59 protein-coding genes, 1 tRNA gene and 1 pseudogene (2 of these 61 cut by a window edge) are annotated in these 55898 nt (G+C 56.9%); 19 read left to right on the forward strand and 42 right to left on the reverse strand.

The window, feature by feature from the left end:
- On the forward strand, positions 1-46 hold the final stretch of the coding sequence (locus USG84_RS09175; RefSeq protein ID WP_151413558.1) for an esterase-like activity of phytase family protein. 1313 nt of this gene lie to the left of the window's left edge; 46 of the gene's 1359 nt are visible here — the last part of the coding sequence; the start codon falls outside the window, past its left edge; it ends in the stop codon at positions 44-46.
- A 76-nt stretch (positions 47-122) separates the two neighbouring features.
- On the opposite strand, the gene yjiA is transcribed toward USG84_RS09175, so the two are convergent.
- The 14 genes and pseudogenes from yjiA to hpaG form a co-directional block, all read right to left on the reverse strand.
- Positions 123-1076, reverse strand: a complete 954-nt coding sequence (yjiA, locus tag USG84_RS09180; protein WP_253540567.1) for a GTPase — start codon at positions 1074-1076, stop codon at positions 123-125.
- A gap of 10 nt (positions 1077-1086) precedes the next feature.
- Positions 1087-1290 carry a YbdD/YjiX family protein gene (locus USG84_RS09185; RefSeq protein WP_003856610.1) on the reverse strand — a complete coding sequence of 68 codons (204 nt, stop codon included), beginning with the start codon at positions 1288-1290 and terminating at the stop codon, positions 1087-1089.
- 116 nt (positions 1291-1406) lie between these two features.
- On the reverse strand, positions 1407-3560 hold the full coding sequence (locus tag USG84_RS09190; protein ID WP_061099346.1) for a carbon starvation CstA family protein: 2154 nt from the start codon (positions 3558-3560) through the stop codon (positions 1407-1409).
- A gap of 191 nt (positions 3561-3751) precedes the next feature.
- A complete protein-coding gene (locus USG84_RS09195) occupies positions 3752-4669 on the reverse strand; it encodes a helix-turn-helix transcriptional regulator (protein WP_253540570.1) in 918 nt (305 codons plus the stop codon).
- A gap of 177 nt (positions 4670-4846) precedes the next feature.
- The gene (locus tag USG84_RS09200) at positions 4847-5359 is read right to left on the reverse strand and encodes a 4-hydroxyphenylacetate 3-monooxygenase reductase subunit (protein ID WP_151413559.1); all 513 of its coding nucleotides are present in this window, start codon (positions 5357-5359) and stop codon (positions 4847-4849) included.
- A gap of 17 nt (positions 5360-5376) precedes the next feature.
- Positions 5377-6939 (reverse strand): annotated as a pseudogene (gene hpaB / locus USG84_RS09205) (4-hydroxyphenylacetate 3-monooxygenase, oxygenase component).
- 177 nt (positions 6940-7116) lie between these two features.
- Positions 7117-8049, reverse strand: coding sequence for a 4-hydroxyphenylacetate catabolism regulatory protein HpaA (gene hpaA, locus USG84_RS09210; RefSeq protein ID WP_151413560.1), 933 nt, complete (start codon positions 8047-8049; stop codon positions 7117-7119).
- Positions 8021-9367 carry a 4-hydroxyphenylacetate permease gene (gene hpaX / locus USG84_RS09215; protein ID WP_061099341.1) on the reverse strand — a complete coding sequence of 449 codons (1347 nt, stop codon included), beginning with the start codon at positions 9365-9367 and terminating at the stop codon, positions 8021-8023. The genes hpaA and hpaX overlap by 29 nt, the downstream gene beginning before the upstream one ends.
- Positions 9368-9388: 21 nt before the next feature.
- A complete protein-coding gene (gene hpaI / locus USG84_RS09220) occupies positions 9389-10186 on the reverse strand; it encodes a 4-hydroxy-2-oxoheptanedioate aldolase (RefSeq protein ID WP_253540577.1) in 798 nt (265 codons plus the stop codon).
- 10 nt (positions 10187-10196) lie between these two features.
- Entirely contained in the window at positions 10197-11000 is an 804-nt protein-coding gene (gene hpaH / locus USG84_RS09225; RefSeq protein WP_253540579.1) for a 2-oxo-hept-4-ene-1,7-dioate hydratase, read from the reverse strand.
- 130 nt (positions 11001-11130) lie between these two features.
- Complete coding sequence (locus USG84_RS09230; protein ID WP_151413454.1) at positions 11131-11511, reverse strand: 5-carboxymethyl-2-hydroxymuconate Delta-isomerase; 381 nt, start codon at positions 11509-11511, stop codon at positions 11131-11133.
- 9 nt (positions 11512-11520) lie between these two features.
- Positions 11521-12372: a 3,4-dihydroxyphenylacetate 2,3-dioxygenase gene (gene hpaD / locus USG84_RS09235; protein WP_061099337.1), complete on the reverse strand. Its 852-nt coding sequence runs from the start codon at positions 12370-12372 to the stop codon at positions 11521-11523.
- A gap of 2 nt (positions 12373-12374) precedes the next feature.
- Positions 12375-13841, reverse strand: coding sequence for a 5-carboxymethyl-2-hydroxymuconate semialdehyde dehydrogenase (gene hpaE, locus USG84_RS09240; RefSeq protein ID WP_253540582.1), 1467 nt, complete (start codon positions 13839-13841; stop codon positions 12375-12377).
- Positions 13838-15115: a 4-hydroxyphenylacetate degradation bifunctional isomerase/decarboxylase gene (gene hpaG, locus USG84_RS09245; RefSeq protein WP_253540584.1), complete on the reverse strand. Its 1278-nt coding sequence runs from the start codon at positions 15113-15115 to the stop codon at positions 13838-13840. The genes hpaE and hpaG overlap by 4 nt, the downstream gene beginning before the upstream one ends.
- A gap of 271 nt (positions 15116-15386) precedes the next feature.
- Here hpaG and hpaR point away from each other — a divergent pair, with 271 nt between their 5' ends.
- Complete coding sequence (hpaR, locus tag USG84_RS09250) at positions 15387-15827, forward strand: homoprotocatechuate degradation operon regulator HpaR (RefSeq protein WP_023334396.1); 441 nt, start codon at positions 15387-15389, stop codon at positions 15825-15827.
- Positions 15828-15910: 83 nt separating this feature from the next.
- Positions 15911-17575: a methyl-accepting chemotaxis protein gene (tsr, locus tag USG84_RS09255; protein WP_253540586.1), complete on the forward strand. Its 1665-nt coding sequence runs from the start codon at positions 15911-15913 to the stop codon at positions 17573-17575.
- Positions 17576-17600: 25 nt separating this feature from the next.
- Here the strand turns inward: tsr and USG84_RS09260 are convergent, their stop codons facing one another.
- The 18 genes from USG84_RS09260 to USG84_RS09345 form a co-directional block, all read right to left on the reverse strand.
- A complete protein-coding gene (locus USG84_RS09260; protein WP_151413455.1) occupies positions 17601-18128 on the reverse strand; it encodes a GNAT family N-acetyltransferase in 528 nt (175 codons plus the stop codon).
- Positions 18129-18157: 29 nt separating this feature from the next.
- A complete protein-coding gene (locus USG84_RS09265; RefSeq protein WP_061099332.1) occupies positions 18158-18631 on the reverse strand; it encodes a hypothetical protein in 474 nt (157 codons plus the stop codon).
- A gap of 1 nt (position 18632) precedes the next feature.
- Positions 18633-19373, reverse strand: a complete 741-nt coding sequence (locus USG84_RS09270) for a winged helix-turn-helix domain-containing protein (protein WP_320727085.1) — start codon at positions 19371-19373, stop codon at positions 18633-18635.
- 126 nt (positions 19374-19499) lie between these two features.
- Positions 19500-20456: a spore coat U domain-containing protein gene (locus tag USG84_RS09275; RefSeq protein ID WP_151413456.1), complete on the reverse strand. Its 957-nt coding sequence runs from the start codon at positions 20454-20456 to the stop codon at positions 19500-19502.
- Positions 20447-22738, reverse strand: coding sequence for a fimbria/pilus outer membrane usher protein (locus tag USG84_RS09280; RefSeq protein ID WP_320738248.1), 2292 nt, complete (start codon positions 22736-22738; stop codon positions 20447-20449). The genes USG84_RS09275 and USG84_RS09280 overlap by 10 nt, the downstream gene beginning before the upstream one ends.
- Complete coding sequence (locus tag USG84_RS09285) at positions 22659-23435, reverse strand: molecular chaperone (protein ID WP_151413457.1); 777 nt, start codon at positions 23433-23435, stop codon at positions 22659-22661. The genes USG84_RS09280 and USG84_RS09285 overlap by 80 nt, the downstream gene beginning before the upstream one ends.
- A 2-nt stretch (positions 23436-23437) precedes the next feature.
- Positions 23438-23935, reverse strand: a complete 498-nt coding sequence (locus USG84_RS09290) for a spore coat U domain-containing protein (RefSeq protein ID WP_061099327.1) — start codon at positions 23933-23935, stop codon at positions 23438-23440.
- Positions 23936-23967: 32 nt separating this feature from the next.
- Positions 23968-24507 (reverse strand): helix-turn-helix transcriptional regulator, encoded by a 540-nt coding sequence (locus USG84_RS09295; protein ID WP_151413458.1) that lies wholly within the window; start codon positions 24505-24507, stop codon positions 23968-23970.
- Entirely contained in the window at positions 24504-25142 is a 639-nt protein-coding gene (locus USG84_RS09300; protein ID WP_151413459.1) for an EAL domain-containing protein, read from the reverse strand. Before USG84_RS09300 ends, USG84_RS09295 begins: the two co-directional genes overlap by 4 nt.
- A 180-nt stretch (positions 25143-25322) precedes the next feature.
- Entirely contained in the window at positions 25323-27614 is a 2292-nt protein-coding gene (opgB, locus tag USG84_RS09305) for a phosphatidylglycerol--membrane-oligosaccharide glycerophosphotransferase (protein ID WP_320738249.1), read from the reverse strand.
- A gap of 268 nt (positions 27615-27882) precedes the next feature.
- Positions 27883-28365: a DUF2501 domain-containing protein gene (locus tag USG84_RS09310; RefSeq protein WP_061099324.1), complete on the reverse strand. Its 483-nt coding sequence runs from the start codon at positions 28363-28365 to the stop codon at positions 27883-27885.
- A gap of 84 nt (positions 28366-28449) precedes the next feature.
- Positions 28450-29187 (reverse strand): DNA replication protein DnaC, encoded by a 738-nt coding sequence (dnaC, locus tag USG84_RS09315; protein ID WP_061099323.1) that lies wholly within the window; start codon positions 29185-29187, stop codon positions 28450-28452.
- Positions 29184-29729, reverse strand: coding sequence for a primosomal protein DnaT (dnaT, locus tag USG84_RS09320; RefSeq protein WP_061099322.1), 546 nt, complete (start codon positions 29727-29729; stop codon positions 29184-29186). The genes dnaC and dnaT overlap by 4 nt, the downstream gene beginning before the upstream one ends.
- A 148-nt stretch (positions 29730-29877) precedes the next feature.
- Complete coding sequence (locus USG84_RS09325; protein ID WP_013095463.1) at positions 29878-30306, reverse strand: organic hydroperoxide resistance protein; 429 nt, start codon at positions 30304-30306, stop codon at positions 29878-29880.
- Between the two features lie 84 nt (positions 30307-30390).
- Positions 30391-30843, reverse strand: a complete 453-nt coding sequence (locus tag USG84_RS09330; RefSeq protein ID WP_151413460.1) for a MarR family winged helix-turn-helix transcriptional regulator — start codon at positions 30841-30843, stop codon at positions 30391-30393.
- A gap of 41 nt (positions 30844-30884) precedes the next feature.
- The gene (locus USG84_RS09335) at positions 30885-31526 is read right to left on the reverse strand and encodes a TetR family transcriptional regulator (RefSeq protein ID WP_266179327.1); all 642 of its coding nucleotides are present in this window, start codon (positions 31524-31526) and stop codon (positions 30885-30887) included.
- A 67-nt stretch (positions 31527-31593) separates the two neighbouring features.
- Positions 31594-32067: a threonine/serine exporter gene (locus USG84_RS09340; RefSeq protein ID WP_020885295.1), complete on the reverse strand. Its 474-nt coding sequence runs from the start codon at positions 32065-32067 to the stop codon at positions 31594-31596.
- Positions 32058-32834, reverse strand: a complete 777-nt coding sequence (locus USG84_RS09345; RefSeq protein ID WP_151413461.1) for a threonine/serine ThrE exporter family protein — start codon at positions 32832-32834, stop codon at positions 32058-32060. Before USG84_RS09345 ends, USG84_RS09340 begins: the two co-directional genes overlap by 10 nt.
- 411 nt (positions 32835-33245) lie before the next feature.
- Here USG84_RS09345 and USG84_RS09350 point away from each other — a divergent pair, with 411 nt between their 5' ends.
- The gene (locus tag USG84_RS09350) at positions 33246-33983 is read left to right on the forward strand and encodes a helix-turn-helix transcriptional regulator (protein WP_061099319.1); all 738 of its coding nucleotides are present in this window, start codon (positions 33246-33248) and stop codon (positions 33981-33983) included.
- Positions 33980-34615 (forward strand): DNA-binding transcriptional activator BglJ, encoded by a 636-nt coding sequence (gene bglJ, locus USG84_RS09355; protein ID WP_151413535.1) that lies wholly within the window; start codon positions 33980-33982, stop codon positions 34613-34615. Before USG84_RS09350 ends, bglJ begins: the two co-directional genes overlap by 4 nt.
- A gap of 38 nt (positions 34616-34653) precedes the next feature.
- On the opposite strand, the gene USG84_RS09360 is transcribed toward bglJ, so the two are convergent.
- Positions 34654-35112, reverse strand: a complete 459-nt coding sequence (locus USG84_RS09360; RefSeq protein ID WP_023331967.1) for a YbaK/EbsC family protein — start codon at positions 35110-35112, stop codon at positions 34654-34656.
- A gap of 328 nt (positions 35113-35440) precedes the next feature.
- Between USG84_RS09360 and USG84_RS09365 the strand changes: the two genes are divergently transcribed.
- Complete coding sequence (locus USG84_RS09365; RefSeq protein ID WP_253540607.1) at positions 35441-36787, forward strand: PTS sugar transporter subunit IIC; 1347 nt, start codon at positions 35441-35443, stop codon at positions 36785-36787.
- A 97-nt stretch (positions 36788-36884) separates the two neighbouring features.
- Here the strand turns inward: USG84_RS09365 and fhuF are convergent, their stop codons facing one another.
- Positions 36885-37673, reverse strand: a complete 789-nt coding sequence (gene fhuF / locus USG84_RS09370) for a siderophore-iron reductase FhuF (protein ID WP_253540610.1) — start codon at positions 37671-37673, stop codon at positions 36885-36887.
- A gap of 94 nt (positions 37674-37767) precedes the next feature.
- Complete coding sequence (locus USG84_RS09375) at positions 37768-38832, reverse strand: GGDEF domain-containing protein (protein ID WP_253540613.1); 1065 nt, start codon at positions 38830-38832, stop codon at positions 37768-37770.
- Between the two features lie 216 nt (positions 38833-39048).
- Here USG84_RS09375 and USG84_RS09380 point away from each other — a divergent pair, with 216 nt between their 5' ends.
- Positions 39049-39318, forward strand: coding sequence for a DUF1435 domain-containing protein (locus tag USG84_RS09380; RefSeq protein ID WP_032644970.1), 270 nt, complete (start codon positions 39049-39051; stop codon positions 39316-39318).
- A 41-nt stretch (positions 39319-39359) separates the two neighbouring features.
- Here USG84_RS09380 and USG84_RS09385 read toward each other — a convergent pair.
- Positions 39360-39446, reverse strand: a tRNA-Leu gene (locus USG84_RS09385).
- A gap of 174 nt (positions 39447-39620) precedes the next feature.
- Positions 39621-40649: a 16S rRNA (guanine(1207)-N(2))-methyltransferase RsmC gene (gene rsmC / locus USG84_RS09390; RefSeq protein ID WP_151413463.1), complete on the reverse strand. Its 1029-nt coding sequence runs from the start codon at positions 40647-40649 to the stop codon at positions 39621-39623.
- 102 nt (positions 40650-40751) lie between these two features.
- Between rsmC and USG84_RS09395 the strand changes: the two genes are divergently transcribed.
- The 8 genes from USG84_RS09395 (at position 40752) to USG84_RS09430 (ending at position 47114) form a co-directional block, all read left to right on the forward strand.
- Entirely contained in the window at positions 40752-41165 is a 414-nt protein-coding gene (locus USG84_RS09395) for a DNA polymerase III subunit psi (protein ID WP_041911296.1), read from the forward strand.
- Positions 41134-41577 carry a ribosomal protein S18-alanine N-acetyltransferase gene (rimI, locus tag USG84_RS09400; protein ID WP_151413464.1) on the forward strand — a complete coding sequence of 148 codons (444 nt, stop codon included), beginning with the start codon at positions 41134-41136 and terminating at the stop codon, positions 41575-41577. The genes USG84_RS09395 and rimI overlap by 32 nt, the downstream gene beginning before the upstream one ends.
- A 19-nt stretch (positions 41578-41596) precedes the next feature.
- Positions 41597-42274, forward strand: a complete 678-nt coding sequence (gene yjjG, locus USG84_RS09405; RefSeq protein ID WP_061099311.1) for a pyrimidine 5'-nucleotidase — start codon at positions 41597-41599, stop codon at positions 42272-42274.
- 91 nt (positions 42275-42365) lie between these two features.
- A complete protein-coding gene (gene prfC, locus USG84_RS09410) occupies positions 42366-43955 on the forward strand; it encodes a peptide chain release factor 3 (protein ID WP_028015433.1) in 1590 nt (529 codons plus the stop codon).
- 300 nt (positions 43956-44255) lie between these two features.
- Entirely contained in the window at positions 44256-44873 is a 618-nt protein-coding gene (gene osmY / locus USG84_RS09415; protein ID WP_028015434.1) for a molecular chaperone OsmY, read from the forward strand.
- A 127-nt stretch (positions 44874-45000) separates the two neighbouring features.
- Positions 45001-45162: a DUF1328 domain-containing protein gene (locus tag USG84_RS09420; RefSeq protein ID WP_003856556.1), complete on the forward strand. Its 162-nt coding sequence runs from the start codon at positions 45001-45003 to the stop codon at positions 45160-45162.
- A gap of 120 nt (positions 45163-45282) precedes the next feature.
- Positions 45283-46335 carry a patatin family protein gene (locus tag USG84_RS09425; protein WP_151413465.1) on the forward strand — a complete coding sequence of 351 codons (1053 nt, stop codon included), beginning with the start codon at positions 45283-45285 and terminating at the stop codon, positions 46333-46335.
- The gene (locus tag USG84_RS09430) at positions 46332-47114 is read left to right on the forward strand and encodes a TatD family hydrolase (RefSeq protein WP_151413466.1); all 783 of its coding nucleotides are present in this window, start codon (positions 46332-46334) and stop codon (positions 47112-47114) included. The genes USG84_RS09425 and USG84_RS09430 overlap by 4 nt, the downstream gene beginning before the upstream one ends.
- Here USG84_RS09430 and USG84_RS09435 read toward each other — a convergent pair.
- Both USG84_RS09435 and USG84_RS09440 read right to left on the reverse strand, forming a co-directional pair.
- Positions 47109-47969, reverse strand: a complete 861-nt coding sequence (locus USG84_RS09435) for a YjjW family glycine radical enzyme activase (RefSeq protein WP_253540625.1) — start codon at positions 47967-47969, stop codon at positions 47109-47111. The genes USG84_RS09430 and USG84_RS09435 overlap by 6 nt on opposite strands.
- Positions 47944-49479, reverse strand: a complete 1536-nt coding sequence (locus USG84_RS09440) for a YjjI family glycine radical enzyme (RefSeq protein ID WP_151413467.1) — start codon at positions 49477-49479, stop codon at positions 47944-47946. The genes USG84_RS09435 and USG84_RS09440 overlap by 26 nt, the downstream gene beginning before the upstream one ends.
- A gap of 262 nt (positions 49480-49741) precedes the next feature.
- On the opposite strand from USG84_RS09440, the gene deoC reads away from it, so the two are divergent.
- From deoC to deoD, 4 genes are all read left to right on the forward strand, one after another.
- Positions 49742-50521 carry a deoxyribose-phosphate aldolase gene (gene deoC, locus USG84_RS09445; RefSeq protein WP_061099306.1) on the forward strand — a complete coding sequence of 260 codons (780 nt, stop codon included), beginning with the start codon at positions 49742-49744 and terminating at the stop codon, positions 50519-50521.
- A 109-nt stretch (positions 50522-50630) separates the two neighbouring features.
- The gene (deoA, locus tag USG84_RS09450) at positions 50631-51953 is read left to right on the forward strand and encodes a thymidine phosphorylase (RefSeq protein ID WP_061099305.1); all 1323 of its coding nucleotides are present in this window, start codon (positions 50631-50633) and stop codon (positions 51951-51953) included.
- A gap of 53 nt (positions 51954-52006) precedes the next feature.
- A complete protein-coding gene (gene deoB / locus USG84_RS09455) occupies positions 52007-53230 on the forward strand; it encodes a phosphopentomutase (protein ID WP_028015441.1) in 1224 nt (407 codons plus the stop codon).
- Between the two features lie 182 nt (positions 53231-53412).
- Complete coding sequence (gene deoD / locus USG84_RS09460; RefSeq protein WP_010427122.1) at positions 53413-54135, forward strand: purine-nucleoside phosphorylase; 723 nt, start codon at positions 53413-53415, stop codon at positions 54133-54135.
- A 42-nt stretch (positions 54136-54177) separates the two neighbouring features.
- Here the strand turns inward: deoD and USG84_RS09465 are convergent, their stop codons facing one another.
- The 3 genes from USG84_RS09465 to USG84_RS09475 all read right to left on the reverse strand — a co-directional run.
- Positions 54178-54882, reverse strand: a complete 705-nt coding sequence (locus USG84_RS09465) for a DUF1120 domain-containing protein (RefSeq protein WP_151413468.1) — start codon at positions 54880-54882, stop codon at positions 54178-54180.
- Positions 54883-54997: 115 nt separating this feature from the next.
- The gene (locus USG84_RS09470; protein ID WP_253540631.1) at positions 54998-55555 is read right to left on the reverse strand and encodes a hypothetical protein; all 558 of its coding nucleotides are present in this window, start codon (positions 55553-55555) and stop codon (positions 54998-55000) included.
- A protein-coding gene (locus USG84_RS09475) for a fimbrial biogenesis usher protein (protein WP_414146787.1) crosses the window boundary here: on the reverse strand, positions 55552-55898 show its end. 2050 nt of this gene lie beyond the right edge of the window; the window shows 347 of its 2397 coding nt (coding positions 2051-2397); the start codon falls outside the window, past its right edge; its stop codon occupies positions 55552-55554. The genes USG84_RS09470 and USG84_RS09475 overlap by 4 nt, the downstream gene beginning before the upstream one ends.

Below are 55898 nucleotides of genomic sequence, written 5' to 3' on the forward strand. Positions count from 1 at the left end.
GGACAGCGAGCTGTGGATTGTGACGCTGCCGGAGGCGTTGAAATAATACCAGGGCTTACCCCTCACCCTAACCCCTCACCCTAACCCTCTCCCCAAAGGGGAGAGGGAATTGTTTGGTGCGGTTATTTCTTTAGAGTCGCAAACGCCGCCCGGATTTCTTCTTCCGGCAGCTGGATACCGATAAACACCATCACGCTGTGCGGCGCTTCTTCGCCCCACGGGCGATCCCAGTCGGCGCTGTACAGGCGCTGCACGCCCTGGAACAGCAGGCGGTTCGGCTCACCGTCGATCCACAGCATTCCTTTGTAGCGCAGCAGCTTGTCGGCAAACGACAGCAGCAGGTTTTCCATCACGCGGGAGACCTCGCCGATGTCCACCGGATAGTCCAGCTCCACCACAATCGACGCCACGTCGTTTTGCTTGTCGGAGATAAAGTGGAAGCGCGGTTTCGCGGTGACGTTCTCCTCCAGCATAAAGCCGTTGGTGTTAAACAGCTGGGACAGGTCGATATCGCCATGCGTCACCGTATAAATCGGCGCGCGGGAGTTGATGCGCGTAAGGCGCTCGCGCAGTTTTTCGCTGTCGCCCGCCACGTCGGTTTTGGTCAGCAGAATGCGGTCGGCGTAGCCTACCTGGGACTGGGCGATGGTGAACTGGTTCATCTGCTCGTCGGCGTGGACCGCGTCCACGAGGGCAATCACCCCGTCCAGCAGGTAGCGCTGGCAAAGGATCTCATGAGAGAAAAAGGTCTGAATAATCGGGCCGGGGTCGGCCATGCCGGTGCACTCGATCACCAGGCGATCGAAGTGTATGTCTCCACGATCGCGGCTGTCGAGCAGGTCCAGCAGGGCGTCTTCTAATTCGTTAGAGCGGGTGCAGCAGATGCAGCCGTTGGTCAGGGTTTTGATCTGCGTGGCGCGATCGCCAATCAGCTGGTCGTCTACGGAGACTTCGCCAAATTCGTTTTCGATGACGGCGATTTTGAAGCCGTGCTGTTCATTCAGGATGTGGCGCAGCAGGGTGGTCTTACCGGCGCCGAGAAAACCGGTCAGCAGGGTAACGGCAATCGGGGTCATGGTCTCTCCTTTAGCAGCAGCGGACGCCGCCTTCTCCACTTCCGCCGTAGCGCGCTTCCTGCCGCTCGCGGAAGAATTCGGTGTAGGTCATGTACGGCTTGTCCGGATGGTTGGTCTTCATATGCTCAACGTAGTTGTCATAGTCCGGAATGCCAATCAGCATTTTCGCCGCCTGACCGAGGTATTTTTTCGCTTCGCCTAAGTTACCAAACATTGAGGGTTCCAGACAGGAAAAGCCCCTCACCCCTGCCCTCTCCCCAAAGGGGAGAGGGTGTATAAAGTCCCCTCTCCCCTTTGGGGAGAGGGTTAGGGTGAGGGGATATTTGTTGATTAATGGTGCGAAGAAGTCTTCACGCCGCCTTCCGGTACCGGCACGTACGGGGTTTCTTTATCCGTACGGCCTTCGGTGTTGCGCACTTTCATCCAGGTTTTGATGCCGTAGAAGATAATGCTGTACACCACCACCAGGAACAGAATGCTCAGACCCGCGTTGGTGTAGTTGTTCACCACGATATGGTTCATATTGGCAATCTGCTGGGCGGTCAGATCCGCGCCGCCTGCGGCAATCTTCTCTTTGTACTGGTTAGCCATGAAGAAGAAGCCTTCCAGCTGCGGGTTGGTGCTGAACAGCTTCAGGCCCAGCGCCCAGGTGGTGCAGAGCAGCAGCCACAGTGCAGGCACCACGGTTACCCAGATGTATTTGGTGCGTTTCATCTTGACGAGGACAACGGTACCCAGCACCAGGGCGACGGCTGCCAGCATCTGGTTAGAGATACCGAACAGCGGCCAAAGGCTCTTCACGCCGCCGAGCGGGTCGACAACGCCCTGATACAGCAGGTAGCCCCACAGGCCTACGCAGCCGGCAGTACCCAGAACGCCCGCTACCAGAGAGTCGGTTTTCTTCAGGAACGGCACGAAGTTGCCCAGCAGATCCTGCAGCATGAAGCGGCCCGCACGGGTACCGGCATCCAGCGCGGTGAGGATGAACAGCGCTTCAAACAGAATACCGAAGTGGTACCAGAAGCCCATGTCCGCCCACGGCAGCACTTTGTGGAACACGTGTGCAATACCCACGGCCAGCGTCGGTGCGCCACCTGCGCGGTTCAGCACGGACGGTTCGCCAATGTCTTTCGCGGTCTGCATGATCTGCTCAGGCGAGATCACGAAGCCCCAGGAGCTAACGGTCGCCGCCGCGTGTGCGCTGGCCTCTTTCAGCTGCGCCATGATCAGCGCGGTATTTTCCCCGCCCATCTCATGCAGGTTTGGCATGGTGATGCCCAGACCCGCCGGCGGCGTGTTCATCGCGAAGTAGAGGCCTGGCTCGATAATCGAGGCCGCAACCAGCGCCATGATCGCCACGAAGGACTCCATCAGCATTGCGCCGTAACCGATAAAGCGCGCGTCGGTTTCGTTAGCCATCAGCTTCGGCGTGGTGCCGGAGGAGATCAGCGCGTGGAAGCCGGACACGGCACCGCAGGCGATGGTGATAAACAGGAACGGGAACAGGGCGCCTTTCCACAGCGGACCGGTGCCGTCAATGTACTGGGTCACCGCCGGCATTTTCAGCTCAGGGTTGATGATCACAATCCCGATCGCCAGCCCGACGATGACGCCGATTTTCAGGAAGGTCGCCAGGTAGTCGCGCGGAGCCAGAATCAGCCACACCGGCAGCAGGGCGGAAACGAACGCGTAACCGATCAGCGCGAAGGTGATGGTGGTGTCTTTGAAGGTCAGCGCCGGGCCCCAGTACGGGTCGTGCGCAATCACGCCGCCGAAGTAGATGGAGGCGACCAGCAGCACGATACCAATGACCGACACTTCACCCACGCGGCCAGGGCGCAGGAAGCGCATGTAGATGCCCATGAACAGCGCAATCGGTACGGTAGAGCAGACGGTGAAGACGCCCCACGGACTTTCGGCCAGCGCTTTCACCACGATCAGCGCCAGCACCGCCAGGATGATGATCATAATCAGGAAGCAGCCAAACAGGGCGATAGTGCCCGGCACGCGGCCCATCTCTTCTTTGATCATCTCGCCCAGCGACGAGCCGTTACGGCGCGAGGAGATAAACAGCACCATAAAGTCCTGCACCGCCCCCGCCAGCACCACGCCCGCCAGCAGCCAGAGCGTACCCGGCAGGTAGCCCATCTGCGCGGCCAGCACCGGGCCGACCAGCGGGCCCGCGCCTGCAATGGCGGCAAAGTGGTGACCAAACAGCACGTAGCGGTTGGTTGGCACGTAGTTCAGGCCGTCGTTGTTAATGACCGCCGGGGTGGCGCGCGTCGGGTCGAGCTTCATGACCTTCTGCGCGATGTACAAGCTGTAGTAGCGATAAGCCACAAGATAGACGGAGACCGACGCGACCACGATCCACAGGGCGCTTACGTGTTCGCCCCGGCGCAATGCGACAACCGCCAGACAGAAAGCACCGAGGATCCCGAGTAAGGCCCAGGGCACGTGCTTAAGTAGTTTTTTAGTATCCATAGTAAGACCTGGTTTTTTATGTAAAGAAAAAAGGGTCAGGGTTCGTTGTGAGGAGGTATTGATTAATGCTGGAGCGATCGTGCCAGATCCGCGCGCGCGTAAAGGTCGGTAAATGCGTGAGTGGTTGAAAGTGACGGGTGAGCGGTCAAAGAACGCGGCGAGTGGTTCAGGCTCGCCGCTGGCGGGGGGAATTATGTGATTGAGATCACGTGATTTTCCGGGCTGCGCTCCATCGACAGGTAGCTTTCCAGCGTCTTGATGAGCTTCTCCTTCAGCCAGCTCGGCTCCAGGATCTGAATGTTCGGCAGCCAGTAGAACAGCAGCGGCAGGATCTGGTTTTCGTGTGCCGCCTGGCAGCGCAGCGTGACGCCGCCGCGTTGTTCCTCCAGCAGCTCCTGTTCCGGCAGGAGATCGCGGCGCAGGAAGTAATGTGAAATATTATCCTTAATGAATATTTTCACGGTGAAAGTATTCTCTGACACCCACGGGTCGAGGCTTTTTTCCAGCAGTTCCCGAACATTTTCATCAGGGGTGAAAAAGGTTTTTTGAATATCAAACCAGCTAATCTGGCTTAATGAAAAGGATTTCAACCGGCTATTTTCGGTAGCTTGTAAATACCATATATTTTTTTTGTTAATGAGTTTATAGGGATTGATCAGACGGGTTTTACCCTTATAAACGATCTGACAGACATTATGGTTATTAATCGATTTCTCGATTTTCGCTAAATGGCGGCGGATATCACGCTGCACCGTATGTTCTGCGTCATTACTAAGGATAAGAATATGTTTTTCGTCGACGCGCGCCTCCAGCTTTTGCCAGAAGTCCGTATTTCTTTCAGGGAAAAAATTATCGGCATTCAGGAAGTTAGCCAGAGCGTGATGTAATCCCTGCCCGCCGGGAGATTGGGCGGAGTGGATCAGTCGATATAGCCCGTTACCGGTATGTTCAACAATGGGCGAGAGCGCATTTAAATCCCGGTAGACGGTACGCTCGGTAATTTTAAATTTCTCCATTAGCGCACTGCGGTTTACCACGCCGTGTAAATGTAGCTCAAGGAGAATATCGACCAGACGTTCAGCCGAGCGGCTCCGCGTCGTTTTAGCCATAAGGTCTTCCTGTATATTGGGTATGCGCTGAACAATGCAAAAAGCACTGACCGGAGATGTCAGTATTCAGGCACAGAAAATTTCTCTTATGGATGTATAACGGCGTGATTTAGCGGAAACCTTAGGAATTTTTGTAGAAAGCGGCGCTGGCCCGAAAAAAGACCAGCGCGAGGGGGATCACACGACGGCTTCCACCTCCATCATGACCGGGTGGAAACGGCGCTTAAAGTAAATCAGGCCGTGTCCCGCATCACTCAGGATGATGTTTTTCACTTCGACAAGATAAACCAGATGGGTGCCGATGGTTTGCACCTGGCTAATCTCGCCTTCCAGGCTCGCCAGCGCGCCTTTCAGCACCGGCAGCCCCAGCGGGCCATTCTGCCAGCAGGAGAGGGCAAAGCGCTCCTCCATTGCCATCCCCGTCATCCCGGCGAAGTGGCGGGCCATGATCTCCTGCTCGTGGTTCAGCACGTTGACGCACAGCCTGCCGTTGCCCTGAAAGACCGGGTTCATGGCGCTGTTGGCGTTGATGCAGACCATTACCGACGGCGGGGTATCCGTCACCGAGCAGACGGCGGTGGCGGTAATGCCGCAGCGTCCGGCGTCGCCCTCGGTGGTGACCACATTGACCGCTGCCGACAGGCTGCTCATTGCGTCGCGAAAACGCAGGCGTTGTTCATCTGAATGCATTGCAACCTCCCGCTGCGCTATTTCAGCAGCTTGTCGAGCATGTTGATATCGCTGTTGTTGTGCAGGTGCGGCACCGTCCAGCCGTGCTGGTCGTACTCGGACATGCAGCGGTCGACCATTGCCATCATCTTGTCCATGTTGCCGGAGCTTTGCGCCTGACGCAGACACTGCAGGCGGATCTCGTCCTGGCTGCCGGAGTAGTTGATTTCGTACAGCTCGTGGCGGCCGCCAAACTCGCTGCCGATGGCGTCCCACATCAGTTTTAAAATCTTGATGCGTTCGACGTGATCCATACCGTTGGAGCCGCGCACGTATTTCGCCAGATACTGGTCAATCTGCGGGTTGTTCAGATCCCGCGCGCTGGACGGAAGGTAAATCAGACCGGACGTCACGTTACGCTCGATGATGTTCTTGATCTTCGCGTAGGCCATCGGGGCCATGACGCGGTAGGTCTGCAGCGCCGCGTGGTCCGGCAGATACGCGCCGTTGACCCACGGGGTGGCTTCGGAGCACATGGAGTCGCTCAGCGCCCAGAACATGTTGCGCCAGGCCACCACTTCGCCGAGATCCGCCTGCACGCCGCGGAACTCCAGGGTACCGGTGCACTCCAGGGATTTTTTCAGCAGGGCGGTGATGAAGTCGAGCTTCACCGCCAGGCGCACGCAGGCCTGAAGCGGGTACATGCGGGCGAAGCCGCCTTCCATCGTCCAGCGGCGGCAGCGGTCGAAATCGCGGTAGATCAGCACGTTTTCCCACGGGATCAGCACGTGATCCATCACCAGAATGGCGTCGTTCTCGTCGAAGCGGCTGGAGAGCGGATAGTCATACGGGGAGCCGGTAGCGCCAGCTACCATCTCGTAGGAGGCGCGGGAGATGAGCTTCACGCCTTCGGCATCCATCGGCGCGACGAACATCAGCGCGAAGTCCGGGTTTTCGCCCATCACCTGCGCGGAGCCGAAGCCGATCATGTTGTAGTGGGTCAGCGCCGAGTTGGTTGCGACGACTTTCGCACCGCTGACGATAATCCCGGCGTCGGTCTCTTTCTCCAGCTTGATGTAGACGTCCTTCACCTCGTCCGCTGGCTTGTGGCGGTCGATCGGCGGGTTCACGATGGCGTGGTTGAAGTACAGGCCGGTTTACTGGATGCGGGTGTACCAGCTGCGGGCGTTCTGCTCGAACTGGCCGTAGAAGGCCGGGTTAGCGCCGAGCGCGCAGCCGAACGCGGCCTTGTAGTCCGGCGTGCGGCCCATCCAGCCGTAGCTCAGACGCGACCACTCGGCGATGGCGTCGCGCTGCTGGCGCAGATCGTCGGCGCTTTTCGCCACGCGGAAGAACTTATGGGTGTAGCCGCCGCTGCCGGTGTCGGTGCTCCAGCACAGCGTGTCCTGCATCTCCGGCTTGTGCAGGGCGTCGTACATCTGCGCGATGGAGGCCGCCGCGTTGCGAAACGCCGGATGGGTGGTGACGTCTTTAACGCGCTCGCCGTAGATATAAATCTCGCGACCGTCCTGCAGGCTTTTTAAATACTCTTCGCCGGTTAACGGACGTTTGGCATCAGCGCGGAACTCTTCAGGCTTCATAGGGACCTCGTATCGGAAGATGGTTGTTAAATTTATGTTTTGTTTTTGTTGTTTAATTGAAGCCTGAGAGGGGCGTAACGTGAAGGGACGATTAGGACAACGGCGGGTACTTTTCGCGAGAGATCGCAGAGTGTGATTTCCCTCACCCTAACCCTCTCCCAAAGGGAGAGGGGACGGTTACTCCCTCTCCCTTTGGGAGAGGGCAGGGGTGAGGGGAACAGGCGACACCGGTACTTTCTGCGCCCGATACGCGCTGGGCGAGCAGCCCGTCAGGCGATTGAAAAACCGGGCAAAGTAGGCCGGATCCTTAAACCCCAGCTGCCACGCGATCTCGCTGACCGTACTGTCGGAGAAGAGCAGCAGCCGTCTGGCCTCTCGCAGCTGGCGGTCGAAGATAATCCGCTTCGGCGGGCGGTTGGCGAAGCGGCGGCAGATGTCCGTCAGGCGGGATTCGGTCAGGTGCAGCTCGCTGGCGTATTCCGGCACCGTCCAGTGCTGGTGGTAATGCTCGTCAATCAGCTGGGTAAACCGCTGGAACAGCTTCAGCTCGCCGCGCATACCGCTGGCAGCGTGGTCGTCGAGCTTCGCGTTGCGCAGCAGCAGGGTAAACACCGCCTGCGCCAGCAGAACCAGCGTGTGCTCGCGCCCCGGCAGCTGCTCCGTGGATTCCCGGGCGATCAGCTGCCAGTAGTGCTTCAGCGCCGCCAGTTCGTCCGGCCGGTCGGCCAGCGAGAGGCAGATCCCCGGCAGGCCAAACGCTTCCCGCGTGCCGGGGTAGAGCACCTCCAGCAGCGGCCAGATCAGATCCTCGCGCACCGTCAGCACGTGGCCGTCGCTGTCGGATTCGGTAATAAACGCGTGCGGCACCGACGGCGGCGTGAGGACGAACAGCGGGGCCTGCACCGAGTAGCGGTGATCGTCGAGCTGGAGCTCAATCTGCCCGGTATCGAGAAAGTGCATCTGAAAATACTGGTCGTGACGATGCGCCTGCATGTCGCGGCCAAAAAAGGCCGCCATGCGCGCGAACGACTGGTAGTGCACGTCGTCGGTGCCCAGACTTTCGTCGTACTCCTTGCTGATATCAATGTTGGCGATGGGGCTCTGGCACATGGCCGCTCCTCTGCCGATCCCGCTGCGTCATCGGAATGCGCGTCAGCACCAGCGCGCCGACCACCAATAGCCCGGCCACAAACCACAGCCCGGAGCTGAAGCTGCCGGTCGCGTCGCGCAGGATCCCAATAAGCAGCGGGCTGACGGCGGATCCGACGTTACCGATGGCGTTGATCACCGCCAGCGCCACCGCGCGGGACTGGAGGCTAATAACCTGGTCCGGCGTGGTCCAGAATATCGCCATGGCGGTAAACGATCCGGTTGAGGCCATGATGATGCCAAGGAGCTGGATCAGGCTGTGATCCGTCGCGGAGGCCAGCATCCATCCCGCCGCCGCGAACAGGTACGGCAGGATGGTGTGCTTTTTTCGCTCTTTCAGCCTGTCGGAGCGCCGGCTCCACCAGATCATCCCGAGGATGGTGCAAAACTGCGGGATCGCCGCCAGCAGGCCGATGACGATATTGCTGCTGCCCGTGTTGAAGCTTTGCAGGATCTGCGGCGTCCAGATGTTGATGGCGCTGAGCGTGTTGGTCAGGCAGAAGTAGGCCAGCGTGTAGAGCAGCACCGCAGGGGTCAGCACCTCGCGCAGCGTCGACCGCGGCGTGACGGCCTGGGCAATGGCGATCTCCTGCTCGCGGGCGATCATCGTTTTCAGCGCCTGCTTTTCATCGTCGTCCAGCCAGGTAGCCTGATCCGGCGTGTCGTTGAGGTAGAACCAGGTCACCACGCCGAGCACTACCGACGGCAGCCCTTCCAGCAGGAACAGCCACTGCCAGCCCTTCAGGTTCCACAGGCCGTCCATCGCCAGGATATACCCGGAGAGGATCGAGCCGAGCATCATGGTCACCGGCATGGCGATCATAAACAGCGCGTTGGCGCGGGCGCGGTGATACGCGGGGAACCACCAGGTGAGGTAGACCAGGATCCCAGGCAGGAAGCCGGCTTCGGCGATGCCCACCAGCATACGCAACACGTAAAGCGTTTCCGGGCTGGTGGCGAACATGGTGCAGGTGGAGGCGATGCCCCACACCACCATGATCCCGGCGATCCAGCGGCGCGCGCCGATCTTCGCCAGCATGATGTTGCTCGGGATCCCGCACAGCACGTAGGTGACGTAAAACAGCGTCGCGGCGAGGCCAAACATGGTCGACGTGAGGCCCAGATCTTTGCCCATCGTCAGCCCGGCAAAGCCGATGTTGATGCGATCGAGAAATGAGAAAACAAACAGGATAAAGAGGAATACGATCAAACGACGAAACAGCTTGTTGATCGCGCGATGTTCTATAGCTTTCTTATCTTGCAGGGTAGAGGTCGTCATGCTGCGCTCCAGATCTTACGTTTAGTAGACGGATTTATTGTTATTCACTGACGTAACCGGTTGTTCGATAAAACGCGCCGCCAGCGCTTCGGCGCCGCGGGCGAGCAGGGTAGTGTCGACGCCGACGGCGACAAACAGCGCGCCGAGCTCAAGATAGCGTTTTGCCAGCTGTTCATTCGCCATCAGGATGCCGGGGGCTTTGCCCGCCGCACGGATCTGCGCGATCGCCTGCTCAATGGCGGCCTGCACCTCCGGGTGCTGCGGGTTGCCCGCAAATCCCATGTCGGCGCTAAGATCCGCCGGGCCGATAAACACGCCGTCGACGCCCTCCACGTCCAGGATCTGCGGCAGGTTTTTCAATGCCTCGCGGGTTTCGATTTGCACCAGCACGCACATGGCGTCGTTAGCCTGATGCAGGTAGTCCGGAATGCGGTTCCAGCGCGACGCTCTTGCCAGGGCGCTGCCGACGCCGCGAATGCCCGCAGGCGGATAGCGCGTGGCGCTCACCGCCAGCCGCGCTTCGTCGGCGTTTTGCACCATCGGCACCAGCAGGGTTTGCGCGCCCACGTCCAGGAGCTGTTTGATTTGCACCGGATCGTTCCACGACGGGCGCACCACCGGCTGGCTGGGATAGGGGGCGATAGCCTGTAATTGAGTTAACACGGTCTGCACGCTGTTCGGCGCATGCTCGCCGTCGATCAGCAGCCAGTCGAAGCCTGCTCCGGCCAGCAGTTCGGCGCTGTAGCTGCTGGTCAGCCCCAGCCATAGCCCGATTTGCGGACGGCCCGCCTTCAGCGCCGCTTTGAATGCGTTTTGCATGGTTGTCTCCTTACACAAAGCGGCAGCTGATGGAGCCCATACTGCCGTAGTCGACGTGGAAGGTGTCGCCTCTGCTGGCGGGCACCGGGCGGGTAAATGAGCCGCCGAGGATGATCTGCCCCGGTTCAAGCTGCACGTCGTACGGCACCAGCTTGTTCGCCAGCCACGCCACGCCGTTCGCCGGGTGGTTAAGCACGCCTGCCGCAACGCCGGTCTCTTCAATCACGCCGTTGCGGTAGAGCAGGGCGGAGATCCAGCGCAGGTCCAGCTCGTCGGGCTTAATCGGACGGCCGCCGAGGATCACTCCGGCGTTGGCGGCGTTATCGGAGATGGTGTCGAACACCTTGCGCGGACGCTGGGTTTCCGGGTCGACGTTGTGGCAGCGGGCGTCGATCAGCTCCAGCGCGGGGATGACGTAGTCCGTGGCGTTGTAGACGTCGAAGATCGTGCAGTTCGGGCCGCGCAGCGGTTTTGCCAGCACGAAGGCCAGCTCCACTTCGATACGCGGGACGATAAAGCGATCGACGGGGATGTCGCTGCCGTCGTGGAAGAACATGTCGTCCAGCAGCGCGCCGTAGTCCGGCTCGCTGATCTGCGAGCTGGCCTGCATCGCCTTCGAGGTGAGGCCAATCTTGTGGCCTTTCAGCACGCGGCCTTCGGCGATTTTCAGGCTCACCCATTCGCGCTGGACGGCGTAGGCGTCTTCAATGGTGATCTCCGGGTACTCCAGCGAGATCGCGCGGATCTGCTCCCGGGATTGTTCCGCCTGATGCAGGCGATGGGCGATCAGGGTATGGGTGTGTTTGTCGAGCATGGCGATATCCTGTTGTACGTTTGTTTTCTCCCTCTCCCCGCGGGAGAGGGCTGGGGTGAGGGCATCAGGCCGCAGAGATTTCCCCTCACCCTAACCCTCTCCCAAAGGGAGAGGGGATAGACCGTGCGCGTTATTTAAACAACGCGTGTACGTTGTTTTGTTTGTAGTTGAGCGTCGGGTGCAGCTCGTCGAGCTCGAATGACAGCGCCAGATAGCGGCTCGCCATCAGCTCTGCAAAATGCGCTTTGATCAGCGCAAACAGCATCTCACCCACGGCTTCCCGGCTCTCCAGGCTGCGCCCGGCACCGATCTTCAGCGTCATATGCACAAAGGCGTAATCGTGCCTGCCGTCGGCCATCTGCCAGGTGTCCAGCCAGTGGGCGCGGCTGCGGATGCCGCCGATGGGGAAAATGCCCGTGGCGGCCAGCGCGTCGTTAACTTTGGCGAACAGCCCCGGCAGGTCGGCCTGCTCGCGGATGTTGTCGGTGCATTCAGCAATAAAGTGCGGCATGGTGGCCCCTTATGCGGGCAGCGGGAAAACGGCGTTAACCTGGCCGGTGCCGGAGCTGGCGAACAGATCGGTGAGAAACTCCACCTTGCCGTCGTATTTGTCCCAGCCGAGCATCCCCAGCAGCATCACCGTGTCGTGCATGTTGCCCTCGCCATAGCAGTAGTCGGCGTACTCCGGCAGCATGCTGCAAAACTCTTTGAACTGGCCCTCGCGCCACAGCTTCACCACCCGTTCGTCCATCTGGCGGTCGAACTCGCGGGTGTAGCTGTTCATTCCCTCTTCCGCGCGCTGGTCGTCGATGAAGCGGTGCGACAGCGAGCCGCTGGCGAGCACCGCCACGGTGCCGTCGTATTTTTCGATAGCGCTGACGATGGCCTCGCCCAGCCTGCGGCTGTCGGCGAAGTCGTGAACCGTGCAGAACGCCGAGATGGAGACCACTTTGAAGTGTTTATCCGCGTTCATGTAGCGCATAGGTACCAGCGTGCCGTACTCCAGTTTGAGGCTCGGAATGTTGTGCGCTTTGGCGCGCACGCCGAGCTTCACCGCCTCGTCGGCAATCAGCTGGCCGAGTTCGGGGTTGCCGTCGTAGTCGTAGGTCATGTCGCGGATAAAGTGCGGCAGCTCGTTGCTGGTGTAGACGCCTGAAAAATGATCCGCACAGTTAATGTGGTACGCGCTGTTCACCAGCCAGTGGGTGTCGAACACGATAATGGTATCCACGCCCAGCTCCCGGCAGCGCTTGCTGATTTCTTTATGCCCGTCGATGGCCGACTGCCGGCAGCCGTGGTTTTTGCCCGGCAGCTCGGAGAGGTACATCGACGGGACGTGGGTGATTTTTGCCGCTAACGCTAATTTTCCCATGATCAGATCCCCCATTTTGGAATCGGATGGTCGCCCATGGAGATGCAGACGTTCTTCATCTCCGCGAACACCTCAAAGCTGTACTCGCCGCCCTCGCGCCCGGTGCCGGAGGCCTTCACGCCGCCAAACGGCTGGCGCAGGTCGCGCACGTTCTGGGTGTTGACGAACACCATGCCCGCTTCGATGCCGCGCGCCAGGCGCAGCACTTTGCTGACGTCCTGGGTCCAGATGTACGACGCCAGGCCGTACTCCACGTCGTTCGCCAGGCGCAGGCCTTCCGCCTCGTCCTTAAACGGCAGCAGGCAGGCCACCGGCCCGAAGATCTCCTCCTGCGCGACGCGCATGCGGTTGTCGACGTCCGCCAGCACCGTCGGGCGCAGGAAGTTGCCGCCCTTCAGGTGCGCAGGCAGATCGGTCGGTTTGTCCGGGCCGCCCGCCAGCAGGGTTGCGCCTTCCTCAATGCCGAGGCGGATATAGCCGGAGACTTTCTCCCAGTGCTGCTTGCTGATGAGCGCGCCAATCTGGGTGTTCGGATCGGTCGGATCGCCCACGCGCAGGCGGCTGGCGCGCTCGGCGAAGCGCTTGACGAATTCCGGGTAGATGCTCTGCTGGATGAAGATGCGCGAGCCCGCGGTGCAGCGCTCGCCGTTGATGGAGAAGATGGTGAACAGGGCGGCGTCCAGCGCGCGCTCGATGTCTGCATCTTCAAAAATCAGCACCGGGGATTTGCCGCCCAGCTCCATGGAGTATTTCTTCAGCCCGGCGTTTTTCATGATGTTACGCCCGGTGGCGGTGCCGCCGGTGAAGGAGACGGCGCGCACGTCGTGGTGGCGCACCAGCGCGTCGCCTGCCGTCGCGCCGTAGCCCTGCACCACGTTGAGCACGCCCGCCGGAATGCCCGCCTCCAGCGCCAGCTCGCCCAGACGGTCGGCGGTCAGCGGGGAGAGTTCAGACATCTTCAGCACCGCGGTGTTGCCCAGCGCCAGGCAGGGCGCGACTTTCCAGGTGGCGGTCATAAACGGCACGTTCCACGGCGAGACCAGCGCACAGACGCCCACCGGCTGCACCAGCGTGTAGTTGAGCATCTTGTCGTCGACCGGGTAGGTTTTGCCGTTCATCTGCTGGCACACCTCGGCGAAGAACTCGAAGTTGTGCGAGGCGCGCGGGATGAGCACGTTTTTGGTCTGGTGGATCGGCAGGCCGGTGTCGGCGGTCTCCATGGCGGCGATCTCGGGCACGTTCTGGTCGATCAGATCCCCCAGGCGACGCATCAGGCGCGCGCGCTCCTTCATCGGCAGGTTGGCCCATTTCGGGAACGCTTCTTTAGCGGCGGCAACGGCCTGATGAACCTCGGCTTCACCGCCGGAGGCGACTTCCGCTAATACCTCGCCGGAGGCCGGGTTAGTTGTGTGGAAGTACTCGCTTCCGGCGACGTTTTTACCGTTGATCCAGTGGTTAATCTTTTTCATTTTGCAGTCTCCTCGCTGACAATCCGGTTCACCAGGCGGCCCACGCCCCCCACTTCCACCACCACTTCGTCCCCCGGCACCACGTCAGACAGCCCCTTCGGCGTGCCGGTGGCGATCATGTCGCCCGGCTGCAGGGTCATAAAATCGCTCAGGTACGCAATCAGGAACGGGATGCTGAAGATCAGATCCGCCGTGGTCCCCTCTTGGTGCAGCTCGCCGTTGACGAAGGTGCGAAGACGAAGGTTGTGCGGGTCGGGGATGGCTTCTTTTGGCACGATGTTGGGGCTGATGGGCGTAAGCCCGTCGCGGCTTTTTACCCGCAGGTTCGGGCGGTAGTAGTTTTCGAGATAGTCGCGGATGGCGTAGTCATTGCAGACCGTGTAGCCCGCCACATACTCCATCGCCTCGGCTTCGCTCACCTTATGCGCGGTTTTACCGATGACCACCACCAGCTCCGCCTCGTAGTGCATGTATTCGATATTGTTCGGGCGCACCGAGGTCTGGCTGTCGCCGTTGAAGGTGTTCGGCGCTTTGATAAACACCAGCGGCTCGGTGGGCGGCTTGAAGTCCAGCTCGCTGGCGTGGTCCGCATAGTTCAGGCCGAGGGCGAACAGCGTGGCGTGCGCAGGCGTGCGGTGGGAAAGGGCTACGTCGCGCTCGTTCACCACCGGGTTTTCCAGCGGCGGGAAACCTTCCGCCAGGATCCGCACGCTATCGCCCGGGCGGATCTCAACCCGGCTTTGCGGGGTGCCGAGCAGGATCGCATCGCCGGGATTGAGGGTGGCGAACTCGCTCAGGGCGCTCAGCAGTTCGGCGGCGCTGCGCTGCAGGTCGGCGGTGTTCCAGTGGTCCGCTTCGCGGCCGTTGATCTCGGTAATGATGGTCAGGTTGTCGACGTTATCAACGGCGGCGAGTTCGCCAAGCGGGCAAAAGCCGTCCCGGCATTTGGCCTTGATGGCCGGGCGGTAGAAGCTCTCTTCCGGCAGGCTCACTTCGTTGGCCAGCGCATATCCCGCGATGTATTCCGCTGCCTCCTCCACGCGCACCCTGCTGGCGGTTTTTCCCACGACCAGCGCCACCGTCGCGCCGCTTAACACCGTTTCCCCTTGAGGGAAGGGAATCGGTTCGCCCGCGCGGATCACCGTGTTGTGCGGCTTGATAAACCACACCGGCGTTTTTGGCGGCGTGTTGTAAGGGGCTTTTTCAAACGTCTCAGCCCAGGCTTCTCGCTGGCTTTGGTGGTTCAGCGCGACGGCAAAAACGGTACCTTTCATTCACCTACTCCTCACCCCGACGGTCCGGGTTATGATTTCATTAATATATTAATGATCTGTTTTTATGCTTTTGATGTTTATTTCGCAATCAGAAGTGAAGAATTTGTGATATGAATAACAATAAATTTACATATCGTTTTTTATTGCTATGTAGATCAGAAGGTTAATAAAATTGATGGGTTTCTGTTAGACTTTCTGGCAGAAAACATGTTGTTTATAAAAACATCTTTTATGAATTGTTTACTTGTTAATGATGTGAAGGGGAGAGGCTATGCATGATTCATTAACCATCGCGCTATTGCAGGCGCGGGAAGCGGCGATGTCCTACTTCCGTCCGATTGTGAAGCGGCATAACCTCACCGAGCAGCAGTGGCGTATCGTGCGCGTGCTGGCTGAACATCCGTCGATGGATTTTCACGATCTGGCGTTTCGCACCTGCATTTTGCGCCCGAGCCTGACCGGCATTTTGACGCGCATGGAGCGCGACGGCCTGGTGCTGCGCTTAAAGCCGGTGAACGACCAGCGCAAGCTGTACGTGTCGCTGACCAAAGAGGGGAATGCGCTGTACGAGCACGCCCAGGCGCAGGTGGAAGAGGCGTATCAGCAGATTGAGGCGGAATACACGCCGGAGAAGATGAAGCAGCTGACGGCGCTGCTGGAAGAGTTTATTGAACTCGGAAACCGGCATAACGCAGCGCGGGAAGAAGAGTAAAAACCACAAATTCCAGGATGATTTTCGTAAAGTTTTCCCTTTCCAGGCCGAAAATTCTGTATCTGTCTGAGGAAAGAGAAAACATGTTAAACCGTATCAAGATTGTCACCAGCTTAATGCTGGTTTTAGCTATATTTGGCCTGTTACAACTCACATCCGGTGGTCTTTTCTTTAATGCTCTGAAGAATGACAAAGAGAATTTCACCGTTCTGCAAACCATTCGTCAGCAACAATCCACCCTTAACGGGAGCTGGGTTGCGCTGCTGCAAACCCGTAATACCCTGAACCGCGCGGGCATCCGCTACATGATGGATCAGAACAACATCGGCAGCGGCGCGACCGTTAACGATCTGATGCAGATTGCGTCTGCCTCGCTGAAACAGGCGGAAAAAAACTGGGCTGACTATGAAGCCCTGCCGCGCGACCCGCGTCAGAGCGACGCCGCTGCGCTGGAAATCAAACGTAACTACGATATCTACCACGGTGCGCTGGCTGAGCTGATTCAGCTGCTGGGGGCGGGCAAAATCAACGCCTTCTTCGACCAGCCGACCCAGAGTTACCAGGATGGATTCGAGAAGCAGTACGTGAGCTACCTGCAGCAGAACGACAGGCTGTACCAGATGGCGGTTGAAGACAGCAACAGCTCCTTCAGCCAGGCGATCTGGGTGCTGATCAGCGTGCTGGTTGCGGTGCTGGTGGTGATCGTGGCCGTCTGGCTGGGTATCAAGCAGGCGCTGATCTCTCCGCTGACGCGCCTCATCGACAATATTCGCCACATCGCCAGCGGCGACCTGGTGAAGCGCATTGACGTGGAAGGTTCTAACGAGATGGGCGAATTGGCCGACTCGCTGCGTCATATGCAGGGCGAGCTGGTGCGTACCGTGGGCGACGTGCGTAACGGCGCGAACGCTATCTACAGCGGCGCGAGCGAAATCGCGATGGGCAATAACGACCTCTCTTCCCGTACTGAACAGCAGGCCGCTTCCCTGGAAGAGACCGCCGCCAGCATGGAGCAGCTGACGGCAACCGTTAAGCAGAACGCCGAAAACGCCCGTCAGGCGAGCCACCTGGCGCTGAGCGCGTCTGAAACCGCGCAGAAGGGCGGCAAAGTGGTGGACAACGTGGTGCAGACCATGCGTGACATCGCGGGCAGTTCGCAGAAAATTGCCGATATTATCAGCGTGATCGACGGCATTGCCTTCCAGACCAACATCCTGGCGCTGAACGCGGCGGTAGAAGCGGCGCGTGCGGGCGAGCAGGGCCGCGGTTTTGCGGTGGTAGCAGGGGAAGTGCGTAACCTGGCCCAGCGCAGCGCCCAGGCAGCACGTGAGATCAAGAGCCTGATTGAAGACTCCGTGGGACGCGTGGAAGTGGGCTCTACGCTGGTGGAAAGCGCCGGTGAAACCATGGGTGAGATCGTGAATGCGGTGACCCGCGTGACCGATATCATGGGCGAGATTGCTTCTGCGTCCGACGAGCAGAGCCGCGGTATTGACCAGGTGGGTCTGGCGGTGGCAGAGATGGACCGCGTGACCCAGCAGAACGCCTCGCTGGTGGAAGAGTCAGCCGCGGCGGCGGCGGCGCTGGAAGAGCAGGCGAGCCGCCTGACGCAGGCCGTGGCGGTGTTCCGCATTCAGCAGGAGCAGATGAAGGCGCGCGAGTTCGCTGCCGCGAAAAGCGTTGCCGCGCCGACGATGTCGCGTAAAGTCGCGACGGCGGACGCGGGCGATAACTGGGAAACGTTCTGATCCAGCGCGTTGAGCCGGGTGGCGGCTACGCCTTACCCGGCCTACGGTTAAGAGGCAGGCGCATGGCACAGCGCGATTCATACGCTAAACCGTGCGCCGTCTCTTCTTCGCGTTTTTGACGCAATTCAGGCGTCAGCGTCGTCATCATTTCAAACCCCATCCGCGCATAGAAGGGCGCATTCCACGGCACGTTGCGGAACGTCGTCAGCGTCAGCGATGTCAGCCCCAATTTACGGGCATGGTCAGCCGCACGGGCGATGAGCTGCCGACCAATCCCTTTTCCCTGCCAGGCCAGATCGACCGAGAGCTCCACAATAAACAGCGACGAAGGGTGCACTTCAGTGAGGATAAACCCCACCGGACGGTCGTTCGCCAGCGCCAGCCAGCTTAGCCCCCGTTCGGCATAGTCGAGGTGCTGTTCAGCGGAAATGACCTCGCCATCGGCAAGCCAGGCGAGATCCGGGTCGTCACGAAAACGCTCGCCCGCCGCGCGTTCTATGGCGGGCAGAGCGGCAACGTCGTCGCTGGTGGTAGGGCGGATGTAAATGTTCATGGCGGGAAGTATAGCCTGACCTCCCGGCATTATTCCGAACAGACCAGCACCGGCGAGTAAAAGTTGCTAATCACCAGCGCATCCTGCGGCGTGCGCTCTATCGTCAGGAGCCTTTTTTTCCCCAGCGTCAGGCCGGCCACGTATTTTTCAAATACGCCGGGCGGCATCGCGTCGTGGCTAAAACGCTCCACTTTTTGAATGACGATCTCGTACAGTTCCCCCTCCACGTGCCGCCATTTAAACATCTCCTGCCGGGACACTTCCCATTTTTGCGGGGCGTTCTCGACGTTGCCGTTCAGCGTGATGTACCCGGTTTTGTCGGGGTGAAACCGCATGATGATCTCCCCATCAAAGGTGAAATCGTGATTGTCGCGCCTGTCGGAGAAGGTCAGGTTACCGTCGCACGCCACCGACAGCGGCGGCGTGTAGAAGTACCACGCCAGCGCGGCGCCGGCCAGCATCAGGTTAAAGATCAGAATGAGCCAAATTTTTATCTGTCGCATATCACCACTCGTAATAGTAAAGCGTACGACAGGCGCTCGCTTTGCCCTGCGTGAGGGAACACTGGGAAAGCACCAGCCGCCCTTCGTGGCCGTAGAAAAGCGTTCTCTGGATGTGCATATAGAAAATGGAATTTTTCAGACACGGGAGATGACCGTCCTGCTGAAGGGTTTGCGCCAGGGTAATCGCCTTTTCATGAAACACATCCGCCAGCGGCGTAAAGGTGTAGACCGGACAGGTGCCGATATGGGTCAGCAGATGGATTTCCCGCTGCGGGTTTTCCGGCTTGATCGCCGTTATCCAGAGGCACAGCGTCACTATCGCCAGGGTAAGCGCGCCGCAGAACAGCAGTTCCGGTCGAACGCGCCATGCCGGTTTCGCCGTTTTGGCGGCCGGGGGCGATTCCTCCAGAGAAGTTACCGTGACGTCGGCGCTGAGCATAAAGCCCGTCTTAGGGACGGTGACGATAAACAGCGCGTCGGGAAGCAGGCTTGCCAGCATTTTGCGCAAAATACTGATGTACTGGTTTAACGAATTGTTCGAACCCTGGAGCCCACGCCGATCCCAGACCTCATGGAGAAAGGTGTCCCGTTCAACCACGTTCCCATGATGCTGGACCAGCAGCTTTAAGAGGGTATTGGCCGTACAGGTGAGGATCTGCGCATCCTCATCCGGCGCATTGATAAGAGAAACAGAACCGTCCTCGTCGTTGTAGACGATGGCGTCAGCAAGCAGGTATTTCATAAGTTGTTGTAAAACAGACAGAGATAATGAAAAAAGAGAAGGTGTTTACATCTTCTAAGCAGAGCTGCTGGCTATTTTAACGCCATTGTTACCGATAACATTGATCCAGACGGGATTTTGAGTGGTTTAATAAGTCAGCGTAATTATCACGTCGTCAATAAATTCGCCGGTACCACTCAGCGGCTGCGCCGGGACTTCTCCGTAAACGGTGAAGCTCTGAGTGCCGCCTGTGGGGTTGGTGACGTGCAGCGCATCGCCGCTGCGCCAGTCGCCCCAGCGTTGCGTGGCAGCGGCATCCTGCCAGAGCCCGTAGCGCAGGCACTGGCCTTCATCGTTGCAAAGCTGCCGCTGAGTGCCGCTGGCATGGTTGCCGTTGCCCATGGCAAGGGTAAACGCCGTGCCGGCCGGACAGCGCGTGGTGAGCGTTGCCGTGGAACGCGTCGGGCGCAGCGTGGCGGTGCTGTTCAGCGTGCCAAAGTTAAGCGGGGTGACGCGTTCTATGAAGCAACCCTGGCCGATCTCGGCCTGCGCGTTGGTGCCACCCTGCACCTGTTCGCCCTCCGCGGATCCGTCCGAGCAGTTTTGCAGCGCCTCCTGACGGGTGGCGCTGTGCCAGGCAATGCGCAGATTCATGTTGTAGTTGTAGTAGTGGTACGCCGGCAGCTGGTTTTGCCCGGCCGGGAGGATGGCGATAAGCGGAAAGCTACCGCTGACGCTGGCATTGCTTTGCGCAGTCAGGGTCTGCTGAATGAGGTCCCCTCTGCTGGCGGGGCCCAGCTCCTGAGAACGCGCGACGCCGTTAAGCAGGCGAAAGAGCAGGGTGTACTGTTTTCCCTCCTGGTCCCCGTTCGAGAGCATCTGAAAGGGCGGCGTATCAATGCTGCTCAGGCAGACGTTGAGATATTCCATCGTGCCGTTATTGTCGGCCTGACAGCTAAATTTTACCTCGGTGTTGGTCGAGGCGGCATTGCCCGCCACGACGCTGCCAAAATTGATAACGGCGGGTGAGGTTATCCAGCATGCTGCCGCCATCGCCTTCATGGACAGCACGAGCAGCAGCAATAACGGTGCTCTTAATGACACAGTTGTTCTCCGATATTCTGAATTGATGACGCGGTGCGCGGGGCCGGAAGCGTGACCCGGCACTCCCCCTCGCCGGTTTTTACCACCAGCTCACCCGGCAGGGGCGGATCTTCAAGCCAGACAAAACCGTCGCGTCCGACGATGGTCGCGCCGCGTGGCGTTGAAACGATGCTGCCCAGCGGGAGCGGCTTGTGGCGGCTGTCGACCAGCCGGGCCTGAACCGTCACGGCGTGATGGACGTTAAAATCGACCTTTACCGCGCTGCCGTTGCCCGGTCTGGCATTCATGTCGGTGACGGGGGCCATCACGTCGGCCGGAAGATCCAGCGGATTGATGCTGACTTTGCTGCTGTGGTATTGCGGCAGGTCGGTCAGCAGCAGATAACCGTTTTCATCGGTTTCGCCTGCCGGGCGGTTTTCCAGCATCACCGGCACGTGTCCAACGCCGTGGGTGGAGACCAGCGCCAGCCCCTGCTGGCTGTAGCGCAGGGCGTGAAGGCTGCCGTCCAGCAGCGTCAGGCTGCCTTCGGCGGAGGCGTACTGGTTGCCCAGCTTAGCGCCTTGCTCCAGCCCGACGTGCCACTCGCCTGCATGGCCCAGATAGCCCACGTCCGCATAGGTGTCCCGGCGCCCACCAACGCTTTGCCCCAGCTGCCATGACCAGCCGCCGAGCCGATCGTCCGGCTGGTGGCGATAATCCATGCGCGACGTCTCGCGGCTGGTCTGAACGGAGAGGGTATCCGCACGACCTAACGGGACCGAGAGCATAAGCTGAACGTTACTCGACGAATCCGTAAACGAACGGGTATAGCTCAGCGTGGTGGAGAGGTGGGCCGGCAGCGAGAGGGACCAGGAGGCGTTGAGATAGCGCTGCCTGCTGCCCTGAATGTTTTGCTGCACCCAGCCTGCGCCTACGGTACCGAAATGGGGAACGGAGCGGCTTAGCCAGACGCTATCGCTGCGTCTGACCGGCAGGGCACCGATCGTGCGGGCGTTATCGGCAAAGTCGGCATCGGTACGGACGGTGCTGGCAGAGATGCCCGTTCCGCCGCCGTTCCATTGCCAGCCAAGGCCCCACTGTTTTCCCAGACCGTAGGGGCTGTCGCTGAAAGCGACATGCTGGCTAACAATCCCTATGTCGGGCGAGATCAGCCAGTCGACGCCTGTCCCGACATTGTGCAGTTTGCTCTGCTGTTCCGTATGCAGCGTCAGCGTCAGCCGGTTATTCACCCCATAGCGCCAGCCCGCGTCGAGCACGGGCGAGGGGGCATAGTCATTGGAGCGCAGGGCGTAGTTTTGCCGCATCCAGCCGATATCCAGCGAGCCGCTGCTGAGCCCTTCCGCCAGCATCCCCGGCGCGCCGTAGAGATCGAGCTGTACGGTACGACGCTGACCGTTGATGTCGGTAATGACCACCTGCGCCTGTCCGCTTCCGGTGAAGGAGGGCAGGGTATCCAGCAGAAAATCCCCCGGCGTCACGCGCTGGCTGCTCTGCTTCAGCCCGTCGATGTAAAGATCGACGGTTGAAGGCAGGACGGCAGTGTCGCTGTAGCGGCTGCGCGGTTCGGTGTTGAGCTGCGGATTAAGCTCAAAATTCCGCGCCCAGTGCAGGCCGCCAAAACGTACCTGCCGGCTCCAGCGGGTGCCCGTGGTGATGCTGTCGCCCAGCGCCAGGCTGGTCAGCGAGTCGGTGTTGTCCCACTGCCAGCGGGTTTCAAGACGCGTGTGGCTGGGGCGACCCGCGCTGTTTTCCTCTCCGACATGGCTTGAAAAGCTGCTGCTGAAGGTGCCGGGAAGCGCCCCGGATGCGGTCAGCGAGGTCTGGGCGTTAAGCTGGCGGTTCCCCTGGGAATCGCTGGCATAGAGGGCATACCCGAGCGTAAACGCGCTGATGGGCTGCGCCTCGGGATAGCGGTACTGCGCGGTCGGCCTCTCAGTAGTCAGGTGCTGCTGGCCGTCGAGCGCCTTTGCGTCGGCGGTCAGGGAGACCTGCTGGGCATGTAAATTAAGACTAACCTTCAGGCCCGGCAGGGACGTCAGTTCAACCCACTCGCTGTGGTCATCCGGGGCGTGAAGCCCCAGCTTTTTGAGATCGTTGCGGTCAATCCACAGCGCCTCACCCACTACCCGGCAGGCCCACAGCTCTCCTCGGGGAGCGTGATTCACCGTGATGGCCAGCCATTGTACGGTGTCTGCGGCGGGTTCAGCCCGGGCTGACAGCATGAGCGGTAGCCAAAGCAGGAGCGCGAGTAGCGAGCGGGCGCAGGGGGATCTGGCTGGCATGGTGGTCATCATTGAGAAAGGCGCGCAGCGCGCTGAGCGTGTGGTGTGAGGCCTGCTTAAGTGTCACAAGCGCGGTCTGTCCCGGCAGCACGTAGCCCGCCAGCCCTTTCACCGATTCCACAACCTGCCCGCTGGCCGTCAGGGCCTGCAGGTGGCTCAGGCGAATATGGCTGTTTCCGGCGTTAAAGCAGCGGATCGTTCCCGGGGTCTCCGCCTGTTCGCAGCTCAGGGCATCGCGGCTGACGGGCGTATTCTGGTTTCCGGCAATAAAGACGGGAATCGAGTAGCGCAGCAGAAAGTGCACCCCGTTGGGATTGGCCGCACGGGCCGGTGCATCCGGCAGCTCATCAATGACCAGCCGGTAACTTTGCTCCTGTTCACGGATGCCGGGCTCCATAACGATGATTCGCACCAGCTGCTGCTGGCCCGGCGCCAGGGAGGTCATCGCCGGGCTGCTGACCACCTCGTCGGTGGTCGTTAACACATCTTTGCCGTTTTGCTGGGTCCATTCGTAAACCCGAATCTGGGCATGGATGGCCGCTTTACCGCTGTTAGTGAGGTAGACCGCGGATGCTCTTTGGCCGCTCTGGAGATCGAGCGTCACGGGGGCCACCTGAAGCGTGGCGGCCAGCGCGTAGCGCGACAGCAGCGTCAGCATCAGGAGCCACAGAATGAAGCAGGGAAGACAGCGTCGCATGATCAATACACCAGATTTAAGGTGACATCATCGCTGTAGGCGCCCGCCTGCGCGGTCGTCAGCGCCCCTGCGTCAATCACGCCATACAGCGTCTCTTCCTGCTCCATACCGTTGCCGGTATCGGTCAGCCCATCGGTGCTGGTGATCTGCGTCTGTTTGCCCTCATCGGCAAAAAGTTTCCACGCAATCTTCTGTGCGCCCGTTTCACCGTTTTCAGGCTTCAGCCAGAAGGTGCCGTTTTCGCTGCTATCGTTGCTGGTGGCGGAGAGGGTGAACGGCGTACCGTTGGTACAGACAATATCGACCTGCGTTTTGGCCTGAATTTCGCTTGATTCATCCGAGCCGTGGCGTGAGAAATTAAGGTCGTTGGCTTTGAGGGTGCAGGATTTTACCACCTCAAGTGAAACGTGCATCGTCGCGCTTGCGGTGCTGTCTGCGGCGATCGCAGCGGCAGGAAGCAGGAGAGCGGAGCAACATACGATAGTTGAGATAATTTTCATAAGCTTATTTCCTGACGTAAATAACAGTGCAATTACAAAGAAGTGGCCAGAGCGTCCAGCAGGCAGAGTTTTCGATGGAATTCCGCAAGGCTATGGCAGCAAAATTTGTTCATCGCGTTACGCCTGTGGGTGTAGATCGTTTTCGGTGACTTGTTGAGGATTTGTGCGATACGCACCGGGCTGAAACCTTTATGAAACAGCATGCAAACCCGCATTTCCTGGTACGTGAGCGTGGCGGTATTGTCGAAAGAGAAGGTCATGTCGCTAAAGCAGTGGCTCAGCTGGGCAAGGGAAACATTGCCCGGGACCACTCTGACCCGCTCACTGCCCGGCAAGGCGTTAACGTCGTTGACCCAGGCGGTGTCCGTAAATAGCAGCCAGCTCTGCCCGACGTGCGCGTTGAGCAGCTCCTGCAGGCGCAGCAGCCCTTCTGGCGTGACGTTGTTGATCCAGTACGCTTCAGGACGAGGGGACACGGCCGTCGCTATTATCGAATGGAGGCCGAGCCACAAAAACGCGTTGCTGCTCAGGACGATGACCTGATAGCCCGCATTCCGGATGAAAGGCGTCATTTCATACCCCACAGATAACCCTGACCGTAGTCGGCCACGCTGGCGCGGGCCAGCGCGAAATCGCCCGCGGTTTCGATGCCCTCTATGAGTACCTTACTGGCGACACGCTTGTACTGACGGGTGAGGTGCAGGAACTTCGCCTGCTCGGTACGTCCGCTCCAGAAGGTATGTTTGTCTATCTTGACGCCGCAGAAGCGGATCTGGCTGGCAAGCAGCTCGGGGAGAATGTCTTCGCAGACGTCGTCGGCCCACACTTCTATGCCCCACTGATGGAGCATCGCGATGCTTGTTCGCAGGGATCGGCTTTGCATATCGTCGAGTTGTACCATCGTATGGAGGTCGGTAACTTCGATAGCCAGCCTCTCCGGGCAGGAGGTTTCTTCTTTCAGCCTGTCGAGGAAGTCCGGTTCCAGCAGTAAATCCGATGTCGCGTTGAGGTAATACTTGTCGCCTTCTTTGCAAGTCAGGGTATGGCGAAGCTGCGCAAAGAAGTGCTCTTTACGCTGCGTAGAAGGCATTGAGCTAAAGTAGTCTTCAAGATTGACGTGGGGCTTTGCCGTGGACAATACCTCCCAGGCAATCACATTTTCACTGCGCAGTGCCCGGATGGACTCGAACTTATAGCCGGTTAGCATGATAAAAGTGTGTAACGCTCCGTGGTGATTTCAGGAGCTGTGAATTTTATAGAGTGGGCTTTTGGTGGGATATTTATAAATAAAAATGCATGATATAAAGCGTTTTTATCTAATTTATAATCTTTATATAGAATTTTTTATTTTCATAACCGCCCGGCAGAACGCCGGGCGGAGAATGCGTTAGCCTTGTTTTCCGACGATTTTAATTTCAACCATACCTATCCCGAGCTGGCGCGGTGAATGGCCGAGAATATTTCCTTCATTGGTGGGCTGCGGGTCAGGCGGCACAATCACCAGGGTATTGCTGCGCGATGGATTGGTGAAATGCAGCGTGTGAGTGCTTACGTCATTTCCAAGCGTCAGCGTCTGCTCCTCATCGCCCACGCGCACCGGCACGGGCTTATTCGCGTTGGGTCCGTACGCTCTTGCTGTGATCACCAGATCAAATTGCTCTGGCAGCGGATGGGTGTACTCAATTTTCACCTCGTTGCCCAGCTGCGCGTTTGACCAGCGTCCCCAGGACTCCGGACGGGAGATGCCGCTAAACTGCTTCACTTCTTCAGGCGCGCCGGCCACGTTAAAGATGAAGCTGTCCGCTTTATAGCGAATGTCGTTGTCGACGATTTTCAGCATGTCGATGTTGTGCTGATAGCGCGCCGTATCAATCACCGTATCTTTAAAGGCGGTTTTGCCTTGCCACTGGGCTTTGTCGACATGCTGCACGGTTTGCTCCCCGCCAAGCTGGCCCTGAGAGACGCACCAGTCTGTAGAGAGCGCCAGCGGCTGCGACCAGAGCTGACCCATTTTGTAACACCGGTCAATCCAGACGAAGTTATCGCGAGGGGCGAAATCGGCCAGCTGGAAGCGCAGCGGCGCGGAATATTCGCTCTCCGGCAGCGGTTCGACGCGGCTATCCGACACCCGCACCAGCAGCGGCAGGCGGAAGTTGCTGCCGGAGAAGGCAACGGTGTTTTTATCCCGATCGACGGTGAAGTCCTTCATCTCTTTAGGGAAGTTCCACAGGCGGATGATGTCGGGCTTCCAGGCGAGGATTTTCTCCTTCATGTTGAGGAACACTTCCGACAGGGATTGCCCGGACAGCGTGCTGCGCCCCAGGCCAATAAAGTTGTCGCCGCCCAGAATATCCAGCACCGTCGCGCCGTTATCCATGGAGTTGCGTTTGGTGGCGATTAACTCCTGCTGCGGCTGGTCGCCGCGCAGAACGAAGAACAGATTGCTGCGGTCCTGCTTGTTGAGCCGATCCCACGCGCTGTTTTTCATCGCCAGGTGATCGGACGAGACCACGATGACGGTGTTTTTAAACCAGGGCGAGGCTTTGATTTTTTCGACCAGCGCGGCGATATGCTCCTGGCTACAGGTCACGGCGCTGAAAGACTTGTTGTTTTTGCCGTCCACGTCATAGCTTTTGCGCTTACAGGTGCGCGAGACGAACCCGTCCGGATGGTGCGTATCTACCGTCAGCGCAAAGAGAGAAAAACGCTTCCCGGCGCGGGAAAGCTCCTCGAATTTCTTCCAGGTTTCGTCCAGCACCGTATCGTCATAGAAGCCCCAGTCGTTGCGGTAGGTCGGATCGGCAACCGTGGTTTTTAACTCTTCCGAGCCGTACAGGTGGTCAAAACCGTGGGATTTCAGGAACACGTCTTTTCCGGCAAAGCGCAGGTTTGCTCCCTGCATAAAGTAGTTTTCATAGCCGGAGTTTTTCAGGATATCGCCCAGGCAAATATTCTGCGGGAAGAACGTCGACATCGAGGCGGAGGCGTTGCCTTCAAAAGGCGCGAACAGCGGGATACCGCACTGGGAAGCCACCATTCCGGCGATAGTGTAATCCGTGCCGGGCAGCTGCATGGTGTGGCTGAAATCGAGACCTTCGTTTTTCAGCGCGCCCAGTTCCGGCGTGAGGTTCGGAAACGCCTCGTTATCAAAGTAGGTGCGCTCCAGGCTTTCACCGTAGATGTAGACAAGATTTAGCTTCGGGTTAGCGATCGTTTTCGACGGCTCTTTGTAATAGGCCACGAAGTCCGGATCGCCGTCGCGCGACTGGGATTTTACAAGCTCGGTGATCTGATGAAACGCGGGGCTGGCGTCGACGGAGGCCAGCGCCAGGAAAAGCGCCAGCAGGCTGTAGCCATGATGGTGAGGGAGATGACGGCGGCGGCGCAGCACCCAGGCGAGCGCGCCGAAAATCGTCACCAGCGCCACGAGCAGTCCCAGCCCCGGCAGGATGTATTTACCCACCCCTGCGCCCGTCAGGCTGTTCGTCAGGGTGTAGAGCACAGCATCGTTAATGCCGTCGCCGGTAAAGTAATCGCTGGCGTATAAGGTAATGTTTAAAATGATAAAAATGCCGAGTACCACCAGCGTGGCGATAAACCACCAGGTGTTACGGCCGGCTTTCCAGGCATAAACGCCGATGGAAGCCAGAAAAAGGATAAGAGAGATGAATTCTGACAACAGCATATCCTCATGACGCCAGGTGCTTCGCTGGCTAACTGTTTATTTTTGGTAAGACAATGTAATGGCGATGTCGTTTAGCTGCAATTTTAGTGTCACGAAAGTGTGCTGTTGTTAGGATTTGGTTTATAAAATCGTTTTTATGAGGGTGGTCGCATCCTGACAAACGGACGCTGAGACGGTGGCAGGTAGGAAAAACGCTCGTTTAACGCCGCGATGCAAGCCTATCGCATTAAACGCGGCGTGTTGTGGCAGAAAATGGGGCGGATCAGGAGATGAAATTAACGCCTTGTTTCAGCACCAGATCGCAGGCTTTGGTTTTCACCTGTTTTGCCAGAGAGGAGTTGCCGAGGGTGCTCAGGTTAAGCTGTTGGCCGTTTTGCGCGTTGAGCAGACCCTGAATGCCGTCCATATAGCTGGTATCCGCTTTTTGCTCCTGCGTGTCGAGACCCAGTTTACCCAGCACCTGATTTTTCACGTTTTGCGCGTCGGTCACCGAGGCCAGCTTTTGCTTCGCGCAATATTCCAGAATCCCCGCCGCGTTGTTCATCGTGCCCGCGCTCAGGCTCTGGGAGCTGTTGCTCAGCAGGCTGGTGAGAGAAGAGGCCGAGAGCCCGCCCTGGGCGCTGCCGCTCTCTTTGGTCAGCTCATTTGCTGCGCTTGACAGGGACTCTTGCCACGAAGCCGCTTGCGCTGCGCCGGTAACCAGCAGCGCGCCTAAAAAGGTGCTGATAAGAATCTGTTTTTTCATAATGGCTTTCTCAAAAAGGTCCGTTTTGGGCCGGAAGGGGTTCCAGTATATACCTGCGCCCTGCTGGCGATTCCTGGAACTGTCTTAATACTCTTTGCCGGTAACGCGGCTGCGGTAACTGTCCCAGTCGAAGATGACATACAGACTGTTGCCCAGCTTCATGCGGTCCATGACGCGTTCGCCCAGTAGGCGGGTCATCTCGTCAATGTTGTGGTTCGTCAGCATGCCGGTGGGACGTTTGGACGAAGAGCGGCGATCGACAATCTGGTTAATGATGACCTTTTCATAACGGGATTCCGTCTGAACGCCAATCTCGTCGATGACCAGGAGATCCACATTGCTCAGATCGTTAAGCAGCTGCTCTTCGCTGGTTTCACGGTTGCTGAAGGTATCTTTCATGGCGGACATGATGTCGGCCACGGTGATGATGAGAACTGATTTACCGCGCAGAAGCAGCTCGTTGCAGATGGCGGCTGCGAGGTGGTTTTTTCCGGTGCCGGGCTTGCCGCTAAAAATGAAGCTCGCGATATTGCCGTCAAATTCATCCACGTACTGACGCGCGGCGGCAAGCGCGTTCATCTGCCCGCTGGTCTCAATTTTATAGTTATCAAACGAGCAGTTCTGGTGCAGGGGACGAATACCGGAGCGGTTAAAGGTGCGCTGCATTTTCATCGCCCGGTTTTCGCGGGCGAGCGCGGCGGCACGAATTTCACCTTGCTCCTTTTGCCACGCCAGCAGCTCTTCACCCGTAGTGAAAGCGGGCTTCACGTTGGCTGGCATCATTTTTTGCAGACGTTTCATCAGGTCGCCGACGTTCTTCATTTCGCACCTCGGAATCCGCTGGGGATCTGTTTATCCGGTTCTGAAAACGCGTTGATGTCGCGCTTTGGCTGCCCATTGTTGCTGGCGCGGGTAATTTGAAGATGACGCGCGAGCTTTTGCTGCCACTGAACGTGGGTGAACACTTTGCCTTCCGCCTGCCACCAGGCGATAAACGCGGCGAGCTCTTCCGCGGTGGCTGGCTGGGTTAACGCAATGCCCCACAGTGCAGCCTGCCGCTGGAAATCCACATCAGGCTGCCAGCCCGCGTAAAGGGCAAATTTGCCCATCGGAACGGTCAGTGGGGTATTAACCGGTTCTTCAAAGAACTGGTTATCCAGCGTGACGTCGCTCGCCGGGCGTGACAACTGCGCTTCGATCTCCAGAAGCTGCGCCAGACGTTCCGGCGTGATTGCGTAAAACGCCGGCGCGTTGTCGGCAAAAACCGCAACCGTGCCGCCTTCGGCGTGGGTCAACACACCGCGTGGGTCGCGCATAAAGGCATCAATGCCAGCAATGCTGGTGGTCAGAATTCTGGAGGACATAACGCTTACTCAACTGATTACTACGGGCGTGATATGGGCTTATGGTAGCACAGAGAGGGGGAGGGGATGGAGGGGATTTCCCCGGTGGCGCTGCGCTTACCGGGACTACAGTCGTAGACCTGAAAAGCGCAGCGCCATCAGGCAGTTATCACGCGATGATATTCAGGGTCACGTCGATGTTACCGCGGGTCGCGTTAGAGTAAGGGCAAACGATATGCGCCGCGTCGACCAGCTTTTTGGCTTCCGCAGGATCCATACCTTCAACGTGGATATTCAGTTTTGCTTCGATACCAAAACCGGTTGGCAGCGGGCCGATACCCACTTCGCCTTCAATAAATGCCTCTTTTGGCAGGGTAAATTTGTCCCGCGCCGCCACAAACTTCATCGCGCCCAGGAAACAGGCAGAGTAACCCGCAGCAAAAAGCTGCTCAGGGTTCGTGACTTCTCCACCCATGCCGCCCATCTCTTTCGGCACGCCCAGTTTAACGTCCAGTACGCCATCGGAAGAGGTTGCGCGGCCGTCACGGCCTCCGGTGGCTTTTGCTTTGGCGGTATAAACAACTTTTTCTAAAGACATGGCAGGTTCCTCATCTTACTTTTGTATGTGCTATTAAATAGCGCGCGATATATATGGCTAAATAAAGACGCGTAAAGTATAGCCTCACGCGCGTTGAATCTGTTGTCGCAAAAGTTCCAGCTGCTGCTTGAGCGCCAGCATGGTGTCGGTATCACACTGTGCGGCGCACCCCACCGCATGTGGGATTCCCAATGCCTGCTGCTGAAGTTCACGTCCGGCTTCAGTCAGCGTGACGGCGACCTGACGTTCATCTTTACGCGAGCGGTGGCGGTTGATTAGCCCTGCGCTTTCCAGACGCTTCAGCAGCGGCGTCAGCGTTGCGGAGTCAAGGAACAGCCGTTCACCGATGTCCGACACCGTCACGTCATCCTGTTCCCACAGCACCAGCATCACCAGATATTGCGGGTAAGTCAGGTTCAGCGGCGCCAGCAGTTGCCGGTACAGCTTATTAAGCGCCAGATTTGCCGAATAAAGGGCAAAACAGAGCTGGTTATCCAGCAGGAGCCCAGCGGTCGTGTCGTTCGTTTTTGCGTTCATGAAATGAATATAGGTTGTGTGCGATTTAATTGCAAGCAATTTTATGGGCAGGTATAACGCAGCGCCACCTGAACGGCCATTTTACGGTAGTGCTGGCGCTGGGCCTGCTCGTCTGCACCCTCTTCAAACAGCAGGGTGAAGGTGTAGCTGTTGGCAACGTAGTGAAAGCTGAAGCTGCTGATCAGACGGTGAAGGTCGCGGGCGTCAACCGTCTGGCTGAAAAGCTGTTTTTCTTTGCCCCGGCGCAGGATCCCTTCCAGCAGGTCGAGCGCGCTGCGGTTGACCTGACGCAGATAGTTTGACTGCTGCATAAAACGGCCGCGCTGCATGTTTTCCATGCAGATAATGCGGATGTAATCCGGGTGGTCGGCGTGATAGTCAAAGGTGGCTTCAACCAGATGGACCAGCGCTTCGACGGGAGGCATATCCGCCAGGCTAAGCGCCTTTTCACTGGCGCGAATTTGGGTGTAAACGTATTCCAGGACGAGAAGGTAGAGGTTTTCTTTGTTTTTAAAATGGTAAACCACCATGCGTTTGGTAGTACCCGCTTTCTCCGCGATCTGCTCCATGCGGGCGCCGTTCAGTCCAAATTCGGCAAACAGCGCGATAGCGCTCTGAAAAATTTTCTCCTTCAGGCTCGATTCTTCACTGTGTTCTGGGTTTTCGCTGCCAGGGTTAGCCACATCCTTTCCTTATTTTTACCAAACGGACCAGAAAGATTATCTCCACGGCAGCGAAATAACACAAATATCAAACGCGCGGGCGTTTGCGGTAGAGCCATAGCCCGGGTATTGACAGCCCGATAGAGAGCGCGCCGACGATGGAGGACGCCTTAAGAAAGTTGCTCAGAAGAAGAATCATCTGCGGCTCGGTGTAGCCAAAATGGCTGATTTTCACCGCGGAAATCATCGCCGTATAGGCAGATATGCCGGGGAACATCGGGATAACGGCGGCGACGGTGAACACTTTCGGATGCGCCAGATACCAGCGCGACCACTGAATACCGATGCTGCCGACCAGCATAGAGGCCATAAACGTCGACCATTCGATGTTAAAGCCCGCCGTCATCATCACCATTCGCGAGCCGTGGCCAATTGCGCCCAGCAGCGCACACCACGGCAGAGCGCGTTGCGGAACGTTAAATACCATCGCAAAGCCGACGGCAGGAATGGCGGCCAGGAGCATGTCCTGTGCCAGCGCCAGCAGAAAATCTATCACGCCCATCCGCGTAGCCCCCACAGCGTCATTGCCATCACCACGCCGATGCAGGTCGCCAGCGTCAGCAGGCTGGCGATAGCCCAGCGTGCCAGCCCGGTATTGATGTGCCCTTTAAACATGTCGGCGACGGCGTTAATCAGCGGGAAGCCCGGCACCAGCAGAAGCACGCTGGCGGCCATCGCAATCGTCGGGGCCGCGGCAAACTGCGGCAGGCGCAGCAGCAGGCCGGACACCGTGGTGGCAACAAACGCGGTGATGCAGAAGTTAATTTGCGGGTGCAGCTGCCGGTGCGTCAGCAGCTGGCGCACGTACATGGCGATACTGCTGGCGAAAAAGGTGACGATCGCGCCGTCCCAGCCGCCTTTGTTGAGCTTACAAAAACAGGCGCACGACAGCCCCACCATGAGGACGACCAGCCAGCGTGGGTAACGTAATGGCTTGATTTGGTTAAAACGTTTTTCAATCTCCTTGAGATCGAGAAGCTTATGCTCGGCCAGGATGACGATGTGCTGGACCTCGGTTACAACGTGCATGTTAATGCCTCGGTCGTGGTTTTTACGGGTGGACGTAAGACACTGCCCGTCTTTAATGGTGGTCAGCACAATGGCGTTGGATGAGATAGCGCTCTCAACGCTGTCCATCCCCAGCGCCAGCCCCAGCCGGGTTGAAAGCTCCTCGACCAGCGCGCTTTCCGCGCCGTGCTGGAGCAGGAAAAGACCGCACTGAATACAGAGCCGCGTGATAGCACGCTGCGTTGACCGATCTGCCTGCATGTATTGTCCCGAAGATAAGGTGGATGGTTGCCGGTTGGCCCGTAATGCCTACTTTTAGCACAAAGTGCGGTGACCTTTGCTTTGGACCAGATCAAGGTTTGTGCAAACAGTGGCAAACCCCGTCACGAAAGACTTTTGGTTTAATTTATTAATTCCGTGAATTATTAATCTAGAAATATAAAATATTTATATTAAGTTATTCTAACTTTATATTGTCGTTATTTTAATGGCTGCGGAATTAAATTTATTTGCGCTTTGTGAGATATTAGCGCTGTTTTAGGCGTTTCTTAAACTAAGAAAATATATCATCTTCTGCTTGTATTAATCCGTTTTACACTCAGGGACGAAAATACTTCTACATTGATGCGTTTTAAGGTTACTCATCAAATGAAAAATGGACACGGAGGGTCTATGTTATCACTGCCTGGTAAGCATGGCGTTGTCATTAGCCGGATACCCGTAATGCAAAATGGGCTAGGGGACGTAATGGCACGTCATTTCCCTGATTTTGAATTGACCTACTGCCGCTCACTGCAGGAATTAACCCTGCTTCAGCTGCGTCGCGCAGACGTGATTATCGCTGATGTTTCAGGCGAATACAGGAACCCACGGGGTACGCTCGAAGAGTATTACCGCTTACTGAACCAATACCGGGATATCCACTGGATCTTTTTGGTTTCCCGGCCGTTTTACCCTATTGCCGTTGAGCTGCTTATGCGGCCGGAAAGCACGCTGCTTTCTGATATGGAACCTATCGAAGGTGTCGTTAACGCTATCCGGGCAGGGAGTGAACGCGCAGAGCGGATAAGCCAGACGTTATTAACCCCAGAACCCGAGGAAAGTGAAGATGACGACGAACACTTTATTGCGCTCACGCACTCAGAACGTAAGGTGCTTCGCCTGTTAGGCAAAGGGTGGGGGATTAACCAAATCGCTACGTTGCTTAAAAAGAGCAATAAAACGATCAGTGCGCAGAAAAACAGTGCGATGCGAAGGCTGTCATTGCGGAGTAATGCCGACATGTACGCCTGGATCAACAGTACACAGGGAATGAGAGAGCTGAGTTTAATGTCAGCCTATGGAGAGTTCGAGGAATGGAAAAAACCGATTCAACAAGACATATCGCCATCATCGAAAATTGCTCGATGAGTGCGGTCGGGCTGCAGCATCTTTTTACGCAGTCTGAACTCAGCCAATATCAACTGCACCTGTTTAATGATTTTGATGGCTTTAAGAAAGCTCTGCATCACGTGAATTTTTTCTCGCTGATCTATTCGCTTTCCGATGCGCGAGAAGAACGACGTAACTGCCTGGCGCATCTGCGAGATCTCGCGTTTACGCATAGCCATATTCAGCGCATTATCCTGGTCTCGGATGAGATGGAGGCTCGGTTGATTAGCCATCTTTCGCCTTCACGTCTCCATGGTGTGGTCAGTAAATCGGTGACCCTTGAACACCTGCTGAAGGAGCTAGTGGTATTGTTGAGCGAAACGCTGCGCATTAATGACAATATGCTTAACCACTGGTACTGCAGTCAGAACCGAATGTTAAGCCCAACGGAAAGAGCAATTTTGCGTTATATGTCATGCGGATATTCCATCCCTGAAATAGCGGCGCACCTCGAACGCAATATCAAGACTATTCGCGCGCATAAGTTTAATGCGATGGTGAAGCTGGGGGTGAATTCTGACGTAGGGTTGCTTGATGCAGCGGATATTCTTACCCATCTCCCGGTTAGAGAACCGCGAACTGCCGGGCTAAGCAAACCGACATTTTTGTAACCTGCCTTTTGCGCGCCAGATACGCTCTGGCGCATCATTCAGATGCACACATCAACCCACTTTGCGGATGTCAGCTCTGCCATTCTGTCTGGAGAAATACGTACGGCACTGTGGATTGCGCCAGCGGCGGGGAGCACTTCAGCGTATTGTTTTAACGAGATATCGCAGTAAACCGCAAGTGGGTTTTCCAGTCCGAACGGGCAGACGCCACCAACGGGATGACCAGTAACGGTAACCACTTCATCACTGCTGAGCATGCGCGCTTTCGCGCCAAACGTGTCTTTCAGCTTTTTGTTATCCAGGCGCGCATCACCCTTCGCCACGACCAGAATCACCTCATTTTTAACCTTCAACGATAGGGTTTTGGCGATTTGTCCCGGCTCTACGCGGTGGGCGGCAGCAGCCAGCGCAACGGTAGCCGTACTCTGGCTAAGCTCAATTACCTCTATCTCCGGCGCGTTGTCGGCAAAAAACTGCTGTACGGACTGCAAACTCATTGTTTCCTCCTGACAAATATCCTGCGTAATCTGTCATAAGAATTTATGCTCTGTAAATATCTCTTAAGTAACAAATATCCAGGATGGCTGATTTCTGGATCCTCTTCACAATCACGGAAACCGGTTACAGTAACCGGTTGCAGAGCGTGATGCGTAGATTAATACTGAGTATGTAACGTCCCCTGTATCCAATAATAAGAGCCAATTATGAAACCATTTCGTCTGAGCAGTACCGCTGGTACGCAAGCCAGCAAGGTTGTGAAGCTGATTTATGGAACAACGTGCGGCGCGAGTGCGCCCGTAATAAACGTCTGACAGGAGATCAACCATGTCTGCCAACCATGCTGCGTTTAATCTGATATTCCGTTTCGTTGAAAATTACGTGAGCCCGATTGCCGGGCGGATCTCGTCCCAGCGTCATGTCATGGCTATTCGTGATGGGTTTATCTCCGCGATGCCGTTCATGATTGTGGGTTCATTTTTATTAGTGTTTGCTTACCCACCGTTTTCGCCTGATACCACCTGGGGTTTTGCGCGCGCCTGGCTGGATATGGCGAAGCAGTTTGAAGGCCAGATCCTGACGCCGTTTGATATGACCATGGGCATTATGTCCATTTATATCTGCGCGGCCATCGCCTATAACCTCGGCAAACATTATGTCAAAACACACCAGCTGGATCCGTTCATGTGCGCCATGCTGTCGCTGATGGCGTTTCTGCTGGTTGCGGCCCCTAAAACTAAAGGCACGCTTCCCGTCGACAGCCTGGGTGGAACGGGTATTTTTACCGCCATTCTGGTGGCGATTTACTGCGTTGAGATGATGCGTTTCCTGAAAGCGCACAACATCGGTATTCGCCTGCCGGACCAGGTGCCGCCGATGATCAAAAACTCCTTTGACCTGCTGATCCCTGTGCTAGTGGTGGTGTTAACGCTTTATCCGCTGAGCCTGGTGATTCAGTCTCAGTTTGACATGCTGATCCCGCAGGCAATTATGTCCATCTTCAAGCCCCTGGTTTCCGCGGCGGATTCACTGCCCGCGATCCTGCTGGCGGTGTTGATTGGGCATCTGCTGTGGTTCGCCGGTATCCACGGGGCGGCCATTGTCTCCGGCATGCTGCAGATGTTCTGGCTGACTAACCTCGGGGCTAACCAGACCGCGCTGGCCGCCGGTCAGCCTCTGCCACATATTTTTATGGAAGCCTTCTGGACGTTCTTCATCGTGATCGGCGGGTCGGGTGCGACGATGGGGCTGGTGATTTGCTATCTGCGCAGTCGTTCAGCGCATTTACGCTCTATCGGCCGGTTGAGCGTGGTGCCCAGCTTCTTCAACATCAACGAACCCGTTATCTTCGGTACGCCGATTGTGATGAACCCGGTGTTCTTTATTCCGTTCCTGCTGGCCCCGATGGTTAACGCCGTGCTGGCCTGGGCGGCGATGACGTTTGATCTGATTGGCCGTGTTATTTCCGTCGTACCCTGGACGGCACCGGCGCCAATAGGCGCAGCATGGGCCCTGGGCTGGGATTTCCGCGCCGCTATCTTGGTGGTCGTTCTGGCCTGCGTATCGGCAATCATCTACTTCCCGTTCTTTAAAGTGTACGAGAAACAGCTGCTGGAGCAGGAAGAGGAAGAAGCGCAGCGTAACGCGGAAGAGGACAATCAGCAGGTGGCCTAGGTAAAAGCAAAACGGCAACTTTCAGGTTGCCGTTTTTAGTGTTTGTTCCCTCTCCCCGAGGGAGAGGGGCAGGGTGAGGGCATCAGGCCGCACCCTACTACTTCAGCGTGCAATCCCCGCACTGCTTAACGTCCGGTAAGCGATAGCGCTGACAGCAGGTGCGACGCACCAGAAGCCCGTCACGGAGCACAACGGTACGGAATAACGGGTTATCGCGGCCATCGGAAAGCTGTTTAGCAAAGAAGCAGGACTGGCGCAGGGCCTCCACTTTCTCATCGCCGAGCAGCGGCTTCATTTCCGTTAAATACCAGTGAATTAAATACCCGGTATTACTCCAGATAAGCTTCCCGTTGATCTCTCCCGTTGCTTCAAGTGCCTCTACCACTGGGATCAGGGCCTGGATGACAAGCTGTTCCAGACGTTCCTGAGCAGAGAACTGCTCTGCGCCGCGATCTTCGTGCAGATCGATCCAGAAACAGGCTGCTCGGCCGGTTTCGTGGAACTCGACGTGAAAATGATCCGGGGAGAGCTCCAGCATGCTCTTTTGGGTTAACACCGCCAGCATGAGCGGGGGAACCATCAGCCCGATATACCACTGTGCCCACAGGGAAAGCAGAGGTTTATTTTCCCGCGTTAGGGTCGGCTGATTGCGATAGATATGGTCGGAATAGGTTGCAAGCAGCGACTGCAGCGTAGAGGGCTGCTGCCACTCAGCGAGCGTCATTGCGTGGTGCGGGGGCGCTTCATCAAGCCTGATAAAGTCCAACAGGTGGGCGCGCGTCTTAGCAATCTTATCCCGTATGGCATCCGCAAGCGACGCATTCCCGCTGGTGAGCGGCGCTCGCCAGAGGAGTGGTTCAACGATGTGTGCGGTATGCGTAGCCATAGTTGAGATAGAAATCTAAATGATAATGATTGCCAATCCTAACTATTGCTCATACCAATGGCAAGACTTTTGTCCTGATTAACCGACGACGCGCTTAAGCGGTTTGTAGCTCTTCACTCAGCAGAATGTTATTGCGACCTAAATGCTTTGCTTCATAGAGGGCTCTGTCCGCTCTCTCCAGCGCGCCTTCCACGTCCTCATTTTCGAAAATGGCAATACCGATGCTGATGGTGACGTTGGTGGCGACGCTTTCGTTGAACAGATGGGGGATTTTCAAATCATAGACTTTCTGACGGATCCGCTCTGCCGTATGGCGGGCGTGTTCAAGTGAAATATTCGTCAGCAGCACCATGAACTCTTCCCCACCGAAACGCGCCACAATATCGCGCGAACGGACGGCATCACGAATTGCCGCAGAGACGCGTTTCAGTGCCTGGTCACCCATCATATGGCCGTAATGGTCGTTATAGGCTTTGAAGTGGTCGATATCCATCAGAAGGACAAAGTGTTCGCCGTTTTCTACCGCCGGCAGGTTTTCCAGACGGCTCTGCAGACCGCGACGATTATAGAGCCCGGTAAGCGGGTCCATCATGCTGAGATCGGTCAGCGTTTCCCGTTCTTCCAGCAGGCGAGAGAGCAGCTCCTGGGCGAAGCGATCGTTGCGCCGTTGCAAAATGTTATGAATGGCAATAGCCACCACAGGAAGTGCGAAAGAATAGGACATTCTTAGCCATATATCCTGATCGCTTAACCACAGGCAGACAATAAAGCCGGGGAGCGAGTGCAGCGTAAATGCTTTGATATTACTGGCGAAGGCCAGCGTTCCGATAAAAAGCACCGTGAGTAAAGCTATTATCAAATACATCGCCTGGTCATGGGTAATTAGCGAAAATTTCGAATCAATTTGCCAGGCCCACAAAATACCGAAGATTGCTGAAACGGCAGGAATATTTATCTTCCGCGCGCGCTTTTTCCAGTGCCAGACGAACAGGCCAGTACTGATCGCGAAAATAGCAATCAGAGGGGCAGAAAACACGCGTACAGAATAGAGCGGGTTTGTTACCGAGAACACGGCTGAAGTTGCGTTCAGAAATAAAAATAAACGTAACGATAATTGATATTTTCTTTGAACCAAAGACCGCCAGGATTGTGATGTCATAGTCGTGCGTTTTTATTAAAATTTAATTAAAACAGATGAATAGGTGTGGTTTCGCACTAAAATATGCAAAAAACTCAAAGCGTAATTATAAGAAAAACTTTATGTGTAGTTAACAGGTGAGCAATTTATCACCTTAGGAAATTTCTGTCATTCTACATAAGGGTAAAGGGCGATCTTTTTTGCTTCACTGCGCTGACAAATGATAATTTTTATCATATGATATTGTTTATCATTATCGTTATGAAAGGGCGATGTATGTTGAACAGGGCGCTGGGAAGTGCATGGGGAGTATTGCTGCCGGGTGTAATCCTGGGCGGTTTGATGTTTGCCGATCTCTCCATCGAAAGCTGGAAGGCCATCATTGTGTCAGGGCTGCTGATGACGTCAGGCATGATCTGGCATAAGCACCTGCGCCACTATGTTTTACTGCCATCATGCGTCGCATTAGTCAGCGCAATTCTGGTGATAATGATGAGTTTGAAATAACAGGGAAAATAAGAGGCATTACAGAAGGGAAGCAAGATAATTGGTGCGAGGGGGGGGACTCGAACCCCCACATCCGTAAGGACACTAACACCTGAAGCTAGCGCGTCTACCAATTCCGCCACCTTCGCATACCATCGATACTGTAAAAGTATCGTAACCACGGAGGCGCATTCTAGATGTTTTCAGCTTTACGTCAACAGAAAAGTGCGCGCCTTTTATTGATTGCTGCAAAAATGGACGGAATTGAGACGCCTGCTTGCCGGATGGTGCTGGCGCTTATCCGGCCTGGATTGTATGGCGAATTATTTCTTTGCCTGACGCGTCATCACGGTGCGGTAGACCTTAAAGCGTCCCGTCTGGGCGATCACCTCGTGGAAGCCGAAGGTTTCGTCCAGCACTTTCGGGTACGCCAGGAAGGCGTTCGCGACGATGCGCAGCTCGCCGCCGCTATTGAGGTGGCGAGTCGCGCCACGGATCAGGGTTTGCGCAGCTTCGAGGCTGGTTTCCATCCCGTCGTGGAACGGCGGGTTGGAGATAATCATGTCAAAGCGGCCGGTGACGTCAGAGAAGACGTTGCTGGCAATCACCTCGCCTTCAATGCCGTTGGCCGCAAGCGTTGCGCGGCTGGCTTCTACCGCCGGGGCGCTCACGTCGCACAGGGTTAAACGCACTTTTGGTGAATGGCTGGCAAGCACCGTTGAAAGCACGCCCGCGCCGCAGCCCACGTCCAGCACTTTGCCTTTGGTGTGCGGCGTCAGGGTGGAGAGCAGCAGCTTGCTGCCCGTATCCAGCGCGTCACGGCTGAAGACGCCCGGCAGGGTTTTGATGGTCAGGCCGTCAAGCTGGTATTCGTCCCAGTAAGCCTGAGCATCAAAGGTTGTCTGCTTTTCCAGACGGCCATGATACAGGCCGCAGCGACGCGCGCTGTCAACTTTGGTCAGCGGCGCGTAGGATTCCAGCATCTGTTCGGCGCTACGGACACCGCTGCGGTTTTCACCGACCACGAAAATATCGCAGCCAACCGGCAGCAGGGAGAGCAGGTTCATCAGCTGGAACTGGGCTTCCGGCTTGTTCTTCGGCCAGTAGTAGATCAGGGTATCGCAGTCGGCAATATCGCTCTGCTCCGCCACCAGGCTGAAGCGCGCTCGCTCGCCCATCTGGCGGCTCAGCACCTGCCAGTGGTGGTAGTATTGGGTGTGGGCACGGCTTTCAGCACAGTCGAAACGCGCGGGCAGGTCATCCTGCATATCTCCGGCAAACAGAATACGGCTTTCTTCGAAATCATCACTGTGACGCAGCAAGACTTCACTTGCCGGGGTAAATGCAGACATGAATTGTTCCTCAATAAACTCAGGCGGGGATTATAGTAGGTAGATGGCGCACTTTCGACACATTTGCTATATTTGCGCGCCTGAGAGACAGGAGTTATCCCTATGACATCCCGACGAGACTGGCAGTTGCAGCAGCTGGGCATTACCCAGTGGGCTTTGCGTCGCCCGACGGCGTTGCAGGGCGAAATCGCCATCTCCATCCCTGCCCACGTTCGGCTGGTGATGGTGGCGGAAGAACTGCCTGCCCTGAATGAACCCCTGATCGGTGATGTCCTTCGCAGCCTGAAGCTGACGCCCGACCAGGTCTTACAGCTGACGCCAGAGCGTGTCGCGATGCTTCCTCCTGATAGCCGCTGTAACAGCTGGCGCATCGGAGAGACAAACGACATCTCTCTTCAGGGGAGTCAAATCAGCTCGCCAGCGCTGGACGAGCTGAAAGCCAATCCGAAGGCGCGCAGCGCGCTATGGCAACAAATCTGCGAATATGAACACGATTTCTTCCCTCACGACGCCTGACCTGACCGCAGCGTTCGCGATTGAAACACGCGCCCACGCCTTTCCGTGGAGCGAAAAAACGTTTGCCAGCAATCAGGGCGAGCGCTATCTGAACTACCGTCTGGACGTTGACGGCACCATGGCCGCGTTTGCCATCACGCAGGTGGTTCTTGACGAGGCGACGCTGTTTAACATCGCCGTCGACCCGGCGTTTCAGCGCCGTGGGCTGGGCAGAGAACTGCTTGAGCATCTCATTCGTAAGCTCGAAACCCGTGACGTTTTCACCCTGTGGCTGGAGGTGCGCGCGTCGAATATCGCCGCCATCGCGCTCTATGAAAGCTTAGGCTTTAACGAGGCGACAGTTCGCCGTAACTACTACCCCACCGCAGAGGGACGTGAAGACGCCATTATCATGGCTCTGCCGATTGGATAACGAATATAAGGTTGTAACGATGAAATGGGACTGGATTTTCTTTGATGCCGACGAAACGCTGTTTACGTTTGACTCGTTCGGCGGCCTACAGCGGATGTTTCTCGACTATAGCGTGACCTTCACCGCTGAAGATTTTCAGGACTATCAGGCGGTGAATAAGCCGCTGTGGGTGGATTACCAGAACGGTGCCATCACTGCGTTACAGCTTCAGCACCAGCGATTTGACGTTTGGGCGGAGCGCTTAAACGTGAGCCCAGGCTTGCTGAACGAGGCGTTTCTCAATGCGATGGCGGATATTTGCGCGCCGCTGCCGGGTGCGGTTTCTCTGTTGAATGCGTTGAAAGGGAAAGTGAAACTGGGAATCATCACTAACGGCTTCACCGCGCTGCAGCAAATTCGCCTGGAGCGCACCGGCCTGCGCGATCATTTCGACGCGCTGGTGATCTCCGAAGAGGTTGGGGTGCCAAAACCAGATCCGCGGATTTTCGATTATGCGCTGGCGCAGGCCGGTAATCCCGACCGCGATCGCGTGCTGATGGTGGGTGATACCGCAGAGTCTGATATTCTTGGCGGTATGAAGTCAGGTTTGTCCACCGTCTGGCTGAATGCGCATGGCCGCGTGAAGCCTGAAGGCATTGAGCCAACCTGGACCGTCACGTCATTGACCGAACTGGAGCAACTCCTGTGTAAACAATGATTGCCTGCCCCCCGTTGATGGGTAAAATAGCCGCAATTTTGTATTCCATGATGCGTGGCGTGCTGCCGCGCTTATAAAAGAAGATTTAATTATGACGTTGTCTCCTTATCTGCAAGAGGTGGCCAAGCGCCGTACTTTTGCCATTATCTCGCACCCGGATGCCGGTAAAACGACCATCACCGAGAAGGTGTTGCTGTTCGGACAGGCGATCCAGACTGCGGGTACCGTTAAAGGCCGTGGCTCCAGCCAGCATGCAAAATCTGACTGGATGGAGATGGAAAAGCAGCGTGGTATTTCGATTACCACCTCCGTGATGCAGTTCCCGTATCACGACTGCCTGGTGAACCTGCTGGACACCCCGGGCCACGAAGATTTCTCCGAAGATACCTACCGTACCCTGACGGCGGTGGACTGCTGTCTGATGGTGATCGACGCCGCGAAAGGTGTAGAAGATCGTACCCGCAAGCTGATGGAAGTTACCCGCCTGCGCGATACGCCGATCCTCACCTTTATGAACAAACTCGACCGTGACATCCGTGACCCGATGGAGCTGATGGATGAAGTGGAAAACGAGCTGAAGATCGCCTGTGCGCCAATCACCTGGCCAATTGGCTGCGGTAAGCTGTTTAAAGGCGTTTACCACCTTTATAAAGACGAAACCTACCTGTACCAGACCGGTAAAGGCCACACCATTCAGGAAGTGCGCATTGTCAAAGGTCTGGACAACCCGGATCTGGACGCCGCAGTTGGCGAAGAGCTGGCCGCGCAGCTGCGCGACGAGCTGGAGCTGGTGAAGGGGGCGTCTCACGAGTTCGACAAAGAGCTGTTCCTGAGCGGCGAAATTACTCCGGTCTTCTTCGGTACCGCGCTGGGTAACTTCGGCGTAGACCACATGCTGGACGGTCTGGTGGAGTGGGCTCCGCAGCCGATGCCGCGCAAAACCGACACCCGCGAAGTGGAAGCAAAAGAAGAGAAGTTCACCGGCTTCGTCTTTAAAATTCAAGCCAACATGGACCCGAAACACCGCGACCGCGTGGCCTTCATGCGCGTGGTGTCCGGTAAGTATGAGAAGGGCATGAAGCTGCGCCAGGTGCGTATCGGCAAAGACGTGGTCATCTCCGACGCGCTGACCTTTATGGCGGGCGATCGCTCGCACGTTGAGGAAGCGTATCCGGGCGACATCATCGGCCTGCACAACCACGGTACGATCCAGATCGGCGATACCTTCACCCAGGGCGAGATGATGAAGTTCACGGGTATTCCGAACTTCGCACCGGAGCTGTTCCGTCGCATTCGCCTGCGCGATCCGCTGAAGCAGAAACAGCTGCTGAAAGGCCTGGTTCAGCTCTCCGAAGAGGGCGCCGTGCAGGTGTTCCGTCCAATCGCCAACAACGATCTGATCGTCGGCGCGGTGGGCGTGCTGCAGTTCGACGTGGTAGTTGCGCGCCTGAAGAGCGAGTACAACGTGGAAGCGATTTACGAATCGGTCAACGTGGCGACCGCGCGCTGGGTTGAGTGTTCTGACGTGAAGAAATTCGAAGAATTTAAGCGTAAGAACGAAATTCAGCTGGCGCTGGATGGCGGCGACAACCTGACCTATATCGCGCCAACGATGGTCAACCTGAACCTGACGCAGGAACGTTATCCAGACGTTCAGTTCCGCAAAACGCGCGAACACTAATCCCCTCTCAGAGCACGGCAATCGCCGTGCTCTTCTTTTATTCCTGTCTTATTAGTCCCTTGCGGAATGTTCTTAATTCACCGCAAATTCACGCTATTCGCGCGTTTTTTACTCAATTCTGAAAGCGGCATTGTGAGAGTGATCTATATTTAACTCAGTGTTTAGCACCGGGCGTGGATGAATTAACTGTTCAATGCATGTCAATTGGTTCTCCATTTCACCCGTGTGTTTATTCGCGATATATAAAACTACTAAGGAAGTATTTAGCCCGAATAACGGGTAAAACACAGGAATACATCGATGAATATGACAAGACTGAAGATTTCTAAAACTCTGCTGGCTGTAACACTGGGTAGCGTTCTGGTTAGCGGTTCCGCCCTGGCGGAAAGCAGCACCATGGATAAAGCACAGTCCACGGCCGATACCGCAGGGCAAAAAATCGATAGCTCTATGAATAAAGTCGGTAATTTCATGGACGACAGCTCTATCACAGCAAAAGTGAAAGCCGCACTGGTGGATGATGAAGCCATCAAGAGCACCGATATTTCCGTTAAGACCGACAAAAAGGTCGTTACCCTGAGTGGCTTCGTTGAAAGCCAGGCCCAGGCCGAACAGGCCGTGAAGGTGGCGAAGGGTGTCGAGGGTGTTGCATCCGTGAGCGATAAACTCCACGTTCGCGACGGTAAAAACGCGTCGGTGAAAGGTTATGCCGGTGATGCCGCTACTACCAGCGAAATCAAAGCTAAACTTTTAGCAGATGACATCGTGCCGTCTCGTAAGGTGAAAGTGGAAACCACCGATGGCGTGGTTCAGCTTTCCGGTACGGTTGATTCACAGGCGCAAAGTGAACGTGCCGAGTCAATTGCGAAAGCCATTGATGGTGTGAAAAGCGTTAAAAACGATCTGAAAACGAAGTAATTCTGGACCATTCGCCCGACAGGCTAAATCCTGCGGGCGAAATAAGAACGACTCTGGAAAAACGCCGGTGAGTGACCTGAGCGCTCACGTTTAGCGGCCGACATTAACTATGGTAAAGGAGAAGCTTATGTTTCGTTGGGGCATTATATTTCTGGTTATCGCGTTAATTGCCGCCGCATTGGGCTTTGGTGGACTGGCAGGTACAGCGGCATGGGCAGCTAAAATTGTCTTTGTCGTCGGTATTATTCTGTTCCTGGTCAGCCTGTTTACGGGGCGTAGACGTCCGTAGCAAACGCAATATTCCTTAAACAAAATAAAGCCAGTCACTGCGACTGGCTTTTTCTTATTTGCGATACAGGGCGGGTGCGTTACTGTGGAGTGATAAAATAATCAAAACAGGAAAGCAGAGGTGGGGCAACGAATTCCCGTTACGCTCGGCAATATTGCGCCGCTGACGTTAAAACCGTTTCGCGCGGGTCAACTCGCACTGGTCTGCGAGGGGGGAGGGCAGCGCGGCATTTTCACCGCCGGCGTGCTGGATGAGTTTATGCGCGCGCAGTTCAACCCGTTTGACCTCTACTTCGGCACGTCCGCCGGGGCGCAGAATCTCTCGGCCTACGTCTGTAACCAGCCCGGCTACGCGCGAAAAGTGATCATGCGCTACACCACGGCGAAAGAATTTTTTAACCCGGTGCGCTTCGTGCGCGGCGGCAACCTGATCGATCTCGACTGGCTGCTGGAGTCGACCTCCAGCCAGATGCCGCTGGCCATGGATACCGCCGCCCGCCTGTTTGATAGCGGCAAAGAATTCTGGATGTGCGCCAGCCGGGGCGATGACTATTCGCCGGGCTATTTCTCTCCGCAGAAGGAGAACTGGCTGGACATCATCCGCGCCTCCAGCGCCATTCCCGGTTTTTATCGTACCGGCGCGCTGCTGGATGGCATCAGCTATCTGGACGGCGGCATCAGCGACGCGGTGCCGGTGCAGGAAGCCGCGCGGCGCGGGGCGAAAACCATCGTGGTGATCCGTACCGTTCCGTCGCAAATGTATTACACCCCCCAGTGGTTTAAGCGGATGGAGCGCTGGCTGGGCGACAGCAGCCTGCAGCCGCTGGTGAACATCGCGAAGCAGCATGAAACCACCTACGGCGCGATGCAGCGTTTCATTGAGAAACCGCCGGGTAAGCTGCGTATTTTCGAGATCTATCCGCCTAAGCCGCTGGTCAGCATGGCGCTGGGCAGCCGCGTCCCTGCGCTGCGCATGGATTACAAAACGGGGCGGCTGTGCGGGCGTTACTTCCTGGCGACGGTCGGCAAAATGCTGGCGGAGCAACCGCCTCTGTATCGGCATAAACGCATTATTACGCCACCTGCAATTGTCGCCAACGACGCCCTGACCATGCCGCTGGTGGATATCCCACAGGCGAATGACGCTTTACTGGATAACGAGGATCTGGCGTGACGCACCGCTTTGTTGATACCCATTGCCACTTTGATTTTCCGCCGTTTACGGGGGATGAAGCGCAAAGCATTGCGAAAGCTGCCGAAGCCGGCGTGCAGGCCATCATTGTGCCGTCGGTTGAGGTGGCCTATTTTTCCCGCGTGCTGGATCTTTCCACGCAATACCCCGCGCTTTATGCCGCGCTCGGCCTGCATCCGATTGTCATTGAGCGCCATCGTGATGAGCATCTTGAAGAGCTGGATCGGGTGCTGCAAAGTGCGGGAGAGAAACTTGTCGCCATCGGCGAGATCGGCCTCGATCTCTATCGCGAAGATCCGCAGTTTGAACGCCAGCAGACGATCCTCGACGCGCAGCTTCGGCTGGCAAAGCGCCACGATCTGCCGGTGATCCTCCACTCCCGACGCACCCATGACAAACTGGCGATGCACCTGAAGCGCATCGACCTGCCGCGAAGAGGCGTAGTGCACGGTTTTTCCGGCAGCCTGCAGCAGGCGCAGCGTTTTATTGAGCTGGGCTATAAAATTGGCGTCGGTGGCACCATCACCTATCCACGCGCCAGTAAAACCCGTGACGTGATGGCGCAGCTGCCGCTGTCGGCGCTCCTACTGGAAACCGACGCGCCGGATATGCCGCTGAATGGTTTTCAGGGGCAGCCGAATCGCCCGGAACAGGCGGCGCGGGTGTTTGACGTACTGTGCGAACTGCGTCAGGAACCTGAAGAGGTCATTGCCGGCGCGCTGCTCGAAAATACCCGTTCGGTTTTTGGCATCACGCTATAGATAAAGCGCCGGACGAATCACCGTTATCTTCTGTTTTTCCAGCGCCCGCGCCAGCGGCTCAATATCCTCCGGCGTGGCGCTGCGCCATGATGCCGCCTCGCCGTAAACCCCGTGCGCATGAAACGCGTTAATACGCACCGGAACATTCCCCAGCCCGTGGATGAACGCGATCAACGGTTTGATCTGTTCCAGATAATCACACTGTTCCGGGATGACCAGCAGGCGGAGCTCCGTCAAACGGTGACGGTCTGCCAGCCAGCGAATGCTCTCCTTAATCTGCGGGTTATCGCGTCCGGTCAGAAAGCGGTGATGTTCATTCCCCCACGCTTTGAGATCCAGCATTGCGCCATCCAGCACCGGCAGCAGTTTTTGCCAGCCGGTTGCGCTTAGCAGACCGTTGCTGTCTACCAGGCAGGTGAGGTGATGCAAGGCGGGATCGGCTTTGATCGCGGTGAACAGGGCGATCAAAAACGGCAGCTGCGTGGTGGCCTCGCCCCCGCTGACGGTAATGCCCTCAATAAAGGGGGCGGCTTTTCGGATCTGCGTGAGGATCTCCTCCACGCTCAGGCGGTGCGCCATGGGCGTGGCCTGCTGCTGGCACAGGCGCAGGCAGGTGTCGCACTGCTGGCAGTGACTTTCCTGCCACCAGACGCGCCCGGCCTGAATGGTCAGCGCGTCGTGCGGGCAGCGGGGGACGCAGTCCCCGCAGTCGTTGCAGCGCCCGATGGTCCACGGGTTGTGGCAGGTTTTGCAGCGCAGGTTGCAGCCCTGAAGGAACAGCGCCAGGCGGCTGCCCGGCCCGTCCACGCAGGAGAAGGGGATGACCTGACTAACTAAAGCGCATCTGCTGTTCATGGCTTATCACGCGCGGCTGACGTTCCAGAATACGGGTATTGCGCGCGGCCTCTTCCCCCAGCCACGTGGTGTTCGTTCTCGAACCCGCTTCCCGGTATTTCTCCAGATCCGACAAGCGAACCATATAGCCGGTCACGCGCACCAGATCGTTACCGGCCACATTTGCGGTGAACTCACGCATACCGGCCCTGAACGCGCCCAGGCAAAGCTGAACCACCGCCTGCGGATTGCGTTTTACCGTCTCATCCAGCGTTAAAATATCGCTGATCCCGGAATGATAGTGTTTATGGTGCGGCGCAACGGCCAGCAGATGGCTGATGGGATCCGGCTCGTCGCCGTAGGGCAGGCGCGCGCCCGGCGTGGTGCCCGAATCGGAGCTGATGCCTGACTGGGCGTGCAGCATCGCGCGATGCTTCCAGCCGTGCTTCACCGGCGTATTTTCAACAAACGCCGCAAGCTGTTCGCTGATGCGATAGCCCAGCGCGTTGGCCTGCTCGTCTTTACCGTAACGCCCCGCCATACCTGCTTTCTCGCACAGCAGGTTCACCGCTTCGGCAAGACCGTACATGCCAAACATCGGCGCAAACCGGTTGGCATCAATCAGCCCCTCTTTCACCAGGAAGCTATTCTCAAAGAAGCCGGATTGCTCATACAGGAACTCGCAGCGGGCATCGATGATGGCGATTTGCTGCTGGCAGTAGTGCGGAAGCGTGCGGGTGAAGAAGTCGTCAACGGATGTGCTGTGTTCGGCGATGGCCTTAAGGTTAAGGCGCACCAGGGTGCTGCCACCGCCCGCCAGCGGCAGAGAGTTGTAACAGCTCACCACGCCAAAACGGCCTTTTGTGAAAATTTTATCATTCACCGGACCGTTTGAAATATGCGGCTTGCTGCATTCACAGATGTTTTTTGCCACCTCAAGCAGCAAATCGTCCGGGGTGATCTCAGGATCGTAGATAAAGGTCAGATTGGGCGCAACCTGCTTCAGTTCGGCATCTGCACGCAGAATGGCACGGGTGACAGGGCCGTCGGCGGGCCCGATGTTGGCGTGCATAAACGCATCGGGCAGCGTTCTGTCGAGATAGCGCCAGAAACGTTTTATTCGGCTATCGATCTCTTCCTGTGTTAGAATTCTAACATACGGATTCAGAATCGCGTCGAGCTGGCCGAGATAGACCGGCATTGATGTCACTGAAGGAACATGGTGGTAGAGAATGGTTAACAGCGAGAGGGCGTCATCAAGATCTTTCGCGCCTTCCAGCTCCAGCCATTCCGAACCGTTAGCCAGGAATTTTTCATAATCCGGCAGCACGTAGCGCGGTTTGTAGGGCGCATGGCCTTCGAACATGTCGCAGATAAACCCCTCGTCCAGCGCGGCGCGTGCGGCCGGAGATAGCGTCGGATAGGGCAGATTATTTTCCGCCTCCAGCGCCAGAAAATGACGTTTTTGCTCCGGGGTTAACACCGGGCTTGTCACAATATGCTGGCAACGTTGTTGCAGGGCGTCGGGCATGTTCACTTCCTTGAATGTTCTGCGGATGATGAACGAATTGTAGAAAGCCAGCCTGCCGGCGCTTTTGATCCAACAAGGGGTATCGCTGCTTTAGCCAGCAATTTGCACGCTAAAGTTTGAAGAAAATCTCATTACAGTAATGCAAATTTGTACGCAGTTTTCATTAACTGTGATGAATGTCGAAGTGTGGATGCGGGTGAATGTTAGAATACTCACAGACCCGCAAGGTAAAATTGATACGGCACTGCCGTTGGAGAATGTTATGACCGATTTAACTGCAAGCAGCCTGCGCGCGTTGAAGCTGATGGACCTGACCACCCTGAACGATGACGACACCAATGAAAAAGTCATCGCCCTGTGCCATCAGGCGAAAACGCCAGTGGGCAACACCGCCGCTGTCTGCATCTACCCGCGCTTTATCCCAATTGCCCGCAAAACGCTGAAAGAGCAGGGCACCCCGGACGTGCGCATTGCAACCGTCACTAACTTCCCGCACGGCAACGACGATATCGAGATCGCGCTGGCTGAAACCCGCGCGGCCATTGCCTACGGTGCAGACGAAGTTGACGTGGTGTTCCCTTACCGCGCGCTGATCGCCGGCAACGAGCAGGTCGGTTTTGACCTGGTGAAAGCCTGTAAAGACGCATGTGCGGCGGCAAACGTTTGGCTTAAAGTGATCATCGAAACCGGCGAGCTGAAAGAAGAGGCGCTGATTCGTAAGGCGTCTGAAATCTCCATCAAAGCCGGTGCGGATTTCATCAAAACCTCTACCGGTAAAGTGCCGGTCAATGCGACCCCGGAAAGCGCGCGCATCATGATGGAAGTTATCCGCGATATGGGCGTGTCCAAAACCGTTGGCTTCAAGCCTGCGGGCGGCGTGCGTACCGCGGAAGACGCGCAGCAGTTCCTGGCGATTGCCGACGAGCTGTTTGGCGCAGAATGGGCGGACTCCCGCCACTACCGCTTCGGTGCGTCCAGCCTGCTGGCAAGCCTGCTGAAGGCGCTGGGTCACGGCGACGGTAAGAGCGCAAGCAGCTACTAATTGCCAGACTACGCCGGATGACGCTTCGCTTATCCGGCCTACAGGATCGCAGGGCGGGTAAGCGTAGCGCCACCCGCCACAACTCCCCCGATTCCGCATGGAGGTTACCGTGTTTCTCGCACAAGAAATTATTCGTAAAAAACGTGATGGTCATGCATTAAGCGACGAAGAAATTCGCTTCTTTATCAACGGCATTCGTGATAACACCATCTCTGAAGGGCAGATTGCGGCTCTGGCGATGACCATTTTCTTCCACGATATGTCGATGCCTGAGCGCGTGTCGCTGACCATGGCGATGCGAGATTCAGGAACCGTTCTGGACTGGAAAAGCCTCAACCTCAACGGCCCGATCGTGGACAAACACTCCACCGGCGGCGTGGGCGACGTGACCTCCCTGATGCTTGGCCCAATGGTGGCAGCCTGCGGCGGTTACATTCCAATGATCTCCGGGCGCGGCCTGGGCCACACCGGCGGTACGCTCGACAAACTGGAAGCCATTCCGGGCTTCGATATCTTCCCGGATGACAACCGCTTCCGCGACATTATTAAAGACGTTGGCGTGGCGATTATCGGCCAGACCAGCTCTCTTGCGCCGGCAGACAAGCGTTTCTACGCGACGCGCGATATCACCGCAACCGTCGATTCTATCCCACTGATCACCGCCTCGATCCTCGCTAAAAAGCTGGCAGAAGGGCTGGACGCGCTGGTGATGGATGTGAAGGTAGGCAGCGGCGCGTTTATGCCGACCTATGAACTCTCTGCTCAGCTTGCCGAAGCGATCGTTGGCGTCTCCAACGGCGCGGGCGTGCGCACCACCGCGCTGCTGACCGACATGAACCAGGTGCTGGCCTCCAGCGCCGGTAACGCGGTCGAAGTCCGTGAAGCCGTTCAGTTCCTCACGGGCGAATACCGCAACCCGCGCCTGTTCGACGTCACCATGGCGCTGTGCGTTGAGATGCTCATCTCCGGCAAGCTGGCCAAAGACGATGCGGAAGCCCGCGCGAAGCTGCAGGCGGTGCTGGACAACGGCAAAGCGGCGGAGATCTTTGGCCGCATGGTGGCGGCGCAAAAAGGCCCGACCGATTTCGTCGAAAATTACGCGAAGTACCTGCCAACCGCGATGCTCAGCAAAGCGGTCTATGCGGATAGCGAAGGCTTTGTCTCCGCCATGGACACCCGCGCGCTCGGCATGGCTGTCGTGTCTATGGGCGGCGGTCGTCGTCAGGCATCGGACACCATTGATTACAGCGTCGGCTTTACCGATATGGCCCGTCTGGGCGACAGCGTTGACGGACAACGTCCGCTGGCGGTGATCCACGCCAAAGATGAAGCCAGCTGGCAGGACGCGGCGAAAGCGGTGAAAGCAGCCATTACGCTTGATGATAAAGCGCCGGAAAGCACTCCAACGGTCTATCGCCGTATCACCGAATAGCGGTATACTGATCTGATCGCATTTTTATGAAGCACTAAGTACGGAGAACAATTATGAAACGTGCATTTATTATGGTGCTGGACTCATTCGGCATCGGCGCAACCGAAGATGCAGAACGTTTTGGTGACGTGGGTTCCGATACCATGGGTCACATCGCGGAAGCCTGTGCCAAAGGCGAAGCGGACAACGGTCGTAAAGGCCCTCTGACTCTGCCAAACCTGACCCGCCTCGGTCTGGTGAAAGCGCATGAAGGTTCTACCGGTAAAATCGCAGCCGGTATGGACGGCAACGCGGAAGTGGTGGGCGCCTATGCCTGGGCGCACGAACTCTCTTCCGGTAAAGATACGCCGTCTGGCCACTGGGAAATCGCCGGCGTGCCGGTGCTGTTCGACTGGGGCTACTTCTCCGATCACGAGAACAGCTTCCCGCAGGAGCTGCTGGATAAGCTGGTGAAGCGTGCCAACCTGCCGGGCTACCTCGGTAACTGCCACTCTTCCGGTACCGTGATTCTGGATCAGCTCGGCGAAGAGCATATGAAAACCGGCAAGCCGATTTTCTACACCTCCGCTGACTCCGTGTTCCAGATTGCGTGCCACGAAGAGACGTTTGGCCTGGATAAACTCTACGAGCTGTGCGAAATCGCCCGTGAAGAGCTGACCGAAGGCGGCTACAACATTGGCCGCGTGATCGCGCGTCCGTTTATCGGCGACAAAGCGGGTAACTTCCAGCGTACCGGTAACCGTCACGACCTGGCCGTTGAGCCACCGGCGCCAACCGTGCTGCAGAAGCTGGTCGACGAGAAGGGCGGCCACGTGGTGTCCGTGGGCAAAATCGCGGATATCTACGCCAACTGCGGCATCACTAAAAAAGTGAAAGCCACCGGTCTGGATGCGCTGTTCGATGCCACCATCAAAGAGATGAAAGAAGCGGGCGACAAGACCATTGTCTTCACCAACTTCGTGGACTTCGACTCCTCCTGGGGCCACCGTCGCGACGTTGCGGGTTACGCGGCCGGTCTGGAGCTGTTCGACCGCCGTCTGCCGGAGCTGATGGAGCTGGTGGGTGAAGATGACATTCTGATCCTGACCGCTGACCACGGCTGTGACCCAACCTGGACCGGTACCGACCACACCCGTGAGCACATTCCGGTGCTGGTGTACGGCCCGAAAGTGAAGCCGGGCTCGCTGGGACACCGTGAAACCTTCGCGGACATCGGCCAGACCATTGCGAAATACTTTGGTACGTCTGACATGGAATATGGCAAGGCCATGTTCTAAACGGATTGGGTGCGGCCTGATGCCCTCACCCCGGCCCTCTCCCACGAGAAACACGGGTGCGGCCTGATGCCCTCACCCCAACCCTCTCCCACGAGAAACACGGGTGCGGTCTGATGCCCTCACCCCGGCCCTCTCCCACAGGGAGAGGGTGAAAAGAATAAACAATTTAAAAGGAACTGAAGATGGCAACTCCTCACATTAACGCAGAAATGGGTGATTTCGCTGACGTCGTATTGATGCCGGGCGACCCGCTGCGCGCGAAGCACATTGCAGAAACCTTCCTCGAAGACGTGCGTGAAGTGAACAACGTTCGCGGCATGCTGGGCTTCACCGGTACCTATAAAGGCCGCAAAATCTCCGTCATGGGCCACGGCATGGGTATCCCATCCTGCTCCATCTACACCAAAGAGCTGATCACCGACTTCGGCGTGAAGAAAATCATCCGCGTGGGCTCATGCGGCGCGGTGCGTATGGACGTTAAGCTGCGCGATATCGTTATCGGCATGGGTGCCTGCACCGATTCCAAAGTTAACCGTATGCGTTTCAAAGACCACGACTTCGCGGCAATTGCTGACTTCGGCATGGTGCGTGACGCGGTTGACGCGGCAAAAGCGCTGGGCGTTGAAGCGCGCGTGGGTAACATCTTCTCTGCCGATCTGTTCTATGCACCGGACGGTGGCGAGATGTTCGACGTGATGGAAAAATACGGCATTCTGGGCGTGGAAATGGAAGCGGCGGGTATCTACGGCGTCGCGGCTGAGTTTGGTGCGAAAGCGCTGACCATCTGCACCGTTTCTGACCACATCCGTACCCACGAGCAGACCACCGCTGCCGAGCGTCAGACCACCTTCAACGACATGATCAAAATCGCGCTGGAATCCGTTCTGCTGGGCGATAAAGAGTAATGTTGTCTGCCGGGCTGAGTTCACAGCCCGGCATTTCTTCCCTTACAGATACACCACGCTAATGGTCGCCTGACCATCAAACTCGGTATCTTCCGTCAGTGACAGGTTCTTCAAGTTTTCAACCGCCAGCGAGACGTTCAGCGGGAAAGAGACGCTGGTCACCGCCATTGGCTCCGTTTTGCCCGTGGACGCTACGCTCATCAGGCCCAGGTTTTTATTCGCGATGGTGCCACCATTGGCTTTCTGCCAGCGACTCATTCCCACGCCTGCGGTCACCGCGGTACGAATGGGCTCAACCGCGGACCCGTTGGCCGTTACCTCTCCCGTGCTGGTGTAAATGGAATAGGCACCGATGTTTTTGCCATCATGGGTTTTACCGAGGCCAAAGGTAGCCATGCTGCCCCGCAGTTCGCCGCCGTTCGACGTGGCGTTCATCACCTTCAGATTTGAGCTGCTGCCCGTGCTGGCGTTAGAGTCAGTGCGGTTATCCGCAATGCTCCAGCCCACTTTCGTTGGCGTTGGGCAGGTGATGGTCAACGTCAGCCCCTTTTCACCCAGCTGCGTTGTCTGAGTCTGAGAGAGATCGCCAACCTGCACGGTGCCAAAATCGATCGTCCCATCGTTGCTGAGTTCTGGGGTACAGGAGTTGCTGGTCAGCGAGGCTTTCACCTTCAGCACCGCCGTATCCCCCGCATCAGCGCAGGTCGTGACCAGCGCCAGTGCGGCGACCAGGAGATTTTTTTTCATGGTTAATCCTTAACATAGATAAAATGAATATTAAACTGCATGGACGGAACCACGCGTTTTAATGGTTATTTTTTCTTTCTATTCATCTGGATAATTAATCCAGCAATGAATTCTTTTAGTCTGCCGTTAATAATTCCCATGAAAGGATGCTCTCCAGCTCCGTATTATCGGAGACCCGGCGCAGCAAAGTATCATTAAGGACAGGGGTAATTTTTATCGTCACGCTCATCTGCTTGCCGCGCACCGGTGCGGCATTCTGCCGGGCAACCAGGCCTTTGTTGCTTTTCAAAAAGACCTTTTCTTTGGGGCTATCCGTTGAGGTGAATCCCACCCGGTCAGTGGTTTTCACAACATCGTATTGCTGACCATCCACCGTCATTTTGTCCGCCACAAGCGCCAGCCGGCCCTCATCACCAAACAGAACGCCGCCGTGGAGCCCCGATGTCGACTGCATGAAAAGCGCCATCACGCGGGGCCGTGGGCAAAACACGTTCACCATGACCTCCCTGGCGGGCATGCGGTTCCAGTTTTTCCGCGAGGCGGCAATATCATCCTGCTTAAACCGCCCAAACGAGACCGTAGGCTGGGAGAGGGCAATCTGGCATTCCTCGCTCAATGCTCCGGAGGAAAAGAGTAATGCCAGACCGCAGAGCATCACGTTGATTATTTTCACTGGCACGTTCCTTCTGCTTTTTCGTAATAGGCGTCTTTGTCTTTCTCTTCATTCAGTGAATAGCTGATTTGGCAGATTCGGGTCATATTGTCGTCCACGACATAGAGTGCGGGTGTCTCTGACGCATCGGGAATAAATACGCTGCCGTTATCCATTACGCTGACAATATAATTGCTCTCCTTATCTACAATACTTAGCCCTCTTTCGAGCCAGCTCCCGCCGGGACGTTTAACCTGCAGCATGACGCGACGGGTGTTCAGCACCTGGAAATCAACCTGCGCGAAGGAGCCATACGCCGCGGAAACGGTCTGAATGCCGTTGGATAAATCCATGCCCTGCGGCA

Source organism: Enterobacter sp. 168J2 (assembly GCF_034107265.1).
GTDB classification, from domain to species: Bacteria; Pseudomonadota; Gammaproteobacteria; order Enterobacterales; family Enterobacteriaceae; genus Enterobacter; species Enterobacter nematophilus.

Excerpts from the sequence above, each read along its gene's own strand:
- yjiA (WP_253540567.1), bottom strand. The coding sequence starts at position 1,076 with ATGACCCCGATTGCCGTTACCCTGCTGACCGGTTTTCTCGGCGCCGGT.
- USG84_RS09185 (WP_003856610.1), bottom strand. The coding sequence starts at position 1,290 with ATGTTTGGTAACTTAGGCGAAGCGAAAAAATACCTCGGTCAGGCGGCG.
- USG84_RS09190 (WP_061099346.1), bottom strand. The coding sequence starts at position 3,560 with ATGGATACTAAAAAACTACTTAAGCACGTGCCCTGGGCCTTACTCGGG.
- USG84_RS09195 (WP_253540570.1), bottom strand. The coding sequence starts at position 4,669 with ATGGCTAAAACGACGCGGAGCCGCTCGGCTGAACGTCTGGTCGATATT.
- USG84_RS09200 (WP_151413559.1), bottom strand. The coding sequence starts at position 5,359 with ATGCATTCAGATGAACAACGCCTGCGTTTTCGCGACGCAATGAGCAGC.
- hpaA (WP_151413560.1), bottom strand. The coding sequence starts at position 8,049 with ATGTGCCAGAGCCCCATCGCCAACATTGATATCAGCAAGGAGTACGAC.
- hpaX (WP_061099341.1), bottom strand. The coding sequence starts at position 9,367 with ATGACGACCTCTACCCTGCAAGATAAGAAAGCTATAGAACATCGCGCG.
- hpaI (WP_253540577.1), bottom strand. The coding sequence starts at position 10,186 with ATGCAAAACGCATTCAAAGCGGCGCTGAAGGCGGGCCGTCCGCAAATC.
- hpaH (WP_253540579.1), bottom strand. The coding sequence starts at position 11,000 with ATGCTCGACAAACACACCCATACCCTGATCGCCCATCGCCTGCATCAG.
- USG84_RS09230 (WP_151413454.1), bottom strand. The coding sequence starts at position 11,511 with ATGCCGCACTTTATTGCTGAATGCACCGACAACATCCGCGAGCAGGCC.
- hpaD (WP_061099337.1), bottom strand. The coding sequence starts at position 12,372 with ATGGGAAAATTAGCGTTAGCGGCAAAAATCACCCACGTCCCGTCGATG.
- hpaE (WP_253540582.1), bottom strand. The coding sequence starts at position 13,841 with ATGAAAAAGATTAACCACTGGATCAACGGTAAAAACGTCGCCGGAAGC.
- hpaG (WP_253540584.1), bottom strand. The coding sequence starts at position 15,115 with ATGAAAGGTACCGTTTTTGCCGTCGCGCTGAACCACCAAAGCCAGCGA.
- hpaR (WP_023334396.1), top strand. The coding sequence starts at position 15,387 with ATGCATGATTCATTAACCATCGCGCTATTGCAGGCGCGGGAAGCGGCG.
- tsr (WP_253540586.1), top strand. The coding sequence starts at position 15,911 with ATGTTAAACCGTATCAAGATTGTCACCAGCTTAATGCTGGTTTTAGCT.
- USG84_RS09260 (WP_151413455.1), bottom strand. The coding sequence starts at position 18,128 with ATGAACATTTACATCCGCCCTACCACCAGCGACGACGTTGCCGCTCTG.
- USG84_RS09265 (WP_061099332.1), bottom strand. The coding sequence starts at position 18,631 with ATGCGACAGATAAAAATTTGGCTCATTCTGATCTTTAACCTGATGCTG.
- USG84_RS09270 (WP_320727085.1), bottom strand. The coding sequence starts at position 19,373 with ATGAAATACCTGCTTGCTGACGCCATCGTCTACAACGACGAGGACGGT.
- USG84_RS09280 (WP_320738248.1), bottom strand. The coding sequence starts at position 22,738 with ATGCCAGCCAGATCCCCCTGCGCCCGCTCGCTACTCGCGCTCCTGCTT.
- USG84_RS09285 (WP_151413457.1), bottom strand. The coding sequence starts at position 23,435 with ATGCGACGCTGTCTTCCCTGCTTCATTCTGTGGCTCCTGATGCTGACG.
- USG84_RS09290 (WP_061099327.1), bottom strand. The coding sequence starts at position 23,935 with ATGAAAATTATCTCAACTATCGTATGTTGCTCCGCTCTCCTGCTTCCT.
- USG84_RS09295 (WP_151413458.1), bottom strand. The coding sequence starts at position 24,507 with ATGACGCCTTTCATCCGGAATGCGGGCTATCAGGTCATCGTCCTGAGC.
- USG84_RS09300 (WP_151413459.1), bottom strand. The coding sequence starts at position 25,142 with ATGCTAACCGGCTATAAGTTCGAGTCCATCCGGGCACTGCGCAGTGAA.
- USG84_RS09310 (WP_061099324.1), bottom strand. The coding sequence starts at position 28,365 with ATGAAAAAACAGATTCTTATCAGCACCTTTTTAGGCGCGCTGCTGGTT.
- dnaC (WP_061099323.1), bottom strand. The coding sequence starts at position 29,187 with ATGAAGAACGTCGGCGACCTGATGAAACGTCTGCAAAAAATGATGCCA.
- dnaT (WP_061099322.1), bottom strand. The coding sequence starts at position 29,729 with ATGTCCTCCAGAATTCTGACCACCAGCATTGCTGGCATTGATGCCTTT.
- USG84_RS09325 (WP_013095463.1), bottom strand. The coding sequence starts at position 30,306 with ATGTCTTTAGAAAAAGTTGTTTATACCGCCAAAGCAAAAGCCACCGGA.
- USG84_RS09330 (WP_151413460.1), bottom strand. The coding sequence starts at position 30,843 with ATGAACGCAAAAACGAACGACACGACCGCTGGGCTCCTGCTGGATAAC.
- USG84_RS09340 (WP_020885295.1), bottom strand. The coding sequence starts at position 32,067 with ATGGGCGTGATAGATTTTCTGCTGGCGCTGGCACAGGACATGCTCCTG.
- USG84_RS09345 (WP_151413461.1), bottom strand. The coding sequence starts at position 32,834 with ATGCAGGCAGATCGGTCAACGCAGCGTGCTATCACGCGGCTCTGTATT.
- USG84_RS09350 (WP_061099319.1), top strand. The coding sequence starts at position 33,246 with ATGTTATCACTGCCTGGTAAGCATGGCGTTGTCATTAGCCGGATACCC.
- bglJ (WP_151413535.1), top strand. The coding sequence starts at position 33,980 with ATGAGTGCGGTCGGGCTGCAGCATCTTTTTACGCAGTCTGAACTCAGC.
- USG84_RS09360 (WP_023331967.1), bottom strand. The coding sequence starts at position 35,112 with ATGAGTTTGCAGTCCGTACAGCAGTTTTTTGCCGACAACGCGCCGGAG.
- USG84_RS09365 (WP_253540607.1), top strand. The coding sequence starts at position 35,441 with ATGTCTGCCAACCATGCTGCGTTTAATCTGATATTCCGTTTCGTTGAA.
- fhuF (WP_253540610.1), bottom strand. The coding sequence starts at position 37,673 with ATGGCTACGCATACCGCACACATCGTTGAACCACTCCTCTGGCGAGCG.
- USG84_RS09375 (WP_253540613.1), bottom strand. The coding sequence starts at position 38,832 with ATGACATCACAATCCTGGCGGTCTTTGGTTCAAAGAAAATATCAATTA.
- USG84_RS09380 (WP_032644970.1), top strand. The coding sequence starts at position 39,049 with ATGATATTGTTTATCATTATCGTTATGAAAGGGCGATGTATGTTGAAC.
- rsmC (WP_151413463.1), bottom strand. The coding sequence starts at position 40,649 with ATGTCTGCATTTACCCCGGCAAGTGAAGTCTTGCTGCGTCACAGTGAT.
- USG84_RS09395 (WP_041911296.1), top strand. The coding sequence starts at position 40,752 with ATGACATCCCGACGAGACTGGCAGTTGCAGCAGCTGGGCATTACCCAG.
- rimI (WP_151413464.1), top strand. The coding sequence starts at position 41,134 with ATGAACACGATTTCTTCCCTCACGACGCCTGACCTGACCGCAGCGTTC.
- yjjG (WP_061099311.1), top strand. The coding sequence starts at position 41,597 with ATGAAATGGGACTGGATTTTCTTTGATGCCGACGAAACGCTGTTTACG.
- prfC (WP_028015433.1), top strand. The coding sequence starts at position 42,366 with ATGACGTTGTCTCCTTATCTGCAAGAGGTGGCCAAGCGCCGTACTTTT.
- osmY (WP_028015434.1), top strand. The coding sequence starts at position 44,256 with ATGAATATGACAAGACTGAAGATTTCTAAAACTCTGCTGGCTGTAACA.
- USG84_RS09420 (WP_003856556.1), top strand. The coding sequence starts at position 45,001 with ATGTTTCGTTGGGGCATTATATTTCTGGTTATCGCGTTAATTGCCGCC.
- USG84_RS09435 (WP_253540625.1), bottom strand. The coding sequence starts at position 47,969 with ATGAACAGCAGATGCGCTTTAGTTAGTCAGGTCATCCCCTTCTCCTGC.
- USG84_RS09440 (WP_151413467.1), bottom strand. The coding sequence starts at position 49,479 with ATGCCCGACGCCCTGCAACAACGTTGCCAGCATATTGTGACAAGCCCG.
- deoC (WP_061099306.1), top strand. The coding sequence starts at position 49,742 with ATGACCGATTTAACTGCAAGCAGCCTGCGCGCGTTGAAGCTGATGGAC.
- deoB (WP_028015441.1), top strand. The coding sequence starts at position 52,007 with ATGAAACGTGCATTTATTATGGTGCTGGACTCATTCGGCATCGGCGCA.
- deoD (WP_010427122.1), top strand. The coding sequence starts at position 53,413 with ATGGCAACTCCTCACATTAACGCAGAAATGGGTGATTTCGCTGACGTC.
- USG84_RS09465 (WP_151413468.1), bottom strand. The coding sequence starts at position 54,882 with ATGAAAAAAAATCTCCTGGTCGCCGCACTGGCGCTGGTCACGACCTGC.